Source organism: Pseudomonas sp. Je.1.5.c (assembly GCF_051129895.1).
Lineage (GTDB): Bacteria > Pseudomonadota > Gammaproteobacteria > Pseudomonadales > Pseudomonadaceae > Aquipseudomonas > Aquipseudomonas urmiensis.
On the sequence record NZ_JBCPSP010000003.1, the window covers coordinates 1 to 57,061 of the forward strand.

56 protein-coding genes and 1 pseudogene (1 of these 57 cut by a window edge) are annotated in these 57,061 nt (G+C 58.5%); 49 read left to right on the forward strand and 8 right to left on the reverse strand.

Annotated elements, in window-relative coordinates; all coding sequences use genetic code 11:
* Positions 1 to 71 precede the first annotated feature (71 nt).
* Both nadA and AAZU54_RS03455 read right to left on the reverse strand, forming a co-directional pair.
* A complete protein-coding gene (gene nadA, locus AAZU54_RS03450) occupies positions 72 to 1,130 on the reverse strand; it encodes a quinolinate synthase NadA (protein WP_186555340.1) in 1,059 nt (352 codons plus the stop codon).
* 306 nt (positions 1,131 to 1,436) lie between these two features.
* Positions 1,437 to 2,954 carry a YdgA family protein gene (locus AAZU54_RS03455; RefSeq protein ID WP_405130229.1) on the reverse strand — a complete coding sequence of 506 codons (1,518 nt, stop codon included), beginning with the start codon at positions 2,952 to 2,954 and terminating at the stop codon, positions 1,437 to 1,439.
* A gap of 239 nt (positions 2,955 to 3,193) precedes the next feature.
* Between AAZU54_RS03455 and AAZU54_RS03460 the strand changes: the two genes are divergently transcribed.
* The 5 genes and pseudogenes from AAZU54_RS03460 to AAZU54_RS03480 all read left to right on the forward strand — a co-directional run bounded on the left by AAZU54_RS03460 (position 3,194) and on the right by AAZU54_RS03480 (position 11,350).
* Positions 3,194 to 6,358 carry a glycosyltransferase family 32 protein gene (locus AAZU54_RS03460; protein WP_434726537.1) on the forward strand — a complete coding sequence of 1,055 codons (3,165 nt, stop codon included), beginning with the start codon at positions 3,194 to 3,196 and terminating at the stop codon, positions 6,356 to 6,358.
* Between the two features lie 343 nt (positions 6,359 to 6,701).
* Entirely contained in the window at positions 6,702 to 8,054 is a 1,353-nt protein-coding gene (locus tag AAZU54_RS03465; RefSeq protein ID WP_434726538.1) for an APC family permease, read from the forward strand.
* 280 nt (positions 8,055 to 8,334) lie between these two features.
* A pseudogene (locus tag AAZU54_RS03470) lies at positions 8,335 to 9,384 on the forward strand (PDC sensor domain-containing protein); the annotation flags it as partial.
* 102 nt (positions 9,385 to 9,486) lie between these two features.
* On the forward strand, positions 9,487 to 10,242 hold the full coding sequence (locus AAZU54_RS03475) for a methyl-accepting chemotaxis protein (RefSeq protein ID WP_372353331.1): 756 nt from the start codon (positions 9,487 to 9,489) through the stop codon (positions 10,240 to 10,242).
* Between the two features lie 148 nt (positions 10,243 to 10,390).
* On the forward strand, positions 10,391 to 11,350 hold the full coding sequence (locus AAZU54_RS03480) for a cation diffusion facilitator family transporter (protein WP_186555345.1): 960 nt from the start codon (positions 10,391 to 10,393) through the stop codon (positions 11,348 to 11,350).
* Between the two features lie 6 nt (positions 11,351 to 11,356).
* Here AAZU54_RS03480 and AAZU54_RS03485 read toward each other — a convergent pair whose 3' ends face one another.
* The 3 genes from AAZU54_RS03485 to AAZU54_RS03495 are packed head-to-tail and all read right to left on the reverse strand — an operon-like array spanning position 11,357 to position 16,088.
* The gene (locus AAZU54_RS03485) at positions 11,357 to 12,706 is read right to left on the reverse strand and encodes a TolC family protein (RefSeq protein ID WP_434726539.1); all 1,350 of its coding nucleotides are present in this window, start codon (positions 12,704 to 12,706) and stop codon (positions 11,357 to 11,359) included.
* The gene (locus tag AAZU54_RS03490; RefSeq protein WP_434726540.1) at positions 12,703 to 14,835 is read right to left on the reverse strand and encodes a peptidase domain-containing ABC transporter; all 2,133 of its coding nucleotides are present in this window, start codon (positions 14,833 to 14,835) and stop codon (positions 12,703 to 12,705) included. Before AAZU54_RS03490 ends, AAZU54_RS03485 begins: the two co-directional genes overlap by 4 nt.
* A complete protein-coding gene (locus tag AAZU54_RS03495) occupies positions 14,832 to 16,088 on the reverse strand; it encodes an HlyD family secretion protein (RefSeq protein WP_434726541.1) in 1,257 nt (418 codons plus the stop codon). Before AAZU54_RS03495 ends, AAZU54_RS03490 begins: the two co-directional genes overlap by 4 nt.
* A 289-nt stretch (positions 16,089 to 16,377) precedes the next feature.
* On the opposite strand from AAZU54_RS03495, the gene AAZU54_RS03500 reads away from it, so the two are divergent.
* From AAZU54_RS03500 to pilV, 34 genes are all read left to right on the forward strand, one after another.
* Positions 16,378 to 16,572, forward strand: coding sequence for a hypothetical protein (locus AAZU54_RS03500; protein ID WP_186555349.1), 195 nt, complete (start codon positions 16,378 to 16,380; stop codon positions 16,570 to 16,572).
* 203 nt (positions 16,573 to 16,775) lie between these two features.
* Positions 16,776 to 17,663, forward strand: coding sequence for a ParA family protein (locus tag AAZU54_RS03505; RefSeq protein WP_434726542.1), 888 nt, complete (start codon positions 16,776 to 16,778; stop codon positions 17,661 to 17,663).
* Positions 17,656 to 18,405 carry a hypothetical protein gene (locus AAZU54_RS03510; RefSeq protein ID WP_434726543.1) on the forward strand — a complete coding sequence of 250 codons (750 nt, stop codon included), beginning with the start codon at positions 17,656 to 17,658 and terminating at the stop codon, positions 18,403 to 18,405. Before AAZU54_RS03505 ends, AAZU54_RS03510 begins: the two co-directional genes overlap by 8 nt.
* An 85-nt stretch (positions 18,406 to 18,490) precedes the next feature.
* Entirely contained in the window at positions 18,491 to 19,195 is a 705-nt protein-coding gene (locus tag AAZU54_RS03515; protein ID WP_434726544.1) for a DUF2786 domain-containing protein, read from the forward strand.
* Positions 19,192 to 20,538, forward strand: a complete 1,347-nt coding sequence (gene dnaB, locus AAZU54_RS03520; protein ID WP_434726545.1) for a replicative DNA helicase — start codon at positions 19,192 to 19,194, stop codon at positions 20,536 to 20,538. Before AAZU54_RS03515 ends, dnaB begins: the two co-directional genes overlap by 4 nt.
* On the forward strand, positions 20,535 to 20,723 hold the full coding sequence (locus AAZU54_RS03525) for a hypothetical protein (protein ID WP_434726546.1): 189 nt from the start codon (positions 20,535 to 20,537) through the stop codon (positions 20,721 to 20,723). Before dnaB ends, AAZU54_RS03525 begins: the two co-directional genes overlap by 4 nt.
* Entirely contained in the window at positions 20,713 to 21,231 is a 519-nt protein-coding gene (locus AAZU54_RS03530) for a hypothetical protein (RefSeq protein ID WP_434726547.1), read from the forward strand. The genes AAZU54_RS03525 and AAZU54_RS03530 overlap by 11 nt, the downstream gene beginning before the upstream one ends.
* Positions 21,228 to 21,485, forward strand: coding sequence for a hypothetical protein (locus tag AAZU54_RS03535; protein WP_434726548.1), 258 nt, complete (start codon positions 21,228 to 21,230; stop codon positions 21,483 to 21,485). The genes AAZU54_RS03530 and AAZU54_RS03535 overlap by 4 nt, the downstream gene beginning before the upstream one ends.
* Positions 21,478 to 21,711, forward strand: a complete 234-nt coding sequence (locus tag AAZU54_RS03540; protein WP_434726549.1) for a hypothetical protein — start codon at positions 21,478 to 21,480, stop codon at positions 21,709 to 21,711. The genes AAZU54_RS03535 and AAZU54_RS03540 overlap by 8 nt, the downstream gene beginning before the upstream one ends.
* A complete protein-coding gene (yejK, locus tag AAZU54_RS03545; RefSeq protein ID WP_434726550.1) occupies positions 21,711 to 22,715 on the forward strand; it encodes a nucleoid-associated protein YejK in 1,005 nt (334 codons plus the stop codon). The genes AAZU54_RS03540 and yejK overlap by 1 nt, the downstream gene beginning before the upstream one ends.
* Positions 22,716 to 22,727: 12 nt before the next feature.
* Complete coding sequence (locus tag AAZU54_RS03550; protein WP_434726551.1) at positions 22,728 to 23,075, forward strand: Arc family DNA-binding protein; 348 nt, start codon at positions 22,728 to 22,730, stop codon at positions 23,073 to 23,075.
* Between the two features lies 1 nt (position 23,076).
* Positions 23,077 to 24,795: a ParB family protein gene (locus AAZU54_RS03555; RefSeq protein WP_434726552.1), complete on the forward strand. Its 1,719-nt coding sequence runs from the start codon at positions 23,077 to 23,079 to the stop codon at positions 24,793 to 24,795.
* A 32-nt stretch (positions 24,796 to 24,827) separates the two neighbouring features.
* Positions 24,828 to 25,535, forward strand: a complete 708-nt coding sequence (locus AAZU54_RS03560) for a DUF2857 domain-containing protein (protein ID WP_434726553.1) — start codon at positions 24,828 to 24,830, stop codon at positions 25,533 to 25,535.
* Complete coding sequence (locus tag AAZU54_RS03565; protein WP_434726554.1) at positions 25,532 to 26,839, forward strand: STY4528 family pathogenicity island replication protein; 1,308 nt, start codon at positions 25,532 to 25,534, stop codon at positions 26,837 to 26,839. Before AAZU54_RS03560 ends, AAZU54_RS03565 begins: the two co-directional genes overlap by 4 nt.
* Positions 26,832 to 27,572: a prepilin peptidase gene (locus AAZU54_RS03570; protein ID WP_434726555.1), complete on the forward strand. Its 741-nt coding sequence runs from the start codon at positions 26,832 to 26,834 to the stop codon at positions 27,570 to 27,572. The genes AAZU54_RS03565 and AAZU54_RS03570 overlap by 8 nt, the downstream gene beginning before the upstream one ends.
* Positions 27,573 to 27,684: 112 nt before the next feature.
* Positions 27,685 to 28,329: a LysE family translocator gene (locus AAZU54_RS03575; RefSeq protein WP_434726556.1), complete on the forward strand. Its 645-nt coding sequence runs from the start codon at positions 27,685 to 27,687 to the stop codon at positions 28,327 to 28,329.
* Positions 28,330 to 29,076: 747 nt separating this feature from the next.
* Positions 29,077 to 29,814: a PFL_4669 family integrating conjugative element protein gene (locus AAZU54_RS03580; RefSeq protein WP_434726557.1), complete on the forward strand. Its 738-nt coding sequence runs from the start codon at positions 29,077 to 29,079 to the stop codon at positions 29,812 to 29,814.
* A 5-nt stretch (positions 29,815 to 29,819) separates the two neighbouring features.
* Positions 29,820 to 30,344, forward strand: a complete 525-nt coding sequence (locus tag AAZU54_RS03585; RefSeq protein ID WP_434726558.1) for a DUF3158 family protein — start codon at positions 29,820 to 29,822, stop codon at positions 30,342 to 30,344.
* A 14-nt stretch (positions 30,345 to 30,358) separates the two neighbouring features.
* The gene (locus tag AAZU54_RS03590) at positions 30,359 to 30,856 is read left to right on the forward strand and encodes a single-stranded DNA-binding protein (RefSeq protein WP_434726559.1); all 498 of its coding nucleotides are present in this window, start codon (positions 30,359 to 30,361) and stop codon (positions 30,854 to 30,856) included.
* A gap of 395 nt (positions 30,857 to 31,251) precedes the next feature.
* The gene (locus AAZU54_RS03595) at positions 31,252 to 31,806 is read left to right on the forward strand and encodes a hypothetical protein (RefSeq protein WP_434726560.1); all 555 of its coding nucleotides are present in this window, start codon (positions 31,252 to 31,254) and stop codon (positions 31,804 to 31,806) included.
* Positions 31,807 to 31,891: 85 nt separating this feature from the next.
* A complete protein-coding gene (locus AAZU54_RS03600; RefSeq protein WP_434726561.1) occupies positions 31,892 to 32,092 on the forward strand; it encodes a CrpP family ICE-associated protein in 201 nt (66 codons plus the stop codon).
* Between the two features lie 121 nt (positions 32,093 to 32,213).
* Positions 32,214 to 34,124 carry a type I DNA topoisomerase gene (topA, locus tag AAZU54_RS03605; RefSeq protein ID WP_434726562.1) on the forward strand — a complete coding sequence of 637 codons (1,911 nt, stop codon included), beginning with the start codon at positions 32,214 to 32,216 and terminating at the stop codon, positions 34,122 to 34,124.
* 444 nt (positions 34,125 to 34,568) lie between these two features.
* The gene (locus tag AAZU54_RS03610; RefSeq protein ID WP_434726563.1) at positions 34,569 to 36,554 is read left to right on the forward strand and encodes a DEAD/DEAH box helicase; all 1,986 of its coding nucleotides are present in this window, start codon (positions 34,569 to 34,571) and stop codon (positions 36,552 to 36,554) included.
* A gap of 185 nt (positions 36,555 to 36,739) precedes the next feature.
* Positions 36,740 to 36,883 (forward strand): hypothetical protein, encoded by a 144-nt coding sequence (locus tag AAZU54_RS03615; protein ID WP_178113771.1) that lies wholly within the window; start codon positions 36,740 to 36,742, stop codon positions 36,881 to 36,883.
* A gap of 16 nt (positions 36,884 to 36,899) precedes the next feature.
* Positions 36,900 to 37,562 (forward strand): hypothetical protein, encoded by a 663-nt coding sequence (locus AAZU54_RS03620; RefSeq protein ID WP_434726564.1) that lies wholly within the window; start codon positions 36,900 to 36,902, stop codon positions 37,560 to 37,562.
* A gap of 145 nt (positions 37,563 to 37,707) precedes the next feature.
* Positions 37,708 to 38,898: a TcpQ domain-containing protein gene (locus AAZU54_RS03625; RefSeq protein ID WP_434726565.1), complete on the forward strand. Its 1,191-nt coding sequence runs from the start codon at positions 37,708 to 37,710 to the stop codon at positions 38,896 to 38,898.
* The gene (locus AAZU54_RS03630; protein WP_434726566.1) at positions 38,895 to 40,718 is read left to right on the forward strand and encodes a PilN family type IVB pilus formation outer membrane protein; all 1,824 of its coding nucleotides are present in this window, start codon (positions 38,895 to 38,897) and stop codon (positions 40,716 to 40,718) included. Before AAZU54_RS03625 ends, AAZU54_RS03630 begins: the two co-directional genes overlap by 4 nt.
* Positions 40,719 to 40,730: 12 nt before the next feature.
* On the forward strand, positions 40,731 to 42,059 hold the full coding sequence (gene pilO2 / locus AAZU54_RS03635; protein ID WP_434726567.1) for a type 4b pilus protein PilO2: 1,329 nt from the start codon (positions 40,731 to 40,733) through the stop codon (positions 42,057 to 42,059).
* A 34-nt stretch (positions 42,060 to 42,093) separates the two neighbouring features.
* On the forward strand, positions 42,094 to 42,588 hold the full coding sequence (gene pilP / locus AAZU54_RS03640) for a type IV pilus biogenesis protein PilP (protein ID WP_434726568.1): 495 nt from the start codon (positions 42,094 to 42,096) through the stop codon (positions 42,586 to 42,588).
* Between the two features lie 10 nt (positions 42,589 to 42,598).
* Positions 42,599 to 44,134 carry a GspE/PulE family protein gene (locus AAZU54_RS03645; RefSeq protein ID WP_434726569.1) on the forward strand — a complete coding sequence of 512 codons (1,536 nt, stop codon included), beginning with the start codon at positions 42,599 to 42,601 and terminating at the stop codon, positions 44,132 to 44,134.
* Positions 44,127 to 45,287 (forward strand): type II secretion system F family protein, encoded by a 1,161-nt coding sequence (locus tag AAZU54_RS03650; RefSeq protein WP_434726570.1) that lies wholly within the window; start codon positions 44,127 to 44,129, stop codon positions 45,285 to 45,287. Before AAZU54_RS03645 ends, AAZU54_RS03650 begins: the two co-directional genes overlap by 8 nt.
* A gap of 34 nt (positions 45,288 to 45,321) precedes the next feature.
* Complete coding sequence (locus tag AAZU54_RS03655) at positions 45,322 to 45,837, forward strand: type 4 pilus major pilin (RefSeq protein ID WP_434726571.1); 516 nt, start codon at positions 45,322 to 45,324, stop codon at positions 45,835 to 45,837.
* A gap of 11 nt (positions 45,838 to 45,848) precedes the next feature.
* On the forward strand, positions 45,849 to 46,793 hold the full coding sequence (locus tag AAZU54_RS03660; protein ID WP_434726572.1) for an ATPase, T2SS/T4P/T4SS family: 945 nt from the start codon (positions 45,849 to 45,851) through the stop codon (positions 46,791 to 46,793).
* The gene (pilV, locus tag AAZU54_RS03665; RefSeq protein WP_434726573.1) at positions 46,783 to 48,072 is read left to right on the forward strand and encodes a shufflon system plasmid conjugative transfer pilus tip adhesin PilV; all 1,290 of its coding nucleotides are present in this window, start codon (positions 46,783 to 46,785) and stop codon (positions 48,070 to 48,072) included. The genes AAZU54_RS03660 and pilV overlap by 11 nt, the downstream gene beginning before the upstream one ends.
* Positions 48,073 to 48,986: 914 nt before the next feature.
* Here the strand turns inward: pilV and AAZU54_RS03670 are convergent.
* Positions 48,987 to 50,159 carry a tyrosine-type recombinase/integrase gene (locus tag AAZU54_RS03670; protein ID WP_434726574.1) on the reverse strand — a complete coding sequence of 391 codons (1,173 nt, stop codon included), beginning with the start codon at positions 50,157 to 50,159 and terminating at the stop codon, positions 48,987 to 48,989.
* Entirely contained in the window at positions 50,125 to 50,361 is a 237-nt protein-coding gene (locus AAZU54_RS03675) for a helix-turn-helix domain-containing protein (protein WP_434726661.1), read from the reverse strand. The genes AAZU54_RS03670 and AAZU54_RS03675 overlap by 35 nt, the downstream gene beginning before the upstream one ends.
* Before the next feature lie 178 nt (positions 50,362 to 50,539).
* Here AAZU54_RS03675 and pilM point away from each other — a divergent pair, with 178 nt between their 5' ends.
* Complete coding sequence (gene pilM / locus AAZU54_RS03680) at positions 50,540 to 50,977, forward strand: type IV pilus biogenesis protein PilM (protein ID WP_434726575.1); 438 nt, start codon at positions 50,540 to 50,542, stop codon at positions 50,975 to 50,977.
* Positions 50,978 to 51,636: 659 nt separating this feature from the next.
* On the opposite strand, the gene AAZU54_RS03685 is transcribed toward pilM, so the two are convergent.
* Positions 51,637 to 52,374: a hypothetical protein gene (locus AAZU54_RS03685; RefSeq protein WP_434726576.1), complete on the reverse strand. Its 738-nt coding sequence runs from the start codon at positions 52,372 to 52,374 to the stop codon at positions 51,637 to 51,639.
* Between the two features lie 375 nt (positions 52,375 to 52,749).
* Between AAZU54_RS03685 and AAZU54_RS03690 the strand changes: the two genes are divergently transcribed.
* From AAZU54_RS03690 to AAZU54_RS03730, 9 genes are all read left to right on the forward strand, one after another.
* Positions 52,750 to 53,112: a hypothetical protein gene (locus AAZU54_RS03690; RefSeq protein ID WP_434726577.1), complete on the forward strand. Its 363-nt coding sequence runs from the start codon at positions 52,750 to 52,752 to the stop codon at positions 53,110 to 53,112.
* A 79-nt stretch (positions 53,113 to 53,191) separates the two neighbouring features.
* A complete protein-coding gene (locus AAZU54_RS03695) occupies positions 53,192 to 53,368 on the forward strand; it encodes a hypothetical protein (RefSeq protein WP_253131134.1) in 177 nt (58 codons plus the stop codon).
* Between the two features lies 1 nt (position 53,369).
* The gene (locus AAZU54_RS03700; RefSeq protein ID WP_256664399.1) at positions 53,370 to 53,501 is read left to right on the forward strand and encodes a hypothetical protein; all 132 of its coding nucleotides are present in this window, start codon (positions 53,370 to 53,372) and stop codon (positions 53,499 to 53,501) included.
* A gap of 315 nt (positions 53,502 to 53,816) precedes the next feature.
* Entirely contained in the window at positions 53,817 to 54,293 is a 477-nt protein-coding gene (locus AAZU54_RS03705; RefSeq protein ID WP_434726578.1) for an STY4534 family ICE replication protein, read from the forward strand.
* Between the two features lie 54 nt (positions 54,294 to 54,347).
* A complete protein-coding gene (locus AAZU54_RS03710) occupies positions 54,348 to 54,503 on the forward strand; it encodes a hypothetical protein (RefSeq protein WP_434726579.1) in 156 nt (51 codons plus the stop codon).
* 147 nt (positions 54,504 to 54,650) lie between these two features.
* Complete coding sequence (locus tag AAZU54_RS03715) at positions 54,651 to 54,986, forward strand: hypothetical protein (protein WP_434726580.1); 336 nt, start codon at positions 54,651 to 54,653, stop codon at positions 54,984 to 54,986.
* 696 nt (positions 54,987 to 55,682) lie between these two features.
* Positions 55,683 to 56,006 (forward strand): hypothetical protein, encoded by a 324-nt coding sequence (locus AAZU54_RS03720; protein WP_434726581.1) that lies wholly within the window; start codon positions 55,683 to 55,685, stop codon positions 56,004 to 56,006.
* A 64-nt stretch (positions 56,007 to 56,070) separates the two neighbouring features.
* Positions 56,071 to 56,478 carry a hypothetical protein gene (locus AAZU54_RS03725; protein WP_434726582.1) on the forward strand — a complete coding sequence of 136 codons (408 nt, stop codon included), beginning with the start codon at positions 56,071 to 56,073 and terminating at the stop codon, positions 56,476 to 56,478.
* Positions 56,479 to 56,540: 62 nt separating this feature from the next.
* A protein-coding gene (locus tag AAZU54_RS03730; RefSeq protein ID WP_434726583.1) for a DUF3275 family protein crosses the window boundary here: on the forward strand, positions 56,541 to 57,061 show its 5' portion. It continues 85 nt past the right edge of the window; 521 of the gene's 606 nt are visible here — the first part of the coding sequence; the start codon lies at positions 56,541 to 56,543; its stop codon lies off the right edge, out of view.

The following is a 57,061-nucleotide window of genomic DNA, read 5'->3' on the forward strand; positions in this document are numbered from 1 at the left end:
CTCCCACGCTCACCCTACGATACTGGGTGAGCTTGGGAGCGGGCTTGCCCCGCGATTGCTTACTGAAGACCTCAGGCGTTACCCGATAGCTTCAACCGCGCTGCCTGGGTGAAATCGAGCATCCGGTTGAGCGGCTTGATCGCTCGCGGAATCAACGCCGGATCAACGAAGATCTCGTTGGTGCCCTTCTGCAGGCAATCAAGGGTACGCTCCAGCGTGTTCATCGCCATCCACGGACAATGCGCACAGCTACGGCACGCGGCACCATTGCCCGCCGTCGGCGCGGCAACGAACTCCTTGTCCGGGCACAGCTGCTGCATCTTGTAGAAGATGCCGCTGTCGGTCGCGACGATGAAGGTCTTGTTCGGCAGGGTCTGCGCGGCCTTGATCAGCTGGCTGGTGGAGCCCACCGCATCGGCCAGGTCGATCACCGACTCGGGCGACTCCGGGTGTACCAGGATCGCCGCATCGGGATACAGCGCCTTCATGTCGGCCAGCTGGCGCGACTTGAATTCTTCGTGAACGATGCACGCGCCATCCCACAGCAGCATGTCGGCGCCGGTTTTTTTCTGGATGTAGCGGCCCAGGTGCTGGTCTGGACCCCAGATAATGGTTTCGCCGTTGTCCATCAAGGTCTCGACGATTTCCAGCGCGCAGCTGGAAGTCACGACCCAGTCGGCCCGCGCTTTGACCGCTGCCGAGGTGTTGGCATAGACCACCACGGTACGTTCGGGGTGCTTGTCGCAGAACGCCGAGAACTCTTCCACCGGGCAGCCCAGGTCGAGCGAGCAGGTCGCTTCCAGGGTTGGCATCAGGATGCGTTTTTCCGGGGTGAGGATCTTGGCGGTCTCGCCCATGAAGCGCACGCCGGCGACAATCACCGTGTCGGCGGGGTGGTTCTTGCCGAAACGGGCCATTTCCAGGGAGTCGGACACACAGCCGCCGGTCTCTTCGGCCAGCGCCTGGATCACCGGATCACAGTAGAAATGGGCGACCAGGACTGCGTTCTGGGCCTTGAGTTCGGCGGCGATGGCCGCACGGTACTCGGCCTCCTGCGCGGGGGTCAGGGGGTTGGGCTGCTTGGCATCAAGGTGGGCTTGAACCAACAGGCGTTCGGAAATCTGGGTCATGATCGCTGGACCTGCGGGCGCGCGTGCGCGTCAGTCGAGTGTATCACCCGGCCCTGGCAGATCGGCTAGTGGTGCCGGACGGCAGGCACGCCGTCGCGGCCCTCTGCGGGCGCGGATTATTATCGCGCCGAAGGCTACAGACAATCAGGTCAATGCAAAAGCGATTTTTGTGACAGGCAATCAGGCGTCCGCTGGCAACGCCCTCTGCCAGCTGCTCTGGCCTCTTCGCGGGCAAGCCCGCTCCCACGGGGGCCGCGTCGACCGATCGGTCAACGCTATTGCTGTGGGAACAGGTTTACTCAGGCTTCAGCCTTGCGGCGACAGCGCGGCCAGGTGCGCACCGAGGATCATCGCGAACTCCTCGACCGTCATCTTCTTGCCGTTGAAGTCGACCATGCCGTCGGCATAGTGCAAGTTGGACACCACGTCATTACCCTGCACTGTGGCCATGCCACTTTGCAGCGCCATCATGCCGACCATCTCGCCTGCCTGGCTCGATTGCTGGGCAATCGCTTGGGCGTCGGTCTGCCCTTCGAGCAGCGCCTGCAGCGTTGCCAGGTCGCCGATCATCGGCTTGGACAACGACAGCTGGCTCTTCAACTGGCTGACCAGCTGCTTGCCCAGTTGATCAGGCGGCAGGTCGAACGAGCTTGGGTTGGAGAAATCCAGCGCCAGGCTGAAACGGCTCTCGCCATTGGCCGTCTTGAACGACAGTTGTTCCAGCGCCAGCTTCGGCTTGGCGGCGAGGATCTTCTGCAAGTCGGCCTGCACCTTGGCCTTCTCTTCTTCGGTCATGTCGAAGGTCGGGAATGGCTGGCCGGCCGCCTGGGCTTGCTGCATTTCTTGCACTTCAGGCAGCTTGGTCTGGTACCACTCGGCCAACGACTGGAACGCCGGAATGTCGAGCGACTTGACCGTCACCACCATCTGCCCACTGCCAACCGCACGCCCGGCATAGCTGATGTCGTTGACCTTGTACTCGATGCGCCCGCCCATGGTGTCCGGGCCTTCGGCGCTATACAGGTTGTTCTGCTCCAGCCCCTTGAGCAGCAGCACCTCTTGCTTAGGCCCCAGGGTTGCCTGGGCTTGTGCCAGGGCCAGGTCAAGGTTACCGACATACACCAGGTCATGGCCGGTGCTGGCCAGGTCGCCACCGATCTTCAGGCCTTCGAACTTGAACGTAGCGGGCGGATGATCATCACCGACCAGTTTCATTTCCAGGCGCTCGGCTGTGCCGTGGATCTTCACCGCCTTGCCTTGCTCATCGCCGCTAAGCTGCAACTGCATGCCGGAGAAGTCCAGGGTGTTGCCGTTGTCTTCGTTGAGTTTGAGCGGCGCCAGGCGGATATCGCTGTCGATACTCCCGGCGTAGCCGAGGCTGACCTGGCCGGTCACTGGCGGCTGATCGCCGGCTGCGGCGAACCAGGCGGCGGTGAAGTCATCTTTCTCCAGCGCGCTGTTGCTGGTGGCCAGGACCGGCATCAACTTGAATGCCTTGACCCGCGACCACGGAAACGGGCCGTGCTCGATCTGGTCGACGAGCCCCACGTCAAAGCTCAGTGGCGCGCCCTCGCCCAGCCACACGTCCTTGGCCTTGAGCCGGTAATGCGCAGTGCTGGTAAAGAAGTGCTGCTCCAGCGAGGCCAGCTCAAGGGTCATGCTGCCTCCAGTGCCGGCCACGGCCTTCTTCAGTTCTTGGTTAGCACGGCTGACGGAACTGTCCAACTGGGCAGGCAGTTGCTTGCCGGTGTACCAGGCGCCAGCGGTGACTGCGACGGCGATGGCGACCGCCAGGCCGGAAAGGATGCCTACTGATTTCTTCATGAATTGAACCGATTGCTGTCCATAGGGGGGAGTGGGCGACTCGCTTGACGAAAATCGCGAGCGCTAAGATTACACTGTCAGGCCGCGTCTGGCGGGACAATTTGGCCAAGCAAATGGCGTCAGGGCATGACAGCATTCGCCCGCCATCACCGGACAAAGGTGCGGTAACTATCTGCCGCGCACAGCTTGCCCAACCAGCACACGCTCAACTTCCCTAGTCGTTATTCAGGAAGACCGACGTGAGCTACCAGCCGACTTTTCCAGAGTACCCTGCACTGGGTGAGCCCTTCTCGCCCGAACCCGCTACCCAGCCCGACACCTCCTTCAGCCGCGGCCAGCACTCTTTGCTTTCGATTATTCCCGCCACGCCCGAACAGGATGAAGATGTGCTGCTGTCGATCAAGCAAGTATTCGACCGGGAACAGGTGAGCCTAGAGACACCCCAGGCCTACGCCGACCAGCAGATTCGCAAATACCTTGAGCAGCACGGCATAGACGATGATCCAGAAGATTTGATCCTGGCCACGCTTTACCTGCACCTGGTTAACATCACCCCAGGCCCATGGCAGGCACAGGTGGCCCATGCCATGACCCTGCCGCAAGCATTGATCGGCAACTGGAAGCAACGGGGCAGTGGCTCATGGTCAGATCACCTCGGCTACCCCATGACCTGGAGCATGAACGGCTATGCGGTTAGCACACTGGTAAACCTCAGCGACGGCCAATTGGCCGATTCGCGCTCATACGATGGCGTGTACCGGCGTAGCTCGCCGCAGGTTTACGACGCCTGGAACCAGGTAGACCTGGACCCAAGAGCGTTTCTCGAATTCGTTTGGAATGCGCAGTTGCAAGCGCATTATCTGACCCACCTCAACCGCTTCTGGACCGAACACGAAAGTACCTATCACCTGATGCTCAAGGGCAATGTGGTGCACGCCGCGCTGCTGCAACGTGACGAGGGCTCGCTGAGCGCCGAGCATTCGGCACTGGTGCTCAAGAGCATGATGCTTCACCCCAATACCAGCTGGGAAAACACCTCCTATCGCTACTTTGCCGACAACCCGATTTCAACTCATCATACGATCGTTGAACTACGCATCTATGGCTATGCCGCGTCAGACATCATGGTATTCGGTGACAAGCGCAAAACCGACGTGGTGCTGTACATCCCCGGTAATTCCTCGCCCCTGCATGGTTTCACCAATACACATGAGCTGCGCATATGGCTGCAGCAGCAATGTCGTGACCCACACAAACGAGCTTCCCTGGCCAGCCACTTCAGCTCTGCGGATCGGCTCGATGGCGCGTTTCTCAGCGGTGTGGATACTGCTCTTCGAGGCGTGGCTGCCTATCCGCGCATACTCGACCAGGCCACTGGGCTGTGGGTGCCGGACAAAATCATCAGCTTTGGCCCAACCCTGTATCCGTATCCCTTCACCTCTATGCGCAGGCAGATCAAGCAACGTTTCTACGCCGATGCCAGACACGACATCGCCACTCAAAGCGAGTACTACCGCAAGCAGCTGGCGCAAGGCCTGGAGGTGACGGTCAATGTCATCGGCGCAATTGCCCTGGCGCTGCCGGAGCTGGCACCGCTAGTCGCGGTACTCGGCGCTGGCCTGCTAGCGGTGGGCGTGGGCGAGATCAGCGCAGCCAAGAATGAGCAGGAAACGGTCGAAGGCATCGGTCGAGTGGCGTTCGGACTGCTCAATGCGCTGCCACTGATCGGTGAAGCGTCACAGCTTGCCAGGTCCAAGGTAGTGCTCAGCGAAGAGCAGCTGGCTGCGACAGAGGCCGTAGAGCGTGCCCAGCAGCGTCAGGCCGAAAGCGCACAGCAGGTAGCCCCTGAAGCCGCACCGCACGCTAACTGGCCGTTGATCGACGAGCTAAAAGTGCAACGACCACAACTCGACAGCCTGCAACCGGAACTGCGCAACCGACTCGCCCAGCTCAAAGCGTCCTCTGCGGTGCGCGTCGCCGGCGGCGGTAAAGGCACCTTCCTGGACAACGGCAAACTGTATGTCAACATCCGCCATGATGTGTATCGGGTCGAGTGGCTGGAGCACGAGCAGCAACTGCGGATTCGCTCGGCAGACGATCCACGCGAGTGGGGGCCGTTCCTGAAGGCGACCGAAGACGGCTACTGGGACATCGAGTTGCGTTTCGGGCTGCGCGGCGGCAATCCCTCTCTCACCATGATCAGCAGCCCGCCCCTGCCAACGCGGGTCGTTGAGGGCATACAACGTCAGCCTCTGGTACCGAGAGTGGAGGTCACGGTGCCGTTGGATGACATCATTGAGGAGCACACTCGTTACTATGTGCGCATGAAAATCCAGACACCCGGCGAGGCGGACATCATTGAGGATGAGGTCCCAGTCTTCTACGACGCCGATGCTGCTGCCTGGCGCACCCTTAACGGTGATTACGCATGGCGAGAAGAGCCGTTGTTGCAAACCAAGGTCCGCTGGAAAACGGGCACGGCTAGAGACTTCGAACGCGTGCGCCACCGGCTCCCGGCAGAAAACCACTTCATCGAGTACAGATTCCCTGACCTGCCCCAGCTACCGCAGCAAACCACGCCGGTAAAGAACGAGATACACATGATCTGGGTCGGGGAAAACAGGCTTCCCGCCAATTTGAGCTGGAACATCAGGGAGAACGCCGATAACGCTTACTACCGTTTCATCCTTCATGTAGACGGCGGTGCACCGACGCTTGCGGCAATACGCCAGTCGCTCGAAGCAACCAGCGTCGAAGTCCGCAGCCTGCACGATCAACCGTTCTTCGAGCAATTTATCAACAGCTCCGAAGGCGACGGTTTCAACTACTTCCGTAGTCCTGACAGCCCAGCACGTAACTTAGCGGCTGCGGCGGACTTCCTGCGTTACAGGCTGATCTATGAGTATGGGGGGATCTATATGGATATCGATGACAGCCTCGCACCTGTCATTGCTAAAGAGCTGTCCGCAGCTCCGCACGATGTGCTGCTCGGTAGTCGCTTCCGAATGCCTTGGAACGGGGACCGACTGATCAACAATTCCCATTTCGCCAGCCACCCGAACAACCCGCTGCTGAAGAAGCTCCTGGATACTGCGAACCAACGATTCCATCTCTTATCAGAGGCATTCAAGACCCCCCCCCGCACAATCAAAGGCGCTGAGGCACTCAACCAGTTCATGAGCACAATCTCCGAAGTCTGTGGACCGAAGGTGTTTGATGATGTGCTGAAGGCACACCGGCCTGACTATGCGAAGCTGATTGAGTACATCATGAAGGCGGCCAACATCAACTCCGACGAATACAAACGCTGGCTCACCGCGGCGCTGGATCACTACTTCCCACTGAGGATTGGTGGCCCTGTGCCAATCAGCACAGGCAGCGCGCACAGCTGGAATGAACTCTGACACCTATATCACAGGGCACTCACCTGGCAGTAGAACAGCCACGCGACCGTCGTGAACGTTTTTATTTACACAAAAATCTAAAACGCCTTAAAAAACACGCTAGAAAAGGCCTAAAAGGTCAAATTTAATCGATATCAGCCTGATAAAAATGTCGAACGTCATGTTTAACTTGACACCCTCTGCCCCCCCGTTGATTATTTTTCCCGCCTCGCAATACCCGCCTCCGGTCACAGGAGGCGTCACGCCGCTCCAACATAAAAGGTGAACAATATGGAGCTCATCCGCTTGACCTTGCCGTGCCCGCACGCCGCGTCCGCTGTCCATGCCCTGGAGCCCCGCCAGCATGCGGTATGACCAGAGCACTTCGGCAAACAGCCAGTTTCGCAAGTCCCTGCGCCTTTGGCAGGTCGTGATCATTGGCCTGGCGTACCTCACGCCAATGACCGTATTCGACACCTTCGGCATCGTCTCCGGGATCACCGCCGGGCACGTGCCCAGCGCCTATATCCTGGCGCTGCTCGGCGTGCTGTTCACCGCCGTGAGTTACGGCACCCTGGTGCGGCGCTTCCCACAGTCTGGTTCGGCTTACACCTACACCCAGCGGGCGATCAATCCGCACGTGGGCTTTCTGGTGGGTTGGTCGTCTTTGCTCGACTATCTGCTGCTGCCGATGGTCAATGCCCTGCTGGCCAAGCTCTACCTCTCGGCGATGTTCCCCGAAGTCCCGCAATGGATCTGGGTGGCCGGCTTCGTCACCCTGATCAGCCTGATCAATATGCGCAGCATCAACCTGGTGGCGCACTTCAACGCCCTGTTCGTGGCGGTGCAGGTGGTGATCATCGCGGTGTTCATCTACCTGTGCGTGCGCGGCCTGGACCACGGCGAGGGCATGGGCACCGCCTGGAGCCTGGCGCCGTTCGCGGATGCGCAGACCCAGTTCAGTGCCCTGGCTGCCGGGGCGACGATCTTGTGCTTCTCGTTCCTGGGCTTCGATGCGGTGACCTGCCTGTCTGAAGAAACCCGCGACCCGGGCAAGACCATCCCACGGGCGATCTTCCTCACCGCGCTGATTGGTGGCGCGGTGTTCATCCTGGTGTCGTATTTCATCCAGGCGTACTTCCCGACCATGCAGCGCTTCCACGACCAGGAAGCAGCCCTGCCGGAGATTGCCCTGTACGTGGGCGGCAAGCTGTTCCAGTCGGTGTTCATCGCCTGCACGGTGATCAATACCATCGCCTCGGGCCTGGCCTCGCAGACCAGCGTGTCGCGCCTGCTGTATGTGATGGGTCGCGACAAGGTGATCCCCAGCGGGGTGTTCGCCCGCCTGCATGCGCGCTACCAGACCCCGGTACTGAACATTGCGGTAGTCGGCTTGATCGCGCTGTCGGCGATCTTCTTCGACCTGGTGACCGCCACCTCGGTGATCAACTTTGGCGCGCTGGTGGCGTTCAGCTTCGTCAACCTGTCGGTGATCAACCATTGCTACCTGCGCGAGAAGCGCAACAAGGGCCTGGCCAACCACCTCAAGTACCTGGTCCTGCCGACCATAGGTTTTTGCATCATCGTCTCGCTGTGGCTGGACCTCAACCAACACTCGCTACTGTTCGGTGGCGCCTGGGCGCTGGCCGGGCTGATCTACCTCGGTTGGCTGACCAAAGCCTTCCGGGTAGCACCGCCAAACTGCATCGCTGAATGACCACCCTGCCGACGCCCGCCTGATCGCGGGCGTTGCCCTTTTCTCGACAAGGAATGCTGCCATGCTGCTGCGCCGCCTCTCCATCCAGTGGAAGATCACCCTGCTCGCCGGCCTGTGCCTGCTGGTGATCGTCGCCCTGCTGGTGGCCACTTCGCTGACCCAGGCCCGACGCAGCGCGGCGCAGGTCTTCACGGCCAACACCGAATTGCTCGATCACAGCGCGCGCCTGCGCCTGCAAGCCCACGCTGAAACCCAAGCGCTGCGTATCCAGCGCTACTTCATGGATACTTATCAATACGGCAATGGCTTTGCCCGCCTGGTGCAGGTGCTCAAGCAGCGTGGCGACGCCGATCTGCGCGCCGAGCTGACCACTCAGGCCCGCGCTGCCTTGGCCGGCAACCCAGACCTGATCGGCCTGTACCTGGTGTTCGCGCCCAATGCGCTCGACCAGCGCGACGCCAGCTTCGTCAATCACGATGCCCAGGGCAGCAACGACAGCGGCCGCTTCTCGCTGTACTGGTCGCAGCCACGTCCCGGCACTCTGGAGTCAGAGGCCATGCCCGAATCGATGCTGGCCGACACCAGCGTCGGCGCCAATGGCTCGCCCTACAACCGCTGGCTGACCTGCCCGCAGGAAACCGCCAAGGCCTGCGTGCTCGATCCGTACTTCGATGAGGTCAATGGCCGCCAGGTACTGATGACCAGCATTGCCCTGCCCTTGCTGGAAAACGGCCAGGTAGTCGGCGTGGTTGGCCTGGATATCGGCTTGGACAACTTGCAGCAACTGAGCCTGGCGGGACGTCAGGAATTGTTCGACGGCCAGGGCCAGGTCAGCATCGTCAGCCCGGTCGGGTTGCTCGCCGGACACAGCCGCGACAGTGCCCAGCTGAGCAAGACCCTGGAACAGACCTTTGGCCCGCAGGCGCATGAATTGCTCGCCAGCATGCGCGCAGGCCAACCGGTACAGCGCCTGGATGACGGCCAGATGCACATCTCCCACCCGTTCGCTCCGATCCCCGGCGCTGCGCCCTGGCAGGTGCTGCTGGAGCTGCCCGAAGCGGTGTTGCAAGCACCGGCGATTGCCCTCAACCAACGCCTGGACGCACACAATCAAGCCGCCAATGTCACCAGCCTGGTGATTGGCCTGGTGGCTGCGGTGCTGGGTCTGTTGCTGGTCTGGCTGACCGCCCGTGGCGTGACCAGGCCGATACTGGCCGTGGCCGAGCGCCTGCGCGACATCGCCAGTGGCGAAGGTGACCTGACCCGCCGCCTGGACTATGCCCGCCAGGACGAGCTGGGCCAATTGACTGGTTGGTTCAACCGCTTCCTGGACAAGCTGCAACCGGTGATCGCCCAGGTCAAAGGTTCGCTGCACGAAGCACGCGGCACTGCCGATCAGTCCGCCGCCATCGCCAGCCAGACCAGCAACGGCATGCAGCAACAACAACGCGAGATCGAACAGGTGGCCACCGCCGCCAACGAGATGAGTGCCACCGCCCAGGACGTCGCCCACAACGCAGCGCAGGCCGCGCAAGCGGCGCGCGGCGCTGATCAAGCCAGCCGTGAAGGCTTGCAGCGGATCTCCGGCACCCGCCAAACCATCGTCCGCCTGGCCAGCGATATGGACGCCGCCATGGACGAAGCGCGCGCACTGGAGAGCCGCAGCGAGCAGATCGGCTCGGTGCTGGAGGTGATTCGCGCGATAGCCGAACAGACCAACCTGTTGGCCCTGAACGCCGCCATCGAAGCCGCCCGCGCCGGCGAAGCGGGTCGCGGCTTTGCCGTGGTGGCCGATGAAGTACGCAACCTGGCCCAGCGCACCCAAGTGTCGGTGGAAGAGATTCGCCAGGTGATCGAAGGCCTGCAACAGGGGACTCGCGATGTGGTCGGGGCCATGCACGAGGGCCAGCGCCAAGCTCAGGACAGTGCCAGCCAGATGGAACAGGCCTTGCCTGCACTGCAGCGAATCGGTGAGGCTGTGGCGGTGATCACCGACATGAACCTGCAGATTGCCTCGGCTGCCGAGGAGCAGAGCGCGGTGGCGGAAGAGGTCAACCGCAACGTGGCGGGGATTCGTGATGTCACCGAGTCGCTGTCGGGCCAAGCCGATGAGTCGGCGCGGATCAGCCAGGCGTTGAACCGGCTGGCCAATCAGCAGCAAGCATTGATGGAACAGTTCCGCGTCTAGTCAGTGGCGGCCCTATCGCGGGGCAAGCCCGCTCCCACGCTCCCCCTGCCAAAGGGCTGCCCTGCCTCGGCATCGTGGGAGCGGGCTTGCCCCGCGATCGAGCTGCCACTGACACCCACAGCACTAGCGCCTTGAAAGAGTTTTAGTTATGGAAACACCAAGCAAACCGGCATTCTTCGACCTCACCAGCGAGCAAGGCCTGCTGCGCACTTCGATTGCCGTCACCCTGTTCATCGCCACTATCGGCATCGCCTTCGGCCTGGCCTCGGGCTCGTTCTCTATCGTCTTCGATGGCGTCTACTCGCTGGTCGACGCCAGCATGAGCGGCTTGTCGCTGGTGGTGGTCAAGCTGATCACTGCCCACGTCACTAGCAAACAAATGTCGCGCAAGCTGCGCGAGCGCTTCACCATGGGCTTCTGGCACCTGGAACCGATGGTACTGGCGCTCAACGGCATCCTGCTCAGTGGCGTTGCGGTCTATGCACTGATTAACGCCGTGAGCAGCCTGCTCGAAGGCGGGCGCCATCTGGAGTTCGGCATTGCCTTGATCTACGCGGTGCTGACGGTGATCGCCTGTCTCACCATCGCCGTGGTCGAAGCACGGGCCAACCGCACACTCAACTCAGACTTCGTGCGCATGGACGTCAAGGGCTGGGTGATGTCGGCCAGCATCACTGCCGCGCTGTTGATCGCCTTCTGCGTCGGTTTCGCCATCCAGGGCACTGAGTGGCAATGGATTTCGCCGTACATCGACCCGGCCGTGCTGGCCCTGGTGTGCCTGGTGATCATCCCGTTGCCGCTATCGGTGGTGCGCCAGGCCATGGCCGAGATCTTCCTGGTGACGCCAAGCGATCTGAAGCAACACGTCGACAGCGTGGCCCAGGCGTTCGTCGCCAAGCACGGCTTGCAGTCGTACCGCGCCTATGTGGCCAAGGTCGGGCGCTCGCGGGAAATCGAGCTGTACTTCATCGTGCCCACGACAATGGCCGCCAGAACCATCAGCGAGTGGGATGCCCTGCGCAACGAGATCGGCGATGCGGTCGGCGGCGAAGGGCCGGATCGCTGGATCACGGTCGTGTTCACTGGCGATCCGGAGTGGGCCGAATAGCCTTGCTCATTGCTGGCCCAATTGCCCAAGGTCGGCCGCCAGTTGCAGGCGGGCGGTGTACCAGTCGACCACCGCGGCAACCCGCCGCTGCCGCGCCGAGGCCAGATCGTTCTGGGCGTTGAGCAGCTCGATGATACTGCCGACCCCGGCCTTGTAGCGCCCCAGCGCAACCCGATGCGACTGGCTGGCGCTGCCAACCAAGCGGCGACTGATGGCCAGTGCGCGGGTTCGTGCATCGAGGGTCTGCCGGCTTCTCCATACACTTAGGGCAATCGCGCGCTCAGCCCGCTGCAAGTCCTGCTCGCGAGCGCCCGCTTCGTACTCGGCGGCGCGCGCCCGGCGCCGGGCGAGAAAGCCATCGAAGATCGGCACCGTTACTTGCAAGCCGACACTCCAGGTCTCGATCTGCTGGCGCGAGGCGACCTGCTCGACGGGCGTATCGTCATGTCGGTAGCTGCTGTACAGGGCAATCCGCGGGCGGTCCTCGGCCCTTTGCGCTTCTGCCCTGGCCAGGGTTGAAGACCATTCGGCGCGCGCCCTTTCAACCGACGGGTGAGTCAGGCGGGCCTGCTCCATCAAGGCATCGACACTGACCATGAACGCCTCCTCCTGCCCTTCAGGATCGTTGAGCACCTCCAGCCGCAGCGGCGCTGAGGGCGACAGGTTCAGGGCACTGGCCAGGGCGCCCTGGGCAGCCGCCAGATCACCCTCGGCCAACACCCGCTCCAGCTGCGCCTGCTCGAAGGTGGTCTGCGCCTGCAAGCGGTCGGCCTGCTCGCCTGCGCCGGCCTGGTGCTTGGCAGTGGTGACCTTGAGGCTATCGGCAGCCAGCGATTCGATGCTGCGACGGGCCTCCAGCAGCGCGCCAGTGGCCTGCACTTGGTAGAACGCCTTGCTGGTGTTGAGCACCACCTCCTGGATTTTCTCTACGCGGCTGCTGCTGGCGGCGTTGAGCAACTGGCGGGCGCTTTCGACCTTGGCCTTGCGCAGGCCGAAGTCATACAGCACCCAGCTCAGGTCCAGGCCATAGCTGCTGGTGCGCGCATCGAGGGTCGAATTGGCCTCGGAAAAGCCATCGTAACGGGTCTTGCGGTTGGCCCGGCCGCTACGGGCTACGCCTTGCAACGTCGGCCAGTACGCCGAACGCTCGGCATCCATGCTGGCCTGGCTGCTCAGCTGCGTGCGCCAGGCAGCCTCCACCTCGGGGTCGGCGCACAAGGCCATGGCCACTGCCTGCGACAGCGCCAGCGCCTGCCCAGCGCGCAGCGGCTCGGGGCAGGCCTGCACCGCCGCCGCTGCCGCTCCCGGCATACTCAACAAGGCCAGCATGCCCAGTAGCGCCCAGCGCCGATTCATGGGCTGCTGTCGGGCATCGGCCCGACGTGAGCAATGCGCCCGTTGTGCAACGCCAGCACCCGTTGCGCCGAGCGAATGGTCTCGGGCCGGTGGGCGACGATCACCCGGGTGATGTTCAGCGACTGCAAAGCCTGGTTGACTGCCGCCTCGCGGTGAATATCGAGGTGGCTGGTGGCCTCGTCGAGAAACAGCAGCTTCGGCCGCCGATACAGTGCGCGGGCGAGCAGGATGCGCTGTTTCTGCCCACCAGAAAGCACCGTGCCCATATCACCGACCAGGGTGTTGTAGGCCATTGGCATGCGGGCGATGTCATCGTGCACTGCCGCCAGGCGTGCGCACTGCTCGACCCAGGCCTGGTCAGTATCGCTGGCGAAGAAACTAATGTTGTCGCCAATGGAGCCGGCAAACAGCACATCGTCCTGCAGCACCGTACTGCTGATCTGGCGCAGGCGCTCGAGGTTGTTGGCGTCGATCGGCTCGTCGTCGAGCAACACCTGGCCTTCAACCGGTGGCAGGATGCCAAGCATGACGTTGAGCAAGGTGGTCTTGCCGCATCCCGACGGGCCGACAATGGCCACTGACTCACCAGGTTCGATCGTCAGCGAGACGTCGTCGAGCACCCAGGGTTCATAATCGGAGTAGCGAAACCTGAGCTTGCGCACTTGCAGGCGCGGCACGCGCGCGCAGGTCGCGCTATCGGCGGGCAGCGGCGTTGGCCTGCGCTCGGCGCTTTGCAATACGATATCGGCCAGCCGCTCGCCATGCAGACGCAGCATCAGCACATCGACCAGTTTGTCGATCAGGCCCGCCACGCGGCCATTGAACTGATCCTTGTAGGCGTTGAAGGCGATCAGCATACCGGCGCTGAATGCGCCGTCGATCACCTGCTTGGCGCCCAGCCAGATCACCAGCAGGGTCACACTGCCGAACAGCAAACCGTTGAACGCGCGGTACAGCAGCTGGAGTTTCTGCGGGCGCAATCCGGCGTTGATCTCGTCGACCAGCAGGCCGCCCCAGACCGTGGCACGCTGCTCTTGATGGGCAAACAGCTTGATCGTGCGCACCCCGCGCAAGGTCTCGAGAAAGTAGCTCTGCTGCTTGGCAGCGCGCACCAGCTCCTCTTCACTGGCGCGGCGCAGCGGGCCGAACCAGGCCCAGCGCGCCAGCGCGTAGAGCAGCATGGCGGTGACGGCGATCAGCGCCAATGGCGGGCTGTAGAGAAACATCAGCACCAGCGTGACCACGGTCATCACGCCGTCGAGCAGCGCCTCGATGAACGAGGTGGTGAGGGTGCGCTGGATGGCCTTGAGCGAGCCGAAGCGGGAGATGATATCGCCCAGGTGACGGCGCTCGAAAAACGCCACCGGCAGGCGCACCAGGTGGCTGAACACATTGATCTGCCATTGCGCGCCGAGCAAGGTGCCCAGGTACATCAGTGCCCAGGAGCGTGCTAGCGACAGCGCCTGCTGGGCCACCAGCAACAGGCCAAAGCCGATGGCCAGTACCGCCAGCAGGTCCAGGTCGGCACTGACCAGCACCTTGTCGATCACCGTCTGCAAGAAAAACGGCGCGAGGATCATGCACAGCTCCAGCGCCGCCCCAAGTAGCAGGATGTGCCCGAGCACGCCGCCAAAACCCTGCACCCGCCCGAGCAGACGGCGCAGCGGCAACGGGGTTTTCGCCTGGCCTGGCTGGAAATCGGTTTCCGGCCATAGTTCCAAGGCGATACCCGTGAACGCCTCGGACACTTCCTGGCGGGTCAATCGACACAGGCCGCGGGCTGGGTCGTGAATGGTCACGCCACGCGGGCCGACCTCCTTGAGCACCACGAAGTGATTGAAGTTCCAGTGCAGGATGCAGGGCAGCTTGAGTTGATCGAGCGCTTCGAGCTCCAGGCGCAGCGGCCGAGTGGCCATCCCCAGCTGGCCGGCCATGGCCATCAACTGCTTGAGGGTGGCGCCCTTCATCGAGGGCGAGAGCTTTTGCCGCAGGGAATACAGGTCGTGGACCTGGCCATGGTAGGCGGCGATCATCGCCAGGCAGGCCTGGCCGCATTCCGCCGCCTCGACCTGCAAAATCACCGGCAGCTTGCGACCCACGCCGAAGGTCAGGGATTGGGCAATGCTCACAGTCGTTTTCCTATGCCGCGCAGGGGTTCGAGCAGCCATTCATAGAGCGGCAGGTTTTCCAACATGATGTCTGCGTCCAGCTGCATCCCTGAGCGCAGACGCTCTTCTCGCCCGCGGGCAAACAGGCTTTGTCGCTCCAAGGTGACCCTGACTCGATACAGCGGCCCCTGCTCGCGCAGCTCATCGGACACGGCGCCGACGGTCATGATCTCCTCGGCTGGCAGGGCGCTGCGCGACACCGAGGCGACGGTGCCGCGGGCCAGGCCGAAATGCTGGTAGGGGTAGGCTTGATAACGCAGCATCACTGAATGGCCTGGGCGCACGAACCCTGCCGAGCGGCTTGGCACATAGAGTTCGGCATACAGTTGGCTGTGCTGTGGCACCAGGCTGAACAATGGCCGACTGACATCGGCGCGGGCGCCATTGACCACGCCGATGGCGGTAACCTCGCCGGCGGCCGGTGCGGTAATGACGATCTGCCGCTTGACCTCGCTCTCCAACAGGCTGCTTTCGCTTTCCAGCAGACGCCGCTCGAGGTCGGCCAATTGCTTGGTCTGGTTGAACGGCAGCTCGGCCAGTTCAGCGCGCAACGCGGCGCTGTCGTTGCGCAAGGCCAGCAAGGAACGGTTGAGCTCTTCTGCGCGAAGGCGTACTTCCAATACCGCGTCCTGCTTGGCCTGGAGCAAGTCACGGGACACGAAGTCCTGGCGTTGCAGCTCGGCATAGCGCTCGGCGATGCCTTGCGCCAGGGTCAGGCGCTGGCCGGTCAGGGCGATTTGTGCGCTGACCTTGTCCTGCTCGGTCTGCAGCATCGCCAGGCGCCGCTGCTTGCCCTCGCGCTCCTGCTGATGGAGCACACGGGTCTCGGCGATTTCATCGGTCAGGCTGCGGGTGCGCCGCTGGATCAGCCGACTGATGGCGACCTGATTGGCACCGGCCTCGCCGTTGTGGGTGTCACTGATCAGCGCCAGCAACGCGGCGCCCGCTTCCACCTGCTGGCCCTCGACCACCGCCAGGTCCTGGACCACGCCAACCTGCGGCGCGAACACCTTGATCAGCCCGGCCTCCGGCACCAACACCCCAGTAACCGCTTCGCGCCGGGTGTAGCTGGCAAAGCTGATGAACAAGGCCAAGACGATGCAGAACAGCAGCGCACACACCCCTGCCATGCGCAACGAGGGCGGCGAGACCAGCATGACGCTGCCCAGATCCTTGTCCCTGCCTGCTTGCAGAGCTTCCTTTCGAAATAGCATTCCCTGACCACGATCCTGGCGAACCCAAAAGTCGGCCTCGCGACAAGACGCAACTACGAGGCCCTGCCAGCCTAAACAAGGGCGCGCCAGTCGACACTAGTACAGGTGGGCTATTGCCGGGGCTCAAAGCAGGTGCAGGCCATCGCCGAGCGCGGTGTGGCGCTGTGACATTAGGTCACCCGGGCTATTGCTGCACAGGCACTCGCCAGACACATTATTTCAGCAAGTCCTGGTGCAACAGGACTTCCATCAGACGGAACAACATGATCGAGAACGAGGAAGCTCTCAGATGAATACTGCACAGACTGAAATGCGTACGTTGGATGTCGAGGAACTGGATCAGGTCAGCGGGGGCCTGTCGGCCTTCGGTTACTACGTCAATGCCGACGTGGTGAACTACGGTGATGGCGACAAGCTGCACGTGAGTTGGGGCAAGGACGGCGGCAGTTACAACTTCAAAGAATTCAATCTGAACTGCCAGTAAGGCGCGACAACGAAAAAGCCCGCTTCCGTAACCGGAAGCGGGCTCTTTCTTACTGCATATGGTGGGTCGTGTAGGATTCGAACCTACGACCAATTGGTTAAAAGACAATTGGGCACGGGCCAGCTAGGAAGGGAATCTAAAACAGCACCAGACAGCATTCTACGAGCGCTGCCTCTAATGAAAACCACATTAGAGGCAAAGCAATGACCCAACCAACCAAAGCAAAACGAGTCGGCAAGATCTCCACCAAAGGTGGTACCGGCAAGACCACCGGCTCGACCAACCTCGGGGCCTTCACCGCTGACGCAGGCCTGCGAACCCTCCTAATCGATCTGGACCCAGTCCAGCCCTCCGCTTCGTCGTACTTCCCCCTGGAGCACACTGCCGAGGGCGGTATCTTCGAGCTGCTCGCGTTCAACAACACCAATCGCGACCAGATCATCTCCCGAACCACCATCCCCAACCTCGACGTCATCGTTTCGAACGATGCGAACAATCAGCTCAACAACCTCATACTGCAGGCGCCCGATGGCAGACTGCGCTTGGCGAACCTGATCTCAGCGTTCGAAGATGATTACGACCTGATCATCTTCGACACCCAGGGCGCTCGCAGCGCAATGCTGGAAATGGTCGTGCTGGCCTCGGACCTCGTCCTATCCCCTCTCCCTCCTAACATGCTTGCCGCCCGCGAGTTCAACCGCGGCACCATTCACATGATGGAAGGCCTGCGTAGCTATAGCAGACTGGGCCTGAAAATCCCTCACATCAACATCATCATCAACGGCCTGGAAGAGACCGTTGATGCCCGCCTTGTACACGGAACGGTCCGCGAGGTCTTCGACGGACACAGTGACTTCTCCGTACTCCAAACCACTATTCCAAACGCTGTTGTCTTCAAATCTGCCGCTCGACTGGGCATACCTGCCCATCGACTGGAATACCGTCAGCCGTCCAACCGAAAGTCACCCTCCGCACTGAGCATCATCCGCAGCTTGGCTATCGAGACCTTCCCTGAGTGGACAGACCGCTTCGAAGCGATGACCGAGGAGCGCGTTGCCGAGATCGTCAAAGAGGCTCGCCGCGATGAATAAGCACACCATTACCGATGCTGCTGGGATCACGGCTGATGAGGTCCTCAGGATTGGGAAGCTCTACAGCGCAAATGAACTGCGCAACATTCAGAAAACCCTGACGTCCACGGCGGGGAACCTTCACAAGCTGGGCAGCGGTTGGAAACTACGCTCAGGCTTGCTCGGCTCTCTTGGTGACCTTCTGACCATCGAGCAGCGCCAGTTGCTGCTGGATGCTGCCCGCCTCGTTGAGTCGATCGGCAACAACGTGACCCATGCGAAGGAAAAGCGTGTTCGCTCCGACAAGGATGCGAAGCGTCGTCAGGATGCACGTTTGGCACGGTCAAAACAGCTGGTTGCCGTAACGTACCCACTGCCGGCTGAAACTCAGGAGCAACTTCTTGAAATCCTCCAGGCCGCACTGATTCTGAATCGTGCTCGGCAGTTCTACACCTCATACACCCCCCACGAATTCAATCTTTACCTCAGGATTGATCTCGTAGTTCCAGAGCGGCTCTATGGGATGTCCGTTGAACAATATCGTTCGGGGAATGTGAGGTCCTTACGGTATTCCCTGATAGACGAAGTCACCAGCCATCTTGCTTACGACGACGGTTCGACGGTCGAAGACCGCTTAAAACTCCTGCAGGAGAAAGTCGCCGATGCGGTAGCTCAGGCCCCGCTGACGACGGAGGAACTTGAAACGCTGCGCCGGTGGAAAGAGGCTCTGCTCCCAAATGAAGGACAGGGAGAACTCTCATGAAGAGACAACTTCCACAAACTTTCACACTGGCCATGCTTCAAGATCGTCTGGCTACGATCCGCCTCAAGCCAGAGGAGGGCCAAGCATGAGCATGGACAAGCAGAAGGTCCTCGAGAAGGTCACCAAGCTGCTGGCCTTGGCCAACAACCCTGGGGCAAATACCAACGAGGCCAGCATCGCGCTGCGCCAAGCCCGCACGCTCATGGCCCAGTACAACATCGAGTCGGAGGAGCTTCGAGCCGGCCAGGTCGCTGAGTCCAGCATTCGCACCGGCACCCGTCGCTCTCCTGCGGACTGGCTGCATTCACTTGCCGCCACCTGTGCAGTTGCTTTCGACTGCAGCCACCTCTCCTACTACCACCCATCGATGGGGTACTGCTTCAAATTCCTGGGCAAAGGTATCGGCCCAGAGCTGGCCTCTTACGCCTATAGCAGCCTCGCTCTGCAACTGCAAAAAGCCCGTCGTGAGCACGTTTCACAGCAGAAACGCTGCCAACTCAAGACCAAGCGCCGTCGAGGCCAGCTTTTCGCAGAAGGGTGGATAGGTGCAGTGGCACATAAGGTTCGACAGTTTGCAGGGGAGCTGGATCCTGAAACTCAAGCCGACATCACCGCCTACCTGACGCTGCACCATCCTGAGCTGAAGCGCTTCGACATCGAACCTACCGTGGCCAAGGGGCACGATCGTGGGTCCCTGCAGGCAGGTTTTGAACAGGGTCGCCATGCCCTGCTCCATCGCGGGGTTGGGCGTAATCAACAGTCCGCGATTGCCCATGGGGGTGCCAGATGAGCGTCCTGGACCTCTCCCCTCCCCACTCCATTGAAGCCGAGCAAGGCGTCCTGGGCGGGCTGATGCTGGACAACGAAGCCTGGGACCTGGTTGGCGATCGCCTGCAGCCGGAAGATTTCTTCCGTGCTGAGCACAAGGTGATTTTCAAAGCAATCTATGAGCTGGCTGAGCGTAACAGCCCATTTGATGTCGTGACGGTCAGTGAAGCCCTGGCAACACCCGAAGAGGTGGGTGGGCTTTCCTACCTGGCTGAGCTGGCCAAGAACACGCCATCGGTTGCGAACATTGAGCACTATGCCCACATCGTTCAAAACCGAGCTCACCTGCGCCGGCTGATCTCCCTCTGCTTCCAGGGTACGCGGGCAGCAGCGGATCAGCAGGCTGACGCATCGGAAGTCCAGGACAGCATCGAGCAACAGCTATACGCCCTGGGCGAAGGCCGTGCGCAAAGCGAATTTGCCGACATGAACGCCGCGCTGTCGAGCGTCATCGAGAAGATTGACCAGTACTTCAACGGCCAGGTCTCTGTAACGGGCCTCCCTACGGGCTTAGATGACCTCGATGCAATGACCCGTGGCTTGCAGCCAGCGGATCTGGTCGTCGTGGGCGCCCGTCCCTCGATGGGCAAAACCTCGTTCTGCTTGAACATGGTTGACGCGGCGCTGAAGCACGCTCCGAATGAGATCGTGGTGGTCTTCAGCATGGAAATGCCAACTGAGGCGCTGATCTTCCGCATGCTGGCCATCCTGGGCCATATCGACCTGCAGAAGTTGTTGAGCGGACAGTTGGAAGATGAGGACTGGCCCAAGCTGACCAACGCCGTGCACATCATGAAGGAGTACGGGGATCGGCTTGTCATCGATGACACCGCCAGTCTGACACCTGCGGCCATGAGGGCTAAGGTCCGGCGTGCCAGCCGCCGCTTTGGAAAGCCGTGCCTCATCATCGCTGATTATCTCCAAATGATGACGTGCTCCGGGCAGGAAAACCGAGCCAATGAAATCAGCGTCATCTCCCGTGCGCTGAAAGGCATTGCGAAGGAGTTCAACTGCCCCTTCGTAGCGCTCTCCCAGCTCAATCGCGAGCTGGAGCGCCGTCCCAATAAGCGTCCAATCAATGCCGACTTGCGTGATGGCGGCGCGATCGAACAGGACGCTGACGTGATCTTGTTTGTGTACCGGGACGAGGTCTACCACAAGGACACGGACCAGAAAGGCATTGCGGAAATCATCATCGGAAAGCAACGCCAGGGCCCCACAGGCTCGGTTCGAGCCGCCTTCATCGCCAACCAAACCCGCTTCGCAAACCTCACTGCCGACCTTTGGCAAGGAGCCGCCGCATGACGCCTGTTCACACCCAATCGGTTACCCATGACTGCCGCGGCTGCGGTCGGCACTTCGCGCTGCACCAGGTGCGGCAGGTACATCCTGCCGAACACACTCCAGAAGGTGAGGCAGAGGTACTGGTCTGCCCAGTCTGCGGCAGCTACGACCTCGATCCGCTGCAGGAGGTGGCCCGTGCAAACTGAACAGGTCTATCCACCGATCCCCGCGATCGCCAGTGCCGAGCAGTCGGCCTTAGCGTTTGCGCATCAAGCTGGGCTCAATGCGACGTGGCTCGATGCGTTGAGCCAGGTCATCTCCCGGCTCAGCCAGTTCGGCCAAACAGTAGCTCCCGTGGAGCTGGCCGAGCCACTGCGGGAGCTCGAGCGCATGAAGTACATCGAAGTGGAAACCTGCACCACCAGCGGGGTCACGGTGAGCTTGCTTGGCCAGCCTGCCTTGCTGACGAACTACTTCTGGTCCGTATGGGTGCCTAAGCACCTGCTGGCCTGTGGGATAAAGGTCGCGGTGGCCCCGCACCTGCACTCGGCCCAGGACGACGCCCATCACTGCACCGTCGTGTTCCGCATCCCCGGATCGCGTGAAGCTGCACGCGAATTTCTCACCGACCTGGCCTCCCAGTATCCCGGCAGTACCCCCGAGATCGTCGCCATCCAGGCGGGACATGCCCTCTGCGCTGGAGGTGGCCAATGACACTCGCATTGAAGTGCATCGTGAAATTCGACGGTGCAGGCTTCTGGACAAACACGGTGAAAGGCAAACGTGCGAGCTGCACTGCGAACGACCGCACTGCTGCTGAGCGGTTGGCCGCACGCCTATTTGGCGAAGGCAACGCCACCGTCGAGCAACAACTAAGTGAGCCTGGCGACCGCGACAAATACATCGCCAGTCGCTGGCTACTGACCGGCGAGGCCTTGCTGTCCGATCAGGAGGCAAGCCATGCGTAACCTCCTCCGCGGCGCTCACGACAGTGTCCGCCGGCTTGCAGAGTTCGCCCTCGCAGAGGGCTGGACCCTGACCCGCTCCAACAGTGGCCATCTGAAGTTCAGCAAGGCCGGGTTCACACCGATCTTCACGTCCTGCACACCGAGCGACCATCGCACCGAGCGTAACGCCAGGGCGCTGCTTCGCCGTGCCGAGGCCCAAAACAGCATCTCCCGGGGGATTCAATAATGCCGATCCGACACGCCATTGTTCACCAGCTCGACAAGCAGCCCGACGGCAGCCCCGCGGTGCTCCATGCCCGTGATACAGAGCTGCCTCCTTCCGATGCCATCGAGCATCTGCAGGCTGACCTGAACGACAGCTACAACGCCAAGCAAGGCAAAGCGTGGGGGTTCTTCCACGGTGAATCGGGAGCCTACCCATTCAGCGGCTGGCTGAAACAGTACCTGGATGAGCAGCACGACTTCACCAGCTTCAGCCATATGGCAGTCGAGCATCTGCAGAAGTTGATCGAAGAGGTCAGTCTGTCCATCGGTGGGCACGTGCTCTTCACCCACTACCAGCAGGGCATGACTGAATACCTGATGGTTGCCGTCCTGCAACAGATCGAGACCGTTTGCCTGGACGATGACCTCAATGTGGTGGCCTCACGCTACTTGGACACCAGCAACTTCTCCTGCGCAGCCCGGATCAATCTGAGCGAGTGGCGGAACAATCCAAAATCGAAGCAGTACATCTCCTACGTCAAGGGCAAGAACGGCAGGAAGAGCGCCGACTACTTCCGCGACTTCATCGGGTGCCAGGATGGCGTCGACGGCCCCGGTGAGACTCGCACACTGCTCAAGGCGTTCAGCGACTTCATCGAAAGCGAGGACCTGCCCGAGGAGTCAGCTCGCGAAAAGACCCAGACCCTCCTCGACTACGCCACCTCCCAGACCAAGCTGGGCCAAGCCATGACCCTGGAAGAGCTCTCCAGCCTGATCGACGAAGATCGCCCGAAAGCATTCTTCGACCACATCCGCAACAGCGACTACGGCTTGTCGCCGGAGATCCCGGCCGACAAGCGGGTCCTCAATGAATTCCGCCGGTTCACCGGCCGCGCCGAAGGCCTGTCCATCAGCTTTGAGGTGCACCTGCTTGGTTCCAACGTCACGTATGACGCCGATACCGGCTCCCTGACGATCAAGAACCTGCCGACTCAACTCACCGACCAGCTCAAGCGCCGCCAGTAAGGAGAACATCCCATGAAAGCAACCAATTCCCGTACCGCTGACAAATTCGTCGTCCGCCTGCCGGACGGCATGCGCGAACGTGTCGCGGAAGTGGCTCGTACGAACCACCGCTCCATGAACAGCGAGATCATCGATCGCCTCGAACAATCGTTGCTCAACAACCGTTTTGAGCCCGTACAGAGTGAGTCTGTTGATACCCAGGAGCTGAAATCCGAGCTGAATCGCGCCTATCGGATCATTGATCGCCTGCTGCAGAACTCGACCGCTACCCAGGAAGACGTGGCTGAGGTCCTGGTCTTGGTACGCAACACCGGGCACATGCTGACCCATCAAGCCAACGCCGTAGCCGTAGGAGCCTGACATGCAAGCTGCAGATGATCTGAAAGCTCGGCTCTTGGCGCCGGGCTTCTCCCCAACGTCGGCTACGGCGGCGATGAGCGATCCCATCGCTGATACCCCACTGGTCCTAAGTGTGGACGAGGTCCTCCCTTGGGAGGACAACCCTCGCACCACCCGTAACCCGAAGTACGACGAACTCAAAGAGTCCATTCGCAACCGAGGTCTCGACACGCCACCGCCCGTGACTCGTCGCCCAGGCGAGGAAAAGTACCGCATTCGCAACGGTGGCAACACTCGCATTGCCATCCTGAAGGAGCTGTTCCAAGAGACCAACGATCCACAGTATCAGCGTATCAACGTGCTGTTCCGCCCCTGGGATCAGGTTCGGGGCGAGATCATCATGCTCACCGGCCACCTGGCCGAGGACCTCAAGGGCGAGCTGAAATTCATCGAGCGCGCTGTTGGCGTCGATCGGGCGAAGAAACTCTATGAGGCCGAGGATCAGTCCACCATCGGGGTACGTGAGCTTTCACGCCGTCTGACGAAGGATGGCTATCCCATTTCTCACTCTCACATCAGCAGAATGTTGGACACCGTCCAATATTTGCTTCCTGCAGTACCGAGCCTGCTCTATAGCGGGTTGGGTAAACCACAGATTGAGAAGATCCTCTCTCTAAGGAAAACTGCCTCCGCATGCTGGGAAAAGCATTACAAGGGACAAGGTGTCGACTTCGAAATGCTGTTCCAGGACGTCCTGGCCATTTTTGAAGGAGACGCCGAAGAGTTTCTGTATCAACGCTTTCAGGATGAACTCATCGGGTCGATGAAAAAATCGCTTCCCCTCTCCTATGAAGACATCCTTTTGGAAATCACTCAGCAACAGGATCAGCTTCGCCGATCCACGCCGGTGATTGAACTGCCGCCAACTGATCCTTCTCCCACCACGCCCCCAGCGGGTAATGACGGCTCAACGTTGACCCCACCGGCAAAAGCAGCAGGGGGTGGCCAGATCACAACTTCGCCACAGGGCAGCCAGTCCCCTGCGGGAGCGCCGTCGTCGCCACCGGCACCAGCCTCGACCCCCAGGCTGACACAAGAGGAGCAACAGGCTCGCATCAATGCCCACGTCGCCTCCCCTACTAATACCAGCCAGCGCGTCACCGAGATGAAAGCGAAGATGGCAGCGCTCGACGGCGAGACCCTGCCTGATTTCAACGCCAACTGCCTGGTCGCCATTCCTGTTCAAGCCGGTGGGCTGCACCCGATTTCGGACCTGTGGTACATCGAGCGCGAGATCGATGAGCCCACCCAGTTACGCAAACACCTGGCCCAGCTCGCCGTTGAAATTCTGGAATCGGTGAGCGCCCCTGGGGACATCCTCGAGGTAGAGGGTGGCATTGGCTTCAAGTACAAGCAGCCCGAAGAAGATCTCGATGTGACTGCCACAGCCCACCATACCGTGACGCTGCTTCAGTCATTGAGCGGTGCAACAGCCATCGCCTTGACCATGTTGAGAGAGCAGGCGGACCCAGTGAATGCCTTGGGTGAGTTTGAGTTTGCGGCTGGCCTTGGCCAATTGCTGTTGGGACAGCCTCTGAGTGCTGAACAAGCCCCAAGTGACGAAGGCCGCTTGAGCGACGGCGCTCTGGTGAAGTTGTTCCGGATCATCCGCCTCGCTCGGCGCCTGATCGACTTGGAGATCCAGGAGCACAAAGAGCTCGAGCAGCGCTCGGCTCATTGAGTCCTGGATGAGATGAATGGGAGGGAGTCTCAATGTCCAAGTCACCTATCAATGAAGCCGTCTTGTCACAGGTGTTAGATCACATGCGCAATGGGCAATTACAGCGCTGTGTCGAGATGGGGATAAATCCAGAGGTGCTGAATCAGATTCAGCACCCCACCATTATGAGTTTGTTGAGAAATACCCCCGTTAACTGGGTCAATGTATCGATCAACAATTCCATGATAGAGAAATTGCTCACGAATGCCGCACGTTCAGAAGAAGAAACACGGCTTATTGAGCGCGCCATTCGCTTGGGTGCTACCACCACGTTGTTAAAAGCATTCTTTGGGCTTACTCCCCAAGAAATTGCTCTGCAGCGCACGCTTATTGGCGTCAAGGCACCGAGAGGGCGCTGGCCTGAACTGTCAGAGGACCAGGATCATCATTTGTGGTACCGCTGGACCAAACTCATGGCAGAGAACCAGGTCGACCTCAAAGACAGCTTGGCCATGCTGGACGTGGCCATGCTGGTTGCAGAGGAGTTGCTGACCGACGGCTTAACGCTGGCTCAGGTTTGGTCGCGCATTACTTATTGGATTGAGAAGGGACTGTATAAACAAAACCAACCAGTCTCCTCTCCGCCTGAGCAGCGCCAACTGGCAATTATCGAACAGCCGCCCCAGGCCCTCTTCGTTCGACGTTCCGATGAAAGTGGTGCGCCTTCAACAGATCTTGGAGAAGGCGAACTCAGACAATGAAGCTTGCACGGTTCCCGATTTCCACGCTCCTAGACTCGGCCTCAGGGCAACTTGAGGCCCATGTGCAGAAGAAGCGAGCTGAGGAGAACGCCCCCCCTGCGACAGCGACACCCTACGCCGGGATCATTTTCAGCGGAAATCCGCATGAAACGGTCCCGCGCCGGCTTCTGCTCGACAAGCGACTGACCCCGCTGGAGCGCAATTGCTGGCAAGTCTTCCGATTGCTGGTCAACGAGGATGGCATCACCGCCTTCCCCACCTACGACCAGCTTCGTCCGTACCTAGGCATGAATCCGGGCAAACCTGCGTCCCGAGAAACGGTGGCTAAAGCACTGACGGTCCTTCGACTGACCCGTTGGCTGAGCCTTGGCCGCAAGGTCCGGAATGAACTCAGCGGACAAGTCCAGGGAAACGTCTACCTACTCCACGACGAGCCTGTCACACCTGCAGAAGCCCTGGAGTTCGACAGGGACTACATGTCCTTGCTCATGCAATCCATGGAGCACCAGAACAAGGCGATCCGGGAAGTCGCCACGACCACCTGGCGAGAGTTCACCAGTGACCCCGACGTGGGACGCCGATTGCCCAGCCGCATCGATACCATCAGCGACCGGTTGAATGCACAAGCATGGGCCGTCGAAAGTCAGCAGCATGCCCTTCCCGCACCTGAGTTCGGAATCCGAACTCAGCCAGATTTGCCGCTGTCTGGACTGAGTTCGGATTCCGAACTCAGTGCGAACCCAGCGAAGCAGAGCGTTTTGCCACTCAGTTCGGAATCCGAACTCAGTCCAAAACCGCAGAGTTCGCCCTCAGTTCGGAATCCGAACTCAGCCAGTACGTATACGAATACAAACACTTCTGTATCTAAAAGCTTTGTACTACCGGAGGACAGCGTCGGCCCCAATTGGTTGATCACCATGGAAGGTCTCAAGCCTGAGGACAAAGGACGGGCTCGAGAGATCATGGCCCCAGTACCTGAAAACCTCCGCGCTGCGGTGATCAACCAGTGGGCACACCGATGCAAAGAGGGGAAAGTCGCCAAGCCGCTTGCATACCTGGCAACGCTTGCCAGCAAGGCGATTCGTGGAGATTTCAATGCTGACTGGCAGCCGTCGCCGGTAGCCGCTCCCATGCCATCTGGTCAGCCATCGTCGGTGGCTCCAGAGCCGAGAACGACCGTAGCCGTACCACCCAAGCGTCGCAGTGAACTCACTCCCACCGGGATGATGACCGGGCAAGCCGCGTTGAGCGCGCTGCACGCAGTGATCGCCCCTCGACGTCATCAGGGAGGCGCCCATGATTGATTGGGAGTTCCACTCAGGGCTGATGCTAACAGGGACTGGGTTGCTGGGACTGGTGGCGGGGCAACTGCTCACCCACGTCGCGCACCAGCTGCCGATCAGCCTTGAGCATCAGTGGCAGCAGGAAGCACGAGAAGTTCTTGGCTTGGGCAAAGAAGTGACATGCCTCCCCAAGCATGGCTCGCACGACACGTCCAGGCCACGTGACTGGGTCGTGCAAATCGGATGCGCGGCCTTGTCGATGGTAGTGGTTTGGCAATTAGGGATGACACTACAGGCGCTGTTCGCCCTGTTACTGACCTGGTGGCTGATCACGCTGAGTTTGATCGACAGCGAACATCACTTGCTGCCAGACGTGTTGGTAATACCCGGCCTTTGGTTCGGCCTGATCCTTAACTCTTTCGGCGTGTTCACCTCCCTGTCGGAGGCACTCTGGGGATGCGTCATTGGTTATGTGAGCCTCTGGTCGGTGTTTCACCTGGTCAAGCTCTGTACTGGAAAAGAGAGCTTGGGCGCGGGTGACTTCAAGCTGCTGGCCCTGATCGGAGCATGGGGAGGCTGGAACATTGTCCCGTTGACACTGGTGCTCGCCCTACTCAGCGCTCTCTTGGCGAATGTGCAATACCTACTGCGACCCAAATCGTCCAGACCCGCTGTAGTTCCTTTCGGCCCACATCTGTCAATTGCAGGCTGGCTAAGCCTTGCACTGAAACCAACCCTACTTCATATGATGTAACGTGAATCCACCTGTCCAATCGCATACCCTGGGCGCGTCCGTATGTGTAAGATGATGTCTCGCTCCCGCCGTGGCGCCGCGTCTCTGGCTTTTTCAAAGAGTTAAGGTATCGATGTTAGACATTACTAACCTATGGCTTTTTATTTTGTCTGTCTTCCTCCTATCCATCACACCCGGGCCCGACATGGCCTATGTCGTTGGCCAGAGCGTCGCTAACGGACGTCGCGCCGGAGTGATTTCCGCCGCTGGCGTAGCACTGGGAAGCTGTACCCATGCGGTCGCAAGCGTGGTCGGATTAACTGCTCTGATTGCAGCTTCGCCACTTATGTTTTCAGTCGTCAAATATGCCGGGGCGCTCTATCTTATTTATCTAGGCTCCAAGATGATTCTTGGCACCTTCGGAAAAAGAAGCACTACGACTACCGAACAACCACAGATTAAAAACAATGCTCAACTAAAAGACCTGCTCTCGAAAGGCTTTATCACCACACTGACCAACCCCAAGGTTCTTCTGTTTTTCGTCTCCTTTTTCCCTCAATTTGTTGTACCCAACGGACCGTATCAAACAGAGTCGTTCCTGGTTTTGGGTTTAACTTATGCTTTGGTAGCCTTCTTGACCGACTCAATGTTCGCACTTTTAGCTGGAAGCGCAGCTGGTGCAGTGTCGCAAAATAGATCTCTGCAACACCTGATGGATCGCGTGGTTGGCTGTACCTTCGTTGCTCTCGGTGTTCGATTAGCCCTAACGCGGCGTTAAGTAGGATCGACCGGGGCTTTAATCTAAAAAGCGCCCAAGCCCTGATTTAGAAGGCTGCGGCGCTTTTTTATTGTCTCTATTTTGAGAAGCATGGCGCTTGCCACTGGCACCACGCAAAACTGGTGCGACCCGCACCACAACCCAAAAACTGGTGTCTGCGACGATGGCCTAGCGAGTGGTGCCACTGGCACCACTTTCTAGAACCAGTCGTCGACTTCGACAGCTTACCAAGTGGTGCGGCCCACACCACTCTTCTAGGCCTATCGCCGCCGTCGATGGCCAATCGAGCGGTGCCACCGGCAACACGCACAAGTGGTGCGGCCCGCACCACTTTCCAGAACCAGGCGTCGACTTCGACAGCCTACCAAGTGGTGCCACTGGCACCACTTTCCAGAACCAGTCATCGACTTCGACAGCTTACCAAGTGGTGCCACTGGCACCACTTTCTAGAACCAGTCGTCGACTTCGACAGCTTACCAAGTGGTGCGGCCCGCACCACTTTCCAGAACCAGGCGTCGACTTCGACAGCCTACCAAGTGGTGCCACTGGCACCACTTTCCAGAACCAGTCATCGACTTCGACAGCTTACCAAGTGGTGCCACTGGCACCACTCCCGGATGCGGTTGACCACACCATTCGACAGCTCTGCCGAAATCCAACGCAACACGTTATTCATTTATTACTGCGCCGCAGCAGCCTGAAAAGCAGCATGGACACGTCTTCCCTTCTTTATATAAGGAACCGTCCATGGCTGATCAGTATCCACTCAACATTGGCTCCCTTCGCAGCCAGGTCAACCTCACCCTGCACACCCATCACGCCGCCCGCATCTGGCTGGGCCGCCAACAGAACGATGGCAAGCATGCCATCCCTGGCCTCGCTGGCTTCTGCCAAAAGATCAACCAGATCGACCGTGGTTCCGCTCAGGACGACCCCTACTCCGACTGGTGGATGATCCTGATCCAGGAAAAGATCCAGGAATCGGACAACGCCCTCAAAGCCATCGACAGCCGTCTCGATGACGTAATGGCCCAACTCCCCAAAACCCTGGAGGTCGGCGAGAACCTCTCTATCCAGCCGATGAAACTGCCGCTGTACCTGTCCAACCCTCTCGCGTTCAAAGCCGTCTATCTGCTGACCGGGTACGACGAAGTCGTCCGTCGCGTTCTGCTGGCCCAGCATGTCGGCATGATCGGTCGCCGCGACGGTGAAGCGTGGATCGATGAAGGCGCTCACCTGCTGCGCAGTCTGTTCGGCCTGGCCCAGCAGTTCCGCTACTCCGGTGCAAGCCGTGACGACTTCGCCGCGAACAATGCCCGCGCCGAGCAGGCCCGCGAGATGTATGCCCGCTTCGATGCCATCCCTCAGGACATCCTCGAAGGCACCCGTCGATCCGAATTCGCCCCTGTCATTCGCCGCAATCAGCCAGCGGCGACTGAGCCAGACGACCTGGCTGAAGACGACTTTCGCGAAGGTGAGGAGTGACAAGCATGCGCTCGGGCGAAGGCTTGCAACAGGGTGCCTTCAAACCGCTGCAACAGGGTGCTTATCAGGCGCTGCAACAGAGTGCCTCACTAAAAGGCCTTTTAAAGCCTTTTAAAGGTAAGGGGGAGCTGGACCAGTTAGCGGCTCAATGCACAGCACTGGAGGTGGGTGTACGCGAGCTTGCCCAGGAAGTGCTGGACCAGGTCCGCCAACATCCATTCGCGCTTCTGCCCGTTCGACTCATCGAGCAAAACACGGCGGCTGGAACAACCTTCCTTCGTTGGCAGCACGTACAGACACGACGCATGGGCGTCGGCGTCTGGAGGTGGCAGTTGGACCAGCCCAAAACCTCAAGGCAGCTGCTGCAGGACCTGTTTGCCCTGGAGCAGCACCGCATCACGCTCAACATGCAAACCACCATCCTTCACTTCATCGGCAAACAGGCCGCCGAGTGCGCCGAAAAGCTGGGCCAGGCCGAAGCCGAATTTCAGGCTCGACTGCAGCAGTACACACACCAACCTCAACGCTGAACGGAGATACAACCATGGGTACATCAGTAGTTTGGGAAGGCAACGTCGGCAACGCGCCGGAGCATCGGTCCTTCCCTAATGGCAACAAAGATCCGCGGCAGATGCTGCGTCTGAACGTCTTCTTCGATAATTCCATCCCTGATGGCCAGGGTGGATTCAAGGATCGGGGAGGCTTCTGGGCCAACGTTGAGTGGTGGCATCCGGATGCCGAGCGATTCGCCAACCTGTTCCAGAAAGGCATGCGTGTCCAAGTGACTGGTCGGGCGATCATGGATACTTGGAAGGACAAGGGGACCGGCGAGGAAGTATCCGCACTGAAGGTTGAGGCGGCACGAATCGCGATCCTCCCGCACCGGGTCGAACATGTCACTCTGGCATCGAGCGGCAACAGTCAACGTCCAGCTAATCAACAACCGTCCGGCCAGCCCCGCGGCCAGGGTCAACCATCACAGCAACCAGAACCGGAAGGTCTGCACGACTATCCCGGCTTTGACGACGACTTGCCGATATAACCACCCCCTTAATTTTCGCGCCTCATCGTGAAGCTCTTGGTGACAAGGATGTCACTTCGAGTTTCACCTCCCTTCGATGCAGCCCCTCCCTTTGCTTTCAGGCCACTGCTTGGCAGGCGATTTTTCAGGCGCCACTCGTGAAGCCTCTGGTGGCAAGACCAGATCGTCGTCATCCATTCCCCTCTCAAAGACGACTGGATGACCTGCAAAAATTGCCGCGCTCCTCGTAGACCTCTTGGGTCAAGAACGATGCATCGTGGATCAAGGGGCGCTGCAAGCAGCGCATGCCCAGGCTCTGCCTCGATAAATCCGCTGCTCAACGGTTTTCATTTTCCAATGGTTGCTGCTCGCTCATTTACTGATACTCGGCCAATCAAAAGAGTGGAGCATGACCTATGAATATGAAAAAAATTGCCTGTAAAAGCATCGTTGCACTATTGGCTACATTCTTACTCAATGTTTTTGCGGGGAATGCCTCCTCCAAAACACCAACAGAGCTAGAAGTCTCGGGCGCACTACTTTATGGAAACTTCGTAATCACTTCCTTTGCAGATGTAGTCCGCGACGGCGCTACATTGGAAGCAAGTTCAAATACCAAAAGCCGTTACTTCGCAGACAATAATAAAACTGCCAAACCAGAACCATATGAACATGGTTTTACAATAAAAGTCTCACCACTGCTCGGGTTTCCAAAGCCTGATACTGTCTACGCCAGGATCACAATCGATGGAAACACTGTTATGAGATTCCTCGTACCAAAGTCTCGACCAGCTGGCATAGGCAGGCCACAATTGCAGGGGATTAATGTCGTGTCCTTAGAAAAACTTGTCGAGGGAAAAGAAAGTGTGATTGGCTTCGATTGCACCTATGTAAATATCAACGATGAAAAACCCGAAGCTCGGAATTGCCGCTATCGTCTGGTTCTGACCGTCAACAAACACAAGACGTAGTAGCCCTTAAAAATCGCTCCATCGTCAAAATTCAGCAGGCAGGTCCGTTGAGACGGGAGCCTGCTGAACTCATCAGCCGAGGCCCATGATGGACAATCAGCAACCTCAGACACCTAAGCTGGATAGGCGGCACTTCAACAATCCTCACCCTACGGTCGAGGCTGCTGGGGTCGAAGCCGCCGAGAAAGGGTTGCCCGTGTATGCCTGCCCTTACAAGCACCCCGCCATGCTGGCCTCCTGGCTGAAAGGGTACAAGCGCGCCCAGCAGCTCACCCTCGATTTCTGACCTCCGCCACCTAGCCTACCGTTCTCTGGAAATCCCTCCCCTCCGGTTCACCATTTCGCGTTGTGTGGTCTCCGACCGACAGCAAGAGTGCCCCCTGTTTGAATTGTTTAGGGGGAACCCCATGAAACTCCTGATCATCGAGGCACCCGGCAAGCTGAAGAAGCTGAGGCCCATAATGAAAAAGATCCGCCCTGGCGAAGACTGGGAAGTCGTAGCCACCGGTGGCCACATCCGTGATCTACCGCAGTCGGGCCAAGACGACACGATGATCACCACCGGGGTATTGAAGACCTTTCGCCCGGTGTATGAAATCCTGCCGAAGAGTGCACGCAACGTCAGCACCATTCGCAAAGCACTCAAGAACGCCACCGAGGTTTACATCGCCACCGACCCGGATCGCGAGGGTGAAAGCATCGCCTGGCACATCCAGCAGACGCTAGGCATCCGCGAGTACAAGCGGGTCACCTTCAACGAGATCACCCAATCCCGCGTTCGCGAGGGCCTGGCCAACGCTCGTAGAATTGACGGCCAGCTCGTCGCGTCACAGGAATGCCGTCGGGTTCTCGACCGCCTGGTGGGATATCTTGTCACCCAGCAGCTGCGCCGGATCCTGGGCCAACCGACATCAGCAGGCCGCGTGCAATCTCCGGCCCTCTACCTGGTCGTGCTGCGTGAGCGTGAAATCAGCAACTTCAAGGTCATTCATCACTTCGGAGTGGAGCTGGTCTTCAAGGACGAAGCCTCCGCCTTGACCTGGACTGCTGTGTGGCAGCCGGTGCCAGACTTTGCCAGCAAAGAGCATCCGTACATACAGGACGGCACGCTCGCAGCCCGGGTCGCTGCAACCCGGGCAGTTATCGTAGAGTCGTGCGAAGACGGCAAGAAGCGCAGGCCACCGCCTCCGCCCTTCATCTCTTCGACCCTGCAACAGGCGGCCAGCGTGGCGTTGAAATGGGATCCGGACAAGACGATGCAGATCGCGCAGCGCCTGTACGAACAGGGGGTGATCACCTATCACCGGACGGATAACCCCAACTTGGCCGATGAGGCCATGCCAGATATCCAGGCAGTGGCTCGCAGGCAAGGCCTCGACGTGGTTGACGAGCGCCGGACGTTCAAGGCTGCGGATAGCGCCCAGGAAGGTCACCCCGCGATTGCGCCAACGGTGTGGGAAGATGAAGTCGCAGGAGAATCCGCTGAAGAACAGGCCCTGTACAAGCTCATCCGGATTCGGGCGCTGGCCAGCCAGCTTGCCGATGCAATCTATGACGTGCGCACCGCAAAACTACTGGCCAAGGGTCCCGATCAGCGGCCACTGCGCTTCGCTGCTACTGGCAGCACGGTCGCCTATCTCGGTTGGATGAAGCTCTTACAGAAGGACGACACCGAGGAAGAAGTATCAGACCTCGCCAAGAACCCTGTGCCGAAGCTAGAGCCCAAGCAGATCCTCTCTGTACATCAGGCAGAAGTGCTCAACCAGAAAACGAAGCCCCCTGCACGCTTCACAAAGGCGAGTCTCATCAAGGAGCTCGAAAGGCGCGGAATCGGCAGACCCAGTACCTTCTCCTCGATCGTAAAGAACATCACTGGCAAAGGCCTGGTCGTCGAGGAAAAGCGCAAGCTCGTACCGGGGCCACTAGGTGTGAGCACCATCGCCCAGCTGGAAGGCCGGTTCAGCTTTGTCGAACTCGCCTTCACCAGCACGCTGGAGAAGGACCTGGACCGAATCGCTCGCGGGGAAGAACAGTATGGCTCGGTAGTCGCCAAGTTCTATCAGCACCTCCAGGGTGAACTGAACACCCTTCACCAGGCGCCCACGGTCAAGATGACCACCCGGTCGACAGGATCAACTTCAAGCAGTGCTGGCGAGCCTGTTTGTGGCAAATGCGGTATGCCGCTCGCACGCCGGCAGAAGCGTGGCGAGGGTGGCTACGACTTCTGGGGCTGCACCGGGTACAAGGCGAATGGCTGCAAGGTCAGCTACCCCAACGTGAAGGGGAAGCCTGACTTCGACAAACCGAGGGGGATGTAGAGGCTTCGCCGAAATCCCTGCGGGCTGATTGTCCTTTTCTCCTGTAGCCACTCTCCTCCAACTGCCAATCTGCTCGCTCCTACGGGTGCGGGCAGCCGCACCTTGAACGATGACGTGTTGACTCCTCATCATCCCGGAGGTGCTTGTGGCCCGTTCCAAGAAAGTCATTGATCGGTTGAAGGCCGAGCAGGCTGAGAATCCGAAGGTCCCCCATTATGAATCCCGGCCAGGCGAGTCATGCTGGCCGTTACAACCTGACGACATCAAGACCGCCGGGTACTGGAAGCAGGAGCGCAGACGTGTACAGAAAGGCGCAGAGCCAGCTGCGTACGTAATCAGTGGCCAGGGAGGATCGCTTCACGGCTCAGTGCTCTTAACCCGTTGGGTCCCTGCCTACCACCTCGACCAAACGGTGCCGATGAAGTCCAAGAGCGCGGACGCCAATTGAAACGGCCACGCCTCCTCAACAGCCAGCCAGTGCTGCTCGAAGCAGCCGTGTTCGACGGCTACGACATGGGCCTCCTCATGCCCTACATCGAAGGCGCAAACAAGGTCATGCTCGCCCGTAGCGGGTTCTTCATCCGCCGTGGCGATCACCCACTCAGCCGCTATTGGCGCGTACCCAAGGCCAAACTCATCGACGAATTGGATCTGGTGTACCACCAGCTAATCGAGCTGGCCGGTGGCAAGATCACGGAGTCATGGCAGGCATTCCGCCAGAAGATCGAGTCTGCGTTGTGTGCTCCACACAGGGACGCCTTTACCTGGGGGCTGCTGCTGCGCATCGCGCCAATGACCGACGGCGGTGTCCTGCTGTCAGGTGATTACCATCCCGGCGTGGTCGCCGTCGCACGCCGGATGCGCGGGATGTTCTTGGGTAGATCCAGTTCATGGCGCATCAATGCGACCGCAGAGATCCTGCGCAGCAACTTGATTCTGGAGCTGGGTCTGGCCGAGGAGCAATTCGAGATCCTCGACGTGGTGCAGGAGCTCCTGGGCGATGGTTCTGTCGTACCAGCAGAGGACATTCCGCGCATCAGCCTGGGCGGCGCTCCACAAGAGTCTTCGGCAATCACCAGTGGCGAAGAGACCTCGAACGACATTTACCTTGCGGCCGTCTCGCCGATCGAGCGCACCGAGTTCAGCGATGCCGTGATTGCTCAGGCCCTGGAAGGTTACTCTCTCCTGGAACACCAACCAGCGGGCATTGCACACCTACTCCAACGCACCAGCGCGTTGCTGGCCGACGACATGGGCCTCGGCAAGACCCGTCAGTCCATCATTGCCGCACATATCTGCGCAGCCGGGCGCCCGATCCTGGTCGTGACCCTCTCTTCGTTGCTGATCAACTGGCAGCGCGAGGTGCAGGCCGTGTACCCCGACGCGAAGATTGCTCTGCAAAAGAACGACCCGCAGGCCCAATGGATGTTGATCAATTATGAGCGCTTGGGCGACTACGTGACCCTGGCCGAGCACTACCATGTGCTTGTGGTCGACGAGGCCCACCAGTTGAAAGAACCAACTGCCGAACGCACCCGCCATGGCTTCGATATCGCGGCCAAGGTGCCCAACAGGTACTTGCTGACGGGCACGCCTGTGCTCAACCGCGAGACGGAGCTGCACACCCTGCTGCGCCTTTCCGGGCATCCCGTTGGCCAACTGCCCCTAGGAGACTTCTGCGAACGCTTCGCCGGTAACCCAGAGTTTCGGCAGAACCTACGGGCAGAGCTTGGCGACTGGATGCTGCGTCGTCGGAAGGATGTACTGCCGGGTCTCAAGGGCAAACAGCGGCAACTGCTGCCGGTGGCCATGGACCCAGAGGAGCGCCGCAAGTACGACACCATACGCCTCGAGGACAAACCGATCTTCGCCAGACTCGGCGCGCTTCGCCATTATCTGGAACAGGTGAAGATCCGGATCGCCATGGACCTCCTGGGCGAGCTGGACGCCGAGGACAAAGTCATCCTCTTCTGTGAATTCAAGCCCACCGTGGAACGGCTCAAGGAGCTGTGCGATGAGGCGGGTGTCGGCAACGTCACTCTGGTCGGCAGCGACTCGCTCACCAAGCGTCAGAAAGCGATCGACAAGTTCCAGGTGGATCCCGACTGCCGGGTTTTCATCTGCACCACCCGAGCCGCCGGTACCGGAAACAACCTCACCGCCGCCAACAACGTGTTTTTCCTGGGGCTGCCCTGGACACCTGGCCAGCAGGACCAGGCTGAAGATCGCGCCTATCGAAACGGCCAGCTCAGGACGGTGATCGTCAAAATCCCGCTGGTGGAGAACAGCATCGACCAGCAGCTGTGGCAGATGCTGTTGGCCAAACGTCAGGTCAGCCTTGAGCTCATCGAACCCGAGGAGCAACAGGACGCCCTGGCCAAGGCCATGCTCGCAGCCACCATAACCGAGCAGAACATTGGAGCAAACTGACTGCCATACTTCGTAGCAAAGCCCACGGAATCAACCCGCCATGCTCGCAGCTCGAAGCGCATGAAGCCTCGCATCCGGGGCGCCGTGTCACCTTGACAGCCGGTCGACCATTCATCAGAATTGATCAAAGGAACGCTATAGCTGGCTTGAGAAAGCCAAGCGTCACGTTGGAACAGGAGGTTTAGATGCCTAACGTATCGATCGCACTGATCAAGCAGAGCAACAGTAAGCTCGCTTCCAAGAAGGCCGTAACGGCGCGATCTTCCAAGCTGTCCAAAGCGAACATTAATGATCTGATGAAAGAGGCCTATGGCCGCTTGTCGCGCTGATTAGGGCTAATTTACCTTGTCAAGCACTTCAACGACCAATATTTCTGATTTTTCTCAGACAGCAGCCAACCGAGACACCGACTCTGGCCCTTCGCGAGTTAACGCGAACCCACCAGAGTCGGTGTTTTCGTATGAGGGATCGCTCGACGTCTTCAAAGAGCTCGTCGAATCCCCTGATGACTTCTTGGGAATGCTCGCCTACTCGCTGTACAAACAGCACAAGATCGAATGGCTGCAGTCTCATCCACAAGACGATCACCAAGCATTCAAAAAGGTAGCGTGCACCTCGCTGCAGGTGGGGATGTACCGAAACCAAGCCGAGCAACTGGCTAAGAACTTCATCGACGTGTCCCTCGAAGCTCTCGGAGAAGAGATGCGGCAGAACATTCTGTCAGACGAGATCATGACCCGTGTCAATGCTATGCAGCCGGCTCTCTCCGCCGAAATTAAAGCAATCAAACCCACGAAGACTGAAGCTGCCCTCGGCCACTTCAAGGGAGGCCTCGCTTCAGCGATCGTCGCACTTACGCTCTTCGCCGTTTTCAACCTCTACGGCAAATTCCAAAAAGAAGGTGGACTTGAGGGCGTCGTGAAAAATTGGCTCTCCAGTGATTCGACTGAGAGTCCTCATCAGCCCCCTGCTCCAACGCTGTCCCAAAAACCTACTTCTGGCCAGTAGTTTTTGCCCCTTGGCCGTGACCCTACCATCGGTCACGGCTAACCGCCCCCCCTCATAAAAAATCAACTTAAGCCTACTGCGCATTTACTGCTGCGCGGTCAACGCCTGCCTGTCACCTTGGCCTCAATCACTACAGGGGGCCTCAATGATCAGGCAGTTCACCACACTCTCGTTGCTCGCGCTCGTTGCAGGGTGTGCGATCCAACAGGCAGAGCAAAAGCCAAAACCAGCATTCGACAGCAGCCGCAATCCTGAATGGCTTGCTCCAGACCTCTATCCGAACGGGGCGAGTGCGGAGAAAGAACCTGTTGTCCGCTATGGGCGCTACACCTTGGTAAGCACCCAGCCGGATGCCGGGCAACGCGATTTGATGGCCCAGATCATCGACGTGACGATCCCGTCAAGCATGAACCCCAGCGTACGGGATGCGATGCTCTACGTGGTTGATCGTTCGGGCTATGCCCTATGCCCCCCCAGCTCCAACCACGTCAACATCCTGTACACCCGGCCTCTCCCTGCCGCCCAGTACAAGCTCGGCCCAATGACCCTGCGCAACACCTTGCAGGTCCTGGCGGGACCGGCCTGGCAGGTGAAGGTCGATGAGGTCAACCGGCAGGTCTGTTTTGCGCTGCGCCCAGGCTACCAACTGCCGGAACCATCTACCCCTGCTCGCCAGCTCTATGCGAGCAACTCCCCAGCAACGACGCCAGCCGCATCCCTGGCGCCCAACAAGACAGAAGGCGTCATTGTCGCGGCGGTGCCGGCTGCGCCTGCCATCACCACCTCAGCGCCTGTTGCATCGACGACTGCAACAGCCTCCCGAGTGCTCCCCCCAGTGGCACCTCCTGCCAAGGATGGCTCTACTCCCACGGTCACGGCTTCTAGCCCTGCTGCGAAGCCTGCGGCCCCGCTCGCGCCTGCTGCGGTGGCAACTGCCGAAGCACAAAAGCCTATCGCTGCAGCGACACCTGCAGCCGTGCCCACCCCTTCTCCAAAGCCGGCCACGCCTGTGCAACTTGCAACGCCAATCGCCAAGGCTAATCCCGTTCCCGCTCCACCGCCTCGGCCGCTGCCCCAGGTATGGACGGCCGAAACTGGCTCAACCTTGCGTCAAAGCGTCGAGGCCTGGGCCAAGAAAGCGAGTCCGACCTGGACGGTGATCTGGAGTCAGGAAGACCTGGATTACCCAATTGAAGCCCGGCTGCGTTTCGAGGGGTCTTTCCAGGACGCCATCAAAGAGCTGTTCCCGCTTTACGACACCGCTCCACGCTCTTTCGTCGTTGATGGAAGCGATACGCAGCGTGTGTTGCACGTTGACGAGAGGAAGAAGAAATGACCGTATCCCCATGGGTCCGCTGGGCACTCACCCCGCTGACGGTCGCCATTCTGGCGGGCTGCGCGGTACAGCGCGTGAACGAGTCCTTTGATCGAGCAGATTTACAAGGTCGCACTGCAGGGCAATACAACAAGTACCTGCAGAACCAACAACCCCAGCAAGCCCGCGACACCGTGGTGTTCAGCAACAAACCCTGGGTTTCGACTCAGCCGCTGGTGAGCAAACGCGGCCTGCCCTTCTCAATGGACCAGGATATCGCCTACCGGCCTGCCGGCGCTGTATCCATCAGCGAAGTGGCCCAGTACATCACCAAGCAGACCGGCATGCCGGTGGTTGTGGCTCCGGATGCTATGAATCCAGGCATTCTTTCCTCTGAGCGCCGTGCAGGTAACGCCGCTCAGCAGGCAATGCCCAATCCCGATAGTTTGGCTGGTCTCATGCCCAATGGGGTTATGGGTGCCACTCCGAACGCCACAAGCGCTTTCGATTTTGGCTTGGGGGCCACTGGACTGGTCAGTGGTATCCAGTTCTCCGGTCGAGTCTCTGGGCTGCTCAATCAGACGACCTCGCAGCTCGGTCTGTCCTGGCATTTCGATCCACAGCTTCAAGGCGTCCGCATCACCTACTTCGACACACGTACGTTCGATGTGTGGACCTTCGGGGATGAGCTGGAGATCGAAAGCACCGTCAAGTCGGGCCTGCTCACCTCTACAGGCAGTGGTGACTCGGGCACATCGACTTCCTCTTCGGGCGCTTCAGGTGAGTCCGGGAGCAATCAAAGCACGAAGTCCACCTACAAAACCTCGCTGATGAGCGACATCGAGAACGATGTCAAAGCCATGCTCAGCGTGCAGCCTGCTGGGCGTGCGACCCTTTCGCGCTCCACCGGCACCCTCACAGTGACCGATCGCCCAGAAGTCTTGAACCGAATCTCGGCGTACCTCAAAACCACCAACCGCAGCATCACTCGGCAAGTACTGTTTAACGTCAAGGTTTATGAGGTCACGTTCAACGACCGAGACCAGACCGCAATCAATTGGAGTGCCGTTTACAAGTCCATCTCTGGGAACTGGGGCTTCGGCTTGAGCAACACCGTGGCCGGTATCAGCACCGATGCTGTGTCGGCCACCGGCAGCATTCTCGATACCTCCAGCTCACCATGGGCAGGTTCAAAAGCCGTACTGCAGGCGCTCTCCGAACAGGGCCGTGTCGCCGAAGTGCGAACCCCGTCCATCACCACCTTGAACCTGCAGCCAGCGCCTATCCAGATCGGCAATGTGACTGGCTACGTCGCCTCGAGCTCAACCACCTCGACTGCCTCGGTGGGCACAAGCAGCAGCCTGCAACCCGCAACCATCACCAGCGGATTCAACATGATGCTGCTGCCCAAACTCCTGGATAAGGAAAACATGCTGCTGATGATCACGCTCAGCATCAGCAGCAAGCCTACGTTCCAGACCTTCACCAGCAACGACTCCAGCGTCCAAACCCCGGACTACGACACCAAGAACGTCGCGCCCAAGGTACAACTGAAAAGTGGCCAAACGCTCGTCATCACCGGTTTCGATGAGGACAGCGAGAACGCCAAGAAAAGCGGCGTGGGAAGTGCCGGTTTCTTCGGCTTGGGCGGTGGACGTACCCGGTCGACCACCCATAGCGCCATGGTGGTACTGGTCACGCCGATCGTCCTGCCCGACAGCCTGGGAAGCCTGAACGCCCACCCGTTCAATTTCGGCGCCGACAGCATCGCCACCAACCAGGGCTACGCCAGTTCGGCACAGATCTGCCGACCTCCATTGCGTGCCTGTGGGACCTTGTAAGTGAGCAGCACTATGAACACCGAGGCTCCAAAGGTTCCCGAGTCCCGCGTCAAAACCCTCAAGTACCACGGGCGGACCTTCGTTACCGGTATGCGCTGGGTACCACTGGGCTCGGTGCCGAGCTACATGAAAGAAGCACGTAAGTTCGGCAAGGACCACGACCTGGACATCGTGGCCATCCGAAAGACCACCAGCCTGATCCAAGCCGGCTTCGTTTCACGCACTGCCGGCGTCAACAAGGGGATGTACTCATTGGCAGCCACCCTTGCTGGCCAACTGGGTGACTCTTGGATCGCCGCTTGGCGTGTCGCTGCAGATGACGACCAATATGCAATTGTGGCTGTGCATGAAGGCTCAATCATGCCCGGCTGCGACCGCATTGGCAGCGCGCTTGAGGTGCGCAAGCGAATCGCCCAGCAACGTACTCTGGGTCTCAAGTTTGGTCACGAATACCTGCCCCCTGAATTCGATATGGGAGGTGAGCCCTTCGACATCGAGGAGCTGCTACAGCCCTCCAGGCTTAAGCGCGAATATCGTCTTCGTCCGCTGGTGTTCGGCCTTTCGAAAGCAGAACTGGCTCAGCTCGTTGCGCTGGCTGTGATCGGCTCAGTCTGTGCAGGTGCCTGGCTGCTCTGGAAGTCGCACCAGGACGAACTAGCACGACAAGCACGAATACAAGCCGAACAAGCACGCCTTCAAGAGCTGGCCCGTCTCCAAGAGCAAACTGGTACTGAGCAGCCTCCCCAGGCACTCGAACATCCCTGGGCAAAGCTGCCCTCTGTCGAGGCCTTCATCGAAGCCTGCAGCCAGGTGATCTACAAGCTACCGCCAAATATCGAAGGTTGGCCTTTCACAGAGGCTACCTGCAGCGGTGAGCATGTACTGGCCAACTACCAACGTACAGGCAACAGCACCGCACAACAGCTCATCACTGCCATCGGCAGCATCTTCTCCGACCGCCCGAGCTTCTTCGAAAACGGCAAGAACGTGACCCTGAAGTTCGACCTGGCTGTGCCTGCTGCAGGGGACGAGCCACTGCTCGATGCATTCGATGCCGTGACTGCGCTCTCCTCCTGGTTCCACGGCTTCTCCCAGGATCCAGATCTCAAGGAAGTCCCCTTCAAGGCGGTCCAGGAGCCGGCGCTGCCCGGCCAACCGGCCCCACCACCACCTCCGCCTCCTCAGTGGAAGGAATTCGAGCTTCGGTATAGCAGCGGCCTTCTGCCCTACGACTCCTTCAACGGTGCCCCCACGCAAGGGCTCCGTCTGCAGGAGATCAAGACCGAGTACAAGGCAGACCACTTGATCTGGTCCGTCACAGGAGTTCTGTATGCCAAATAAACACTATTGGATGGCCCTTGCAGCCGTACTGGCAATGGCCAACGCCCATGCCGCCGATGAAAGCTTGTCCAGCATCAACATCGGTGAACTGGGCCGCGTGCAAAGCCAAACCATTCTGTACAAGGCCATGGCTGAACGTGCAGAGGCCCAGCAGAAAGCTGAGGGCACCTTCCCGGACTCTTTTCTCCCCGCTGCTGGCATCCCCAGCGGGCAAACCTTCACGCCGCCTATTGAGTCCACCCATCAAGAGTCAGGCCTGCCAGTCGTGAAGGCCATCACCGGCTCCAGCCAACGCCTGCGCGCCACGCTGCTTTACAGCGGCGGCGCAGAGTTCGACACCGCCATCGGAAGCAAATTGCCTGATGGCTTCAGCGTCCATCAGCTCACGTTGGACGGCGTTGTGCTCAGCCGCGGCGGAAAGCTGTACCCGCTGGGTTTCGCAAACCGCATCTCCAGCGCAGGAACCACAACCGGGATCCGCACTGCAGCACAGCCCTTCAATCTCCCAGGGCAGTTGCCCGGTCAATAAGGAAATCGCCATGAACGATATCGCCGTACCACCCGTTGACCTGCAGGTGATCCCCTCCCCCTCACTCGCATCGTCTGTCGTCATGACTACACCAGGCGCCCGCTTCGAAATCAAAGATGAGCTGCGCAAGGTGTTGGCGTTAACGGCTGACGGGGTATTGCACATTGCAGATGGCTACCAGGCAGACGCCTATGTCATGGCGTTCGTCGACAAGCTGGAGCACGAAGGCTTCGATTATCAAATAAAGACCGCCTCTATGGTCGAGATCAAGGCCCTGTACGAAACCTCTCAGCAGGTAGCGCTGGGTTCCCAAGCAGAGACGCTGCGTCAAGCCCAAGCGCTTGAGCTGATTGGCCATGCGCACAAGCAGGGTGCAAGTGATATTCACATCGTCGTCGGGGACGACATCACCAAAATTTACTACCGCATCCATGGCCTGCTCTGGGAGGTCCGCCAAGAAAAGAGCGAAGTGGGAGGCGAGCTGTGCTCGGCGCTCTACAACAGCATGTGCGACGTCTCGAAAGAGCATTACCAGGCACATATCCCCCAAGATGCACGGGTGAGCCGCCGGTTTGTTCAGCAACTGGGCCTGTTTGGTGCCCGGGTTGCCACTCGGCCTCTGGTGGACGGGCCGCTGATGGTCATGCGACTGCTCTATGACGATGACACCAAGCAGACGCCAGAGGAGCTCGGCTTCCTCCCAGAGCAAATTGTCCAGCTCAGTCGTCTGCGTAGCCTGCCCTACGGCGTGAACCTGTTCACCGGCCCGACCGGCTCTGGCAAATCGAAGTCCCTCCAGGTCCAACTTAACCTGTTGCATGACGAGACCGAGGGGACCCGGCATATCCTCACTCTTGAGGATCCGCCTGAATACAAACTGAAAGCCAATCAATCGGCCCTGAGTCCAGGTGAGACTTGGAGTGGCGGGATCACCAACTCGGTCCGCCTTGACCCCGACATTCTCATGTACGGCGAACTCCGGGACCTGGCGTCAGCTCAAGCAGCCTATACCGGTGGCATGACGGGGCACCAGGTGTGGTCCACTCTTCACACGAACAATGCCATCGCCTCGATTCCACGTTTGATCGACATGGGTGTGCCGCGCTACCTGGTCACTGACCCAGCCCTGACGACTGGGATCATCAACCAGTCATTGATTCCCGTCCTCTGTCCCCACTGCCGGATCCCCTTGCGGAAGCATCAGCGCTCGATCGACACCACATTGTTCGCCCGGTTGGACAAGTTGGCACTGGTCGACCAGGTGAATCTGGCCGGGGAAGGCTGCACACACTGCAGTGGCCGTGGGGTGATTGGCCGTTCCGTGGTCGCAGAAATCCTGGCCACTGACCTCTTGTTCATGAAGGTCTTCAACGAACACGGCGCCAGTGCGGCACGTAGGCATTGGGTCAAAGAAATGGGGGGTATCACCAAGATCGCCCATGCGCGGCAGAAGATCGCAGCGGGCGATGTCGATCCTCGGCATGCAGAGACGATGGTCGGGCCACTCGATTTCGATCAACAGCTCGTGGAGCTGTCTCATGCTTGATCTATTCGGTGATCTCAGGGAAGGCCTACGAGAGGCCTCCCGATCCTGGATCGAATCCTTCTATGCACGACAATTCGGCAAAAACGAACGGATCCAGTTCTACGAATCGCTCATGGGCGTGATCGAGGACTCCATCGCCATTGAAGAGGCGTTGGAGACCGTTGAAAAAGCATTCAGCAATGATGGGAAGGTCCTGCATCCCGTCTCGATCATTTGCGGTCGCGTGGCCATGTCAGTGCGCGGCGGCAAGTCACTGGCTGATTCCTGCAGGGCCTATCTCCCATTCGAGGAGGCCTCACTGGTCGAAACCGGTGAGAAGACAGGCCACCTGGTGGAGGCGTTTCGTGACTGCGTCAGGGTCATCGAGGTTCGACAAAGGATAAAGCGCCTGATTATCTCGGTCTTCGCGTTACCTGCCGTAACCTGGTCGCTGATGGGCGTCCTGTTACATGTCGTCGCTGGATGGTTGGTGCCGACCATGGCCTTGCGGACGAACCCAGAGACTTGGACCGGAGTGCCGGCGTTTTTGTACATCCTGTCTAACCTGGTCACCCACTATGGGTTGTACCTGGTCGCGCTGGTTCTGATCGGCACGGTGATATCCCTCGTTACGTTGCCCTACTTCTGTGGCCTGGAGGTTCAGCCCAACAGCCCCGACTGGAAGGTCCAGCTAAGCCGCGCCCTGCAGCGCATTCGGATCAGCTTCGAGAAGTTGCCACCCTGGTCGGTCTACAAGGTCATGCAGGGCTCGATCTTTCTCCTGAACATGTCAGTCATGCTTCGGACCGGGATCAGCCAACTCAACGCCCTGGCGATCTTAAAACGTAGCGCTTCTCCGTGGTTGCGGGAACGCATAGACGCCATCCACTACGGCGTTTCCTCAGGTAAAGACTTCGGTACAGCCCTGAAGCTCGCCGGCCACCACTTTCCGGACGAAATGGCCATTCACTTTCTCCAAGTGCTGGCCACTCGCCAAAGCTTCGCTACCTCCATGGAAAGGTTCGCGAACCGCTGGCAGGAACAAATGCTCAAGCGCATTGAAGCCATCTCCAAGACCTTCGCCGCTCTGTCGGCACTGTGCATGGGGGGACTGATGATTCTCGTCGTGATCGGCATCTTCCAGCTGGCCATCAACATCACCGACTCGCTTTAACTCTGCTCACCGTTACCACCAAGGGGTACATGCAATGATGCGTTCTCGCCGCAATAAACAATCAGGCTTCATGTCGATCGATGCCCTGGGTTGGACCATTTTCGCTGTGATCGTGCTCGGCTTCGTTGCCGCCGCGGTCTGGAAAGTGCTCACCGGCACTGACTCGACCATTGAGCTGAGCAATGTCACAGCGCTCATGAGCAACACCAAGCAGCTCAAAACCCGCACCGGGTATGGGCCATCCGGTACAGATTTGATGCCCTCCCTCGTTGCCATCGATGGCACAGGTGGCATGAGCGTGTCCGGCTCCACGGTGACCAACCAATACAACGGTACGGTCACGCTGGTGAGCAATGGCATGACCTACACCCTCACCAGCACCAACTACCCAAAGAGCGCATGCATCGCACTTTCTACGAAAGCAGCGAAAGACACGTTGACCACCACCAAGATCAATGGCGGCTCTGCCATTTCCGGTGAGGTGCAGACGGCAGCGGCAACCTCTGCCTGCTCGGGGGACACCAACACCCTCAGTTGGACCTCGTACTGAAGGACCTTGGCGTGAGCTTAATTGCAGACGCAACCTTCATCGACCTCTACCTGGGGCACGACTTCGCGGATGTGAAGGGGCTCCAGGGCCAGCCCCGCCGTGTCGCCGCACCGGCGGAATGGCAGTCGGAGATCGAGCAGTTGAAAGCTCGCTGCCAAGAGCAGCTCGACGCCACGGATGAACCCGAGTTCTCGATCGTGATCGAGGACTCGGTAGTCTTCCGGGTCACCTACATGCTCGACGTGTATGCGAAACCGTTGTTCGTGTTGAACCGGTCTGCTGCCAAGATCCTTCCGCTTCTGGAGATCGGCCTGCCCGATGCCGTGCACGACAGCTTGATGAGCGAAGCCACTAAAGGTCTCCTCTTCATTTGCGGTGAAATGGCGTCAGGCAAAACCACCAGTGCAGCGTCAATCGTGCAAGCACGCCTGGAGGAACACGGCGGACTCGCACTCGCTGTCGAAGACCCGCCAGAAACACCGCTACACGGCCTGCATGGGAAAGGACGGTGCGTCCAAGTGCCGGTCTCTCGCCGGCAGGGGGGATACGGCGAAGCCCTCATTCGTGCCCTGCGAACCCGGGCAGACCTGATTTTCGTCGGCGAAGTGCGCGACACGCCCACCGCGGTGCAGGTCGTGCAAGCCTCAATCAATGGCCACTTCATCATCTGCACCGGACATGCCGGCAGCGTAGTCAAAGGCATCGAGCGCATTGCCGTGCTCGCCCAGCCAGAACTACCCAATGCAATGCAGATCCTGTCCCAGGGATTGATTGCGGTCATTCATCAAACGCTCCAACGCAGCGATAACCGCCAGGCTCGCCTGACGCTGCAATGCCTATCGCTAACAGATGAGGATGCCCCAGCGATCAGAGAGAAAATTCGGCAAAACCAACTTCAGCTGCTGGAACAAGACATTGCCAACCAGTCGAGCAGGAACATTTGGAATGATGATTAAGCAGAAACAGAGAGGCTTTATGTCTCTCGATGCCATTGTCGGGTTGATTGTCCTGACGATCGTTCTCTCCCTGGCCGGGGCTTGGGCAATTGACGCTACGAACAAGCGGGACTATCAGATCGCTGCAGAACAGCAAAAGACCATGTCTGAGGCGTTCAGCAAGTACCTGAAAGACAACTACGCCGTTCTACTGGCGAGCGCAGGCCCAACGACACCCGCCCAGGTAACGGTTGCCATGCTGCAGAACACCAATTACCTGCCGGCCGGTTTCAGTTCAACCAACAGCTTCGGCCAGACCCTCATCGGCCTGGCCAGAAAGCCGAACCCAAACCAGCTCGAAGCGATCGTCATCACTACGGGCGGCCAGGCCATTCCTGAGCTCGGCATCCGCGCCATCGCAGAGCACCTCGGTGGACCAGGTGGTTTTGTTTCCAAGCTGCAGCCTGGGGTGATCGAGGGCGTGCGCGGGGGGTGGCAAGTGGCGTTGAGCAACTATGGGGTGAATCCAGGTGCCGGCCATACGGCAAGCGCGCTTTTCCTCATGGATGGGGACCTGGCCAACGACTATCTCTATCGCAATGCGGTACCAAATCACCCGGAATACAACCGGATGAACACCCACTTCGACGTGGGAGGCAACAACATCAACAACGCTGGTGCAATCACTGCATCCGGCAATGTCACGACCACACGAGACGTCTCGGCGCGCAACATTACTGCAACGGGCGAGACTACTACCGGAGGCTGGTTCAGAACCAAGGGTGATACCGGTTGGTACAGCGAGAAATGGGGCGGTGGCATTTACCAGTCCGACGCCAATTGGGTTCGGGTCTTGAACAACAAGGGCCTGCTCACGGGTGGTCAGGTCCGCGGGGGGACCCTCCAGTCCGATGGACGCGTGACCATCGCCGAGTATCTCGATATTCAAAGCACGGTTCGTGAAGGGGATGCCTGTCCAAAGATTGGCGTGCAATCGAAGGACAAACAGGGAGCTCCACTTACTTGCCAGTGCCTCACACCTTCTTGCCAATCCGGAGTGTGGGCGAGCTCAAAGTCAAACTTTGATCTTGCCCAATGCGGCATAGCCGAAAGCAGGTCATTGGACTGGCCACGGACAGGAACGTCAAGCGATATCTGGATTAACGCTGGCGCAGCCGTTTGGCATGTGAACAACTTGCCGGCAGGCCATTCGATCGGTGGGCGTGTGGACTCATCTAGCTTCCAGTGCGTGCCTTATCTCTGGGCAAGCAGCATGTATGCACTCTGCTGCCCGAAATAATTAATGCTTACTTATTGTTTATTGGAGATTCAAGTAATGCTCGTCGCTATGAAGTGTTGTGCTCGATCGGCTTTTTGCAAGCTCTTCGGGCACAAGAAAGAAGAAATATCCAGGCAATTCGAGGGCGAGATAGTTAGAGTGTCGCATATGTGCTCTCGATGCTCAAAGCGGCTGGAGGACTCGTATGAATACCAATAGCCAGATACTCGCCAAATGGCTTAACTAAACTCATGTCTATTTGATTTTTAAGCAGAAATAGACAAGTTGGATTCCTCCCGCATTGCCTTCTGCAAATGATCTACGAGTATATCCAGCAGGGCATCCAGCCCCTACTGACTTTCCTTCGCATGGGTAGCTGCCAGTGCCGGAGTAAAATCCACACATTGAACCAGGAGGCAATGATGCCTCACTGGTTTTCCACACCCCGGATTGGCAAAGCAGTTTCTGCGGATAAGGCTATTTCAATGTTTGGCATGCCATGTGGTAACTGTCGAGGCTTTTATCGTTAATGAGCCCAATGAGGACTGCTCCTTCTGGACAGTAAGCAGCACCTGAATCCGATGCGTCGTGATACGACACATAACCTCCGATGACTTTATCTCCCAAAGTCAATCCAGAAGCAGATCGCCACACTCCGGATTGGCAATCACATGGGCTTTACACAGGAGTACAGGTAATTATTGTCTGCTTGGAAAACTAGGACTCGCTCGTAACCTCCCGGGCACGCAACACGAGGATCAAAGCCCTTACAAGGCAGAATGTTGATGTAGCCTTTATCATGATCGGAAGAAGAGAACCCACACACATCTCCCACCTTTTCTCCACCACCACTCCACACCCCGGATTGGCAAGGAGGTTTTTCTCAATGCCATGCCACGCTTGGAATTCAAGCGGTTTTCTGTCACACAAGTGCTTTAAAAAAGTGTGAGCCCAACTGGAGTTCCGTGAGCTGTGCTCAGGCAAAGAGGATCCAGCATGATGATCTCCGAGTCATCAACCTGCTCTAAATACTGGTCAGGAGCTGGAATGGGCCGCTTATCCCGTAGTGACACCATCAGGTGCCTGAGCAGGGCATCTTGGGCGCTCTGCAGTGCTTGCTCAGCGGTTGCTCCCTGGCCAACTACGCCTTCGAAGTCCAGAACCCGAACAACTACACCTGCTGGGGTCTGGTTCGCGACCGCAGGATACGGGACGAGATGACTGATCACCACCTGCTGCCCGCGATGCTTGTTGCCCTCAAGCTTTCGGACTAGCTTGGCAGCTTTCAAATGTGTGTATCGCTTAAGCATGGCAAGGCTTTTGTGCCCGCTGATGGCTGCGATCTCCATGATGTCGAGGGTCCCCAACTCAAACAGCCGAGAACAGGCCTCATGGCGGAGATCGTGAAAATGGAGGTCCTCGATGCCGAGCCGCTGCAGCATGATTCGCCACGCGGACTTCAACCCGTTGGCGGTGTAACTGAAGACTTGCCCCTTCGTCTTGGCGCCCAACTGTATCAATGCATCACGGGCCTTGAGACTCAGGGGCACATCTCGCTTCGAGCCATTCTTCGTGTCTGGGAGATGCGCGATCCGTCGCTGCAAGTTGATGTGCTCCCACTCAAGCTTCAGCAGTTCCCCCTGGCGCATGGCCGTCTCGATCGCCAGAACGACCAGGACGTAAAGATCAGCAGTCGGATGAGCGTGGCAGTACCTCAGGATCTGGCGCTCTTCCCGTGCCGTCAAACGACGGTCACGTCCTGGTGCAGCCTTTGGCTTGCGGACGTTCGTTACAGGGTTGCTGTCGCAGACGCCCCATTCAATGCGTCCAACGTCGAAGAGGTTCGACAGGAGCGACATCTCCAATCGCACAGTCGATGGAGAGATACAGGCCCCAGTACGGGAATTTATTTGAGCTAGACGTTCATCACGGATCGTGGCGATATCAGGGCTACGAAAATCTCGCATGTTCTTCGAAGCGTGACGCGACTTTAGAAGGCTTGCGATTCGATAGCTTTCCTGCACATAGCCCTTCTTCAGGATGGAGATTTTTTGTCGATAAAGGATCAGCCCTTCACCCAAGGTCATCTCTTTCGTTTCGTGCATCATTCAACTCTTCCAATCTGGCCTGCAGCAGCCTGGCCAGCTGGTCGAATGTGATATCCAACGCACTACACAAACTAAATACGGTATCCAGGGTTGGAGATTTGTGGCCACGCTCAAGCAGACTAATGTACGACCTGTCCATTCCTGCCTCAAAACTCAGCTTCTCCTGGGAAAAGCCCCGCGCAGCACGAAGCTCCAGCAGCACTGTGCCGAAAGCTTGGTTGTGTTTTTTTGAGGAGTCTGGTTGTAATTCCAAAAGTCCGACCCGGAGATCACGAGATCCAAGGTAGGAATTTTGGGATTGTTGACTATGGTCGTCAGCGGACTATAGTCCACAGCGCCTGTACACCGCTACAATCGGCCCGAAGCAAAGGATATTGAACATGTACATTTACTGGGTCGCCCTGGGAATACTGGTAATCGCTGGGGGCTTTTTCGCTCAATCTCAGCACAGCGCCGATGTCACCTCAGAACAGGCGACCCTCGATACGCTCAGCCGCAATCTACTGGTCTATCGTGCCGCCGCCGCCGAGTATGCACACTCGAATCCAGGATTCAGTGGCGCGCCCACTGAGGCCGCGCTAAACCTCCCGGCTTGGTACGTCAAACCGAATGGTGTCACCTCGTACATCGCGGGTGGCGTTTCGTACACGTATGTAGCAGCCCCGCCGGCCGGGCTGCCGGGCGTGCTTGCGAAGCAGACTGAGTCAGCGACCGTTGGCATCAATCGGCAAGGTTTACTGTACTCACCTACGACCGGCCACACCTCGATCGCCATTCCGACAGCAATTCCTGACGGCTCTGTCGTTGCGGTTTATTGACCGTTGACGGAGATGGAAAATCGCACTAAGCCTTGCATCCTGGCTGAAGTGCAACCCATAATGACATCAGTTTTGGTTTCACCCCGCTGGCTACTGACGGTCATCAGTAGCACCCCGGTGTTCGGTCCGCCCAACACCAAACCAAAAGCACGCTTAGCTCCGGGAAGGGCGTGCGGATCTTGTTGAGATTCTCCCTGTGTCTCCCTGCTCTCTCTAGTCGCGCAGCCGTCTAACTCGTGATAAACGAGTTCATAGGCACATAGGGTTTCAAAAGGTTCGGTGCTTCTTGATCCAAGGGTCACATTGGTAATGTGGCCCCTTCTCTTTTTTCCCTTTGGGTAGCCTGAAAACCTTGCACGCCAGGGTTTTCAGGCTACCCAATGGGTATATTCTTCAACTGCCGGCCGCCCACCGGCGATATCCAGGGCTCCTTTTGTGCGCGGATGCGTGCCTCATGATTACTGGCCATAGCCACGAGAACGGCCAGGTGAAGAGAATCGAGACGATCAATGCCCAGGGATCGACGATTCCGCACAGGTGGCTTCTTTAACCCTCGTTCAAACCACGGCTGAGTAAACCTCAGCCGCGCTTTTCGTCTGCGAATGGGAAATCTGTGAGCAGCCTGCCTATCGTATATGGCAGGCTCACCGATTTTTATGCTAATCAAGCTCGCGGAGCCATTTTAACTCTTCTTTCCTCGCCTTTTCTTTTTTATGAGCTTGCTCATCAGCAAGCGGTGGATAATAAGCAATTTCTCTCACCCATCGACCCCACCATGCCTCACGTAAAATCCAAACTACAACAAGCAAAATGAAAGCCCAACTTGGCGCGCCACCATACAAAGCCAATTCCACTCCAATCGTTTTAACACCTGATATATATCCCACAATCGCATTTGACACAACCAAGAAGACCAGCCCAAAAACCAACAAGCCAATCTCTGACTTTTGCTTAGCAATCTGGTCATACATTTCTCTTCTTTCTCGACATATTGCCCAAGCGAAATCATTATTCTCCCGCACAGCATGCTCTACTAGCGAGCTTAGATACACATACCCTCTCGGCAGCTCGTCCTCCCGATCAGACTCTAATTTTTCCCAAGGAGCAAAGCATCCAACCACTCTAACAAACCCACCAACGAACGGGATAATAATTGATACTAAAAGTGAAAACGCGGCGATACCTCCAAGTATCAATCCAAAGTGCTCCCAAGCTCCCTTAGGAGTTAGCGCTAAAGAGAATACGGTCTTTTTTGCGATAAGCGCTAAAGCCAAATCCAACGCTAAAACTACGTAGGTCAGCTTTACGCCCCATCTTAGCTCCCACGCCTTCTCTATAAAGCTTGCGGAAAAATCTGAGAAAGCGCTATCAGATTTTATTTTGTCTTTAGCTCCCACTTAACCCCCCAACAATACCTGCCTCAAAAACGCACCAAGTCCATCATTAGAAATAGCAAGCAAGTTCTCGAAATAAGATTAACATTACCCCCTTCATAATTGCTCACCAAAACCGTCCTCCCGCTTGACACAAGCTCATATCACTCCGATGATTGTTCCATGCTCTGCTGACGTCGTCAGCGACATGCCCTGCAGCTTGGATCTGAAATGCTGCGGCACGACTTTCGTGCGATCCAACCCAAGACCGCTTAGCTTCTGGTAGCGCGGTCAGTCGACAGTTGTCGATAGAAGCCCCTTCCGCAAACCCAGCGGGGAATACACTTCCCCGTAGGGTCAGTGTTTCTCCGCGTACCCTCAACTCGCAGGAGAATCACCATGACCGCAATGTCTGTTCAACCGACTCGCCCGATGTCTTACCGCATTGGTTACTCCGTTGGCACATTCGCATCTGCATGCCTTCGCTCGTTGAAGGATGCCACCAAAAGAGACCACCCCTCCCCGGTCATACCGACCGTTGCCTTGCCTGTAACCAGCACGCGTAACGATTGGGACGAACTGTCCAGGACACCCGCGCTCGCGCGTCAAGGTGTCGATCTGAACCGTTGGTATGAGGAAAACACCAAAGAGGCCAAGCCGGATAAGCCGAAGCGTAAGCGCAGCAGTGCACGAAAAGCTGCCGCCACGCTGTTTGTTGGCCCACTGCCGAAGTTCGGCCCTCTGGATACGCTCATTCACTGAGCATCTGCACCATACTCACCCCAGTCGGGAAACTCTCCCGACTGGGCGGGTTTCCTCCATCAAAGCTTCTAGGAAACCCATGAAGCAGAAACAGTATGCTGCGATAGCAGAAGACCTGCGCAAGGTTGGCACCACAGCGGTTGCCGGTGCCTTGGTCTCCATTTTCATCACCGATCACCGGATCCTGACTGCTTGTACCCTCGTAATCGGGATGGTAGCGTGGATGGTAGGTATCTGGATGACACGGGAGGAATGATATGAGCCAGAACACCTTCGGTCTCATCATCATTGGCTGCGTTTTCTTCGGCTGCATGGGAATGGCAGCCTGGGCAAACTGGCCCCTCATCAAACGGTGGATCTCCAAGCACAAGCTACTTCGCGCTCACTAATCCACAGCCCCTCTCTCGAGGGGCTTTTTCATTCTGGGCTTGACAACCCATTCCGTCGTTTCCATGCTTGTACACGTGAGTTGCTGACGTCGTCAGCACCCCGGCCCGAGCAGTCATGATCTGAAAGAATGCCCACCTACCCAGGTGTCGATCCTCCCCAAAATCGCCAAGCTTCCGGTAGCGCGATTGATCAGTCTCAGGACTGATGGAAGCCCTTCCAACATGCTGTACCCATGCCCAACCCTTGCGGGGAATACTTTCCCCACCAGGGTCAAAGTGTTTCTCCGCTTTCACTTTTGAAACTGGAGAATCACCATGAGCAACCAATCCAACGAAGCCAAATACTTCGACCTGCACACCACTGGCATCGGTTATCTCAACCGTATCCGTGAAGTGAAATCTCGCGGTAAGCCCTTCGTGGCGGTCACTGTCGCAGCCCTTCGTGGTTCGACTGAGAGCGCTGAATACACCTACATCGACTGCAACGTTGTCGGTGAAGAGGCTGAAAAGCTTGTTCGCCGCTGCCTGCCTGCCGTTGATGCCGACAAGAAAGTCCTTGTGTCCTTCCGTATCGGAGACATCTGGCCTGATTTGTTCACCTATGAAAAAGGCGAGAAGAAAGGCCAATCTGGCGTTAGCCTCAAAGGCCGACTGCTCTTCATCAACTGGATCAAAGTAAACGGCGAACTCGTTCACGACTCGAAACCCAAAGAGAACCCGGACCAGGTCAATGACCAGGACCGTCCTCTCCCTGAAAACAACGATCAACAGCAAGCCGACCAGGCTGCTTAATCGAATCCAAGGCGCTACTCTCGGCGCCTTGAAACCTAATGCCCAGGAGGCACCATGAAATTTCTCTTCGTACTGAACGTTCTTCTCTTGGTTGCCGCCGTTGTACTGGGCGATATCGTACTGGGTGTCTGTGCCTTCACAGGCCTGAGCGGTTTCTCTCTGTATGCTGGTGTCAAGCGTAGCGAAAAGAAAGTCGTCGCTCTCGCTTAACCATTAGCGTTATCAGTTCTCTGCACTAAGGGCTAACGCCCTTTAGTGCTGGAGCACTTCTCTTAATCTGAATCGGGACATAGCTGTCCCATCCCCTTAGGGTTCACTTCCCTTAGGGCGGTGAACTTCATACTCAGGAAGCTCACCATGAATAACATTCAGAACCTCGAACTCATCGCCCATCCTGACGTCCCGAATGCGTTCATTCTCAAGGGTGATCTGGAATGGCTGTTTGACGCATTCATCGAACAATGCGCTCTCTCTGCTCGTAAGAGTTCAAATGGACACCTCGCGCTTCATCGGAAGTTCTTACTCGAAGATCTACGCGATAAGAACAAGCTGCTGACACCGCCCCAAAGCGAATTGTTTGCTCACGTAGCGCTCATGCGCGGGCTCTGCATCGACGATGCTAGTTATGCCCAAGCTGACCGCGAGGCTATTGCCTTGATGCACCGACTGTTCCCTACCCAAGCCGCTGCTTAAAAGGCGGCTGGAGCAGATTAAACCAGCCTGAGGACTCACCATCCTCACGGCTGGTGATCCTCCTCGCAGAGGATCTACGATGATGTATCTCCCCGTCACACACCCGCTCGCAACCACGACCGACTTTGTTGTTCAGCGACAGCTGCAGATCACGTACGACGATGACTGCCCAGCATGCTATCGCCAGCTCCATGAGAGTCAGGCAGACCTTCCTGATGAAGCGCTGCAATGCTTCCCCTGCATCTTCCAAGACGACTTCGCCCTCATCACCGAGGGACACATTCTAGACCCGGTTCTCGAAGAGCAATGCAACGACATAGGTCTTGTAGTGCGGTCTGCTACAGCATTTTCAGTAGCCCCGGCATGCAACATGTCGCTGACACCTACACCGCTGAGTCAGCGGAACAGCTGGTATCGCTGCTGACACAGACAGCAATAATGAAGCGTCACGCATGACGTATTTGGTCGGCGACATCCATTCGCCAGGCCACCGAATTCCGGATTGGTTCACTGTCGTTGACAGTGCCTACAGGAGCCCGGGTTTAGGCTCCGGTGCGCAAGCACTTACCCTCCCAAGATCGCCATAGCACTCGGCAGCGCGATCGCATCACACGGTGATGGAGTGCCTTCAACTTAACCTGCCTGCGGGGATCTCATCCTCGCGGACTGAGGCCTCGCATAATTTGGAGACCTCAAATGTCCATGCCCCCTGCCTCGACCGAGACCTATCTCACCTACCCTGTCGTGCTGACCAGCGATGCCTGGAATCGCACGATCTTTCTCGCAAACCCCGCACGCGTGGCTGAAATGAGCCAACGCCTTGCCAGCGTCGTACAAGCGGCCTGGCAGGTTCTAAAGCAACAACCTCACACCCCTTCGATTGACTTCGAGGTCTATCAAAAGCTCAGCACCGGACGTGAACGTGCCCTGGTGCCGCTCACACTGCACATCGTTCGGAACGAGGGCGAACCGCCATTTGTACGCATCGAGTTGCGGATTAACGCAGCTGACCCACGATAGACCGCTTACTTCACTCACCCAGAGGGGCCACCCTCTCGGTGGCTCCTTACCCAAGGAGCTGACAATGTCTCAGATCACCAATCCCTTCATACGCACCAATGACCATTCCTTTGAGACCGGCTGTTACGGCAGTGCCTTCGAGATTTGCTCGGGACATTTGCCAGAGGCAGACTGGATGGAACTTCAAGATCTGGCAGAGCACGCTGACACGTCGCTGTTGCTGTTCGAATGCTTCACCCTGCCTGACAGCGACGCTGTGGGCTTCAAGCTGATTGGCACCCCCTGGATTGACGAGCATCTGTGCAAAGTCATGGGGTACGAGCTCTCAACCCTCCAGGCCAAACAGGCAGAAGAAGCGTTCCCAACAGAAGTCATAAAAATCCTCACCCTCGCAGCACAAGCAGATGTCCGCTTCCTGGTCTTCGACCCAAATGCCTTTGTGCTTGAAGGTCTCCCTCTGTTCGACTGCTGAATCACTATCCACCTCGCGGGGAGCGCCCGCTGGGTGTTCCCCATGCTTCACGGGGAGCGCACATGATCTCCATCACCGGCCAGTTGGCCATCCGTACCATCTCCGGACGTCTCGGGTTGTTCAATGTCGGTCGTCTCAGCACATCGATCGGCGAGTTCACCATCAAGGATGCGCTTCTGGACCAATACCAGGAGGGTAAATATCGGGGTGACTTCGCGATCAAGCAGATCCGGCCGTCGTACTACTCCCACGGTGGTCGCCTCGTTGTCGAGATCAGAGCTGAACTCGAGGGCATGACCCTTGATGATGTGACTGGTCTCAGCCGAGAAGACGAAGAACACCTTTCCACAAACGTTCCCGACCCTCTGGAAGAGGATGGGCCACCGCCCACACCACCACCATCATCGCGTCGTCGTCCAGGTGCGCCTACAGCACCACAAACCAATGCTGCTACCTCTGAGGAGCCATTTGGGATGCCCCCTCCGGCGGCCTCAACCGCCGACGATGCCGACGCCGAGCTGTTCGGGACGGTGTGGCCATTGAACGAGACCGTCAGGCTCGACACGACGGTGGACCGACAACG

Bases quoted from the DNA above. Each gene is read 5' to 3' on its own strand.
- nadA (WP_186555340.1), bottom strand. From the start codon at position 1,130: ATGACCCAGATTTCCGAACGCCTGTTGGTTCAAGCCCACCTTGATGCC.
- AAZU54_RS03455 (WP_405130229.1), bottom strand. From the start codon at position 2,954: ATGAAGAAATCAGTAGGCATCCTTTCCGGCCTGGCGGTCGCCATCGCC.
- AAZU54_RS03465 (WP_434726538.1), top strand. From the start codon at position 6,702: ATGCGGTATGACCAGAGCACTTCGGCAAACAGCCAGTTTCGCAAGTCC.
- AAZU54_RS03475 (WP_372353331.1), top strand. From the start codon at position 9,487: ATGCAGCAACAACAACGCGAGATCGAACAGGTGGCCACCGCCGCCAAC.
- AAZU54_RS03480 (WP_186555345.1), top strand. From the start codon at position 10,391: ATGGAAACACCAAGCAAACCGGCATTCTTCGACCTCACCAGCGAGCAA.
- AAZU54_RS03485 (WP_434726539.1), bottom strand. From the start codon at position 12,706: ATGAATCGGCGCTGGGCGCTACTGGGCATGCTGGCCTTGTTGAGTATG.
- AAZU54_RS03495 (WP_434726541.1), bottom strand. From the start codon at position 16,088: ATGCTATTTCGAAAGGAAGCTCTGCAAGCAGGCAGGGACAAGGATCTG.
- AAZU54_RS03500 (WP_186555349.1), top strand. From the start codon at position 16,378: ATGAATACTGCACAGACTGAAATGCGTACGTTGGATGTCGAGGAACTG.
- AAZU54_RS03505 (WP_434726542.1), top strand. From the start codon at position 16,776: ATGACCCAACCAACCAAAGCAAAACGAGTCGGCAAGATCTCCACCAAA.
- AAZU54_RS03510 (WP_434726543.1), top strand. From the start codon at position 17,656: ATGAATAAGCACACCATTACCGATGCTGCTGGGATCACGGCTGATGAG.
- AAZU54_RS03515 (WP_434726544.1), top strand. From the start codon at position 18,491: ATGAGCATGGACAAGCAGAAGGTCCTCGAGAAGGTCACCAAGCTGCTG.
- dnaB (WP_434726545.1), top strand. From the start codon at position 19,192: ATGAGCGTCCTGGACCTCTCCCCTCCCCACTCCATTGAAGCCGAGCAA.
- AAZU54_RS03525 (WP_434726546.1), top strand. From the start codon at position 20,535: ATGACGCCTGTTCACACCCAATCGGTTACCCATGACTGCCGCGGCTGC.
- AAZU54_RS03535 (WP_434726548.1), top strand. From the start codon at position 21,228: ATGACACTCGCATTGAAGTGCATCGTGAAATTCGACGGTGCAGGCTTC.
- AAZU54_RS03540 (WP_434726549.1), top strand. From the start codon at position 21,478: ATGCGTAACCTCCTCCGCGGCGCTCACGACAGTGTCCGCCGGCTTGCA.
- yejK (WP_434726550.1), top strand. From the start codon at position 21,711: ATGCCGATCCGACACGCCATTGTTCACCAGCTCGACAAGCAGCCCGAC.
- AAZU54_RS03550 (WP_434726551.1), top strand. From the start codon at position 22,728: ATGAAAGCAACCAATTCCCGTACCGCTGACAAATTCGTCGTCCGCCTG.
- AAZU54_RS03555 (WP_434726552.1), top strand. From the start codon at position 23,077: ATGCAAGCTGCAGATGATCTGAAAGCTCGGCTCTTGGCGCCGGGCTTC.
- AAZU54_RS03560 (WP_434726553.1), top strand. From the start codon at position 24,828: ATGTCCAAGTCACCTATCAATGAAGCCGTCTTGTCACAGGTGTTAGAT.
- AAZU54_RS03565 (WP_434726554.1), top strand. From the start codon at position 25,532: ATGAAGCTTGCACGGTTCCCGATTTCCACGCTCCTAGACTCGGCCTCA.
- AAZU54_RS03570 (WP_434726555.1), top strand. From the start codon at position 26,832: ATGATTGATTGGGAGTTCCACTCAGGGCTGATGCTAACAGGGACTGGG.
- AAZU54_RS03575 (WP_434726556.1), top strand. From the start codon at position 27,685: ATGTTAGACATTACTAACCTATGGCTTTTTATTTTGTCTGTCTTCCTC.
- AAZU54_RS03580 (WP_434726557.1), top strand. From the start codon at position 29,077: ATGGCTGATCAGTATCCACTCAACATTGGCTCCCTTCGCAGCCAGGTC.
- AAZU54_RS03585 (WP_434726558.1), top strand. From the start codon at position 29,820: ATGCGCTCGGGCGAAGGCTTGCAACAGGGTGCCTTCAAACCGCTGCAA.
- AAZU54_RS03590 (WP_434726559.1), top strand. From the start codon at position 30,359: ATGGGTACATCAGTAGTTTGGGAAGGCAACGTCGGCAACGCGCCGGAG.
- AAZU54_RS03595 (WP_434726560.1), top strand. From the start codon at position 31,252: ATGAATATGAAAAAAATTGCCTGTAAAAGCATCGTTGCACTATTGGCT.
- AAZU54_RS03600 (WP_434726561.1), top strand. From the start codon at position 31,892: ATGATGGACAATCAGCAACCTCAGACACCTAAGCTGGATAGGCGGCAC.
- topA (WP_434726562.1), top strand. From the start codon at position 32,214: ATGAAACTCCTGATCATCGAGGCACCCGGCAAGCTGAAGAAGCTGAGG.
- AAZU54_RS03615 (WP_178113771.1), top strand. From the start codon at position 36,740: ATGCCTAACGTATCGATCGCACTGATCAAGCAGAGCAACAGTAAGCTC.
- AAZU54_RS03625 (WP_434726565.1), top strand. From the start codon at position 37,708: ATGATCAGGCAGTTCACCACACTCTCGTTGCTCGCGCTCGTTGCAGGG.
- AAZU54_RS03630 (WP_434726566.1), top strand. From the start codon at position 38,895: ATGACCGTATCCCCATGGGTCCGCTGGGCACTCACCCCGCTGACGGTC.
- pilO2 (WP_434726567.1), top strand. From the start codon at position 40,731: ATGAACACCGAGGCTCCAAAGGTTCCCGAGTCCCGCGTCAAAACCCTC.
- pilP (WP_434726568.1), top strand. From the start codon at position 42,094: ATGGCCAACGCCCATGCCGCCGATGAAAGCTTGTCCAGCATCAACATC.
- AAZU54_RS03645 (WP_434726569.1), top strand. From the start codon at position 42,599: ATGAACGATATCGCCGTACCACCCGTTGACCTGCAGGTGATCCCCTCC.
- AAZU54_RS03650 (WP_434726570.1), top strand. From the start codon at position 44,127: ATGCTTGATCTATTCGGTGATCTCAGGGAAGGCCTACGAGAGGCCTCC.
- AAZU54_RS03655 (WP_434726571.1), top strand. From the start codon at position 45,322: ATGATGCGTTCTCGCCGCAATAAACAATCAGGCTTCATGTCGATCGAT.
- pilV (WP_434726573.1), top strand. From the start codon at position 46,783: ATGATGATTAAGCAGAAACAGAGAGGCTTTATGTCTCTCGATGCCATT.
- AAZU54_RS03670 (WP_434726574.1), bottom strand. From the start codon at position 50,159: ATGATGCACGAAACGAAAGAGATGACCTTGGGTGAAGGGCTGATCCTT.
- pilM (WP_434726575.1), top strand. From the start codon at position 50,540: ATGTACATTTACTGGGTCGCCCTGGGAATACTGGTAATCGCTGGGGGC.
- AAZU54_RS03690 (WP_434726577.1), top strand. From the start codon at position 52,750: ATGACCGCAATGTCTGTTCAACCGACTCGCCCGATGTCTTACCGCATT.
- AAZU54_RS03695 (WP_253131134.1), top strand. From the start codon at position 53,192: ATGAAGCAGAAACAGTATGCTGCGATAGCAGAAGACCTGCGCAAGGTT.
- AAZU54_RS03700 (WP_256664399.1), top strand. From the start codon at position 53,370: ATGAGCCAGAACACCTTCGGTCTCATCATCATTGGCTGCGTTTTCTTC.
- AAZU54_RS03705 (WP_434726578.1), top strand. From the start codon at position 53,817: ATGAGCAACCAATCCAACGAAGCCAAATACTTCGACCTGCACACCACT.
- AAZU54_RS03710 (WP_434726579.1), top strand. From the start codon at position 54,348: ATGAAATTTCTCTTCGTACTGAACGTTCTTCTCTTGGTTGCCGCCGTT.
- AAZU54_RS03715 (WP_434726580.1), top strand. From the start codon at position 54,651: ATGAATAACATTCAGAACCTCGAACTCATCGCCCATCCTGACGTCCCG.
- AAZU54_RS03720 (WP_434726581.1), top strand. From the start codon at position 55,683: ATGTCCATGCCCCCTGCCTCGACCGAGACCTATCTCACCTACCCTGTC.
- AAZU54_RS03725 (WP_434726582.1), top strand. From the start codon at position 56,071: ATGTCTCAGATCACCAATCCCTTCATACGCACCAATGACCATTCCTTT.